The 48,047-nt window shown below is 64.5% G+C and carries 45 protein-coding genes and 4 pseudogenes; 28 read left to right on the forward strand and 21 right to left on the reverse strand.

Translation table 11 applies throughout. The features are described 5' to 3' along the window. From U742_RS0101630 to U742_RS0101640, 3 genes are all read left to right on the forward strand, one after another. On the forward strand, positions 1–588 hold a 588-nt coding region (locus U742_RS0101630), incomplete at its 5' end, for an AAA family ATPase (RefSeq protein WP_038360296.1). Then, positions 566–3,142 (forward strand): S8 family peptidase, encoded by a 2,577-nt coding sequence (locus U742_RS0101635; RefSeq protein ID WP_081852768.1) that lies wholly within the window; start codon positions 566–568, stop codon positions 3,140–3,142. The genes U742_RS0101630 and U742_RS0101635, both read left to right, overlap by 23 nt. Before the next feature lie 113 nt (positions 3,143–3,255). Then, the gene (locus U742_RS0101640; RefSeq protein ID WP_051660773.1) at positions 3,256–3,738 is read left to right on the forward strand and encodes a hypothetical protein; all 483 of its coding nucleotides are present in this window, start codon (positions 3,256–3,258) and stop codon (positions 3,736–3,738) included. 14 nt (positions 3,739–3,752) lie between these two features. Here the strand turns inward: U742_RS0101640 and U742_RS0101645 are convergent, their stop codons facing one another. From U742_RS0101645 to U742_RS0101665, 5 genes are all read right to left on the reverse strand, one after another. After that, positions 3,753–3,950, reverse strand: a complete 198-nt coding sequence (locus U742_RS0101645; protein ID WP_029349410.1) for a hypothetical protein — start codon at positions 3,948–3,950, stop codon at positions 3,753–3,755. Positions 3,951–4,120: 170 nt separating this feature from the next. Next, positions 4,121–4,363 (reverse strand): hypothetical protein, encoded by a 243-nt coding sequence (locus U742_RS0101650; RefSeq protein WP_029349411.1) that lies wholly within the window; start codon positions 4,361–4,363, stop codon positions 4,121–4,123. Further along, positions 4,360–4,926 carry a hypothetical protein gene (locus U742_RS0101655; protein ID WP_029349413.1) on the reverse strand — a complete coding sequence of 189 codons (567 nt, stop codon included), beginning with the start codon at positions 4,924–4,926 and terminating at the stop codon, positions 4,360–4,362. Before U742_RS0101655 ends, U742_RS0101650 begins: the two co-directional genes overlap by 4 nt. A gap of 84 nt (positions 4,927–5,010) precedes the next feature. Beyond that, entirely contained in the window at positions 5,011–5,706 is a 696-nt protein-coding gene (locus U742_RS0101660; protein ID WP_029349415.1) for an SMC-Scp complex subunit ScpB, read from the reverse strand. Position 5,707: 1 nt separating this feature from the next. Continuing rightward, entirely contained in the window at positions 5,708–6,661 is a 954-nt protein-coding gene (locus tag U742_RS0101665) for a DUF1403 family protein (protein ID WP_029349416.1), read from the reverse strand. A 233-nt stretch (positions 6,662–6,894) separates the two neighbouring features. On the opposite strand from U742_RS0101665, the gene U742_RS0101670 reads away from it, so the two are divergent. After that, entirely contained in the window at positions 6,895–7,149 is a 255-nt protein-coding gene (locus tag U742_RS0101670) for a type II toxin-antitoxin system Phd/YefM family antitoxin (RefSeq protein WP_029349417.1), read from the forward strand. Beyond that, on the forward strand, positions 7,149–7,556 hold the full coding sequence (locus U742_RS0101675; RefSeq protein ID WP_029349418.1) for a type II toxin-antitoxin system VapC family toxin: 408 nt from the start codon (positions 7,149–7,151) through the stop codon (positions 7,554–7,556). Before U742_RS0101670 ends, U742_RS0101675 begins: the two co-directional genes overlap by 1 nt. Positions 7,557–7,597: 41 nt before the next feature. On the opposite strand, the gene U742_RS22355 is transcribed toward U742_RS0101675, so the two are convergent. Continuing rightward, a complete protein-coding gene (locus U742_RS22355) occupies positions 7,598–8,149 on the reverse strand; it encodes a hypothetical protein (RefSeq protein WP_051660774.1) in 552 nt (183 codons plus the stop codon). Between the two features lie 77 nt (positions 8,150–8,226). Between U742_RS22355 and U742_RS0101685 the strand changes: the two genes are divergently transcribed. Continuing rightward, a complete protein-coding gene (locus tag U742_RS0101685) occupies positions 8,227–9,309 on the forward strand; it encodes a site-specific integrase (protein WP_051660775.1) in 1,083 nt (360 codons plus the stop codon). 15 nt (positions 9,310–9,324) lie between these two features. On the opposite strand, the gene U742_RS0101690 is transcribed toward U742_RS0101685, so the two are convergent. The 4 genes from U742_RS0101690 to repA form a co-directional block, all read right to left on the reverse strand. After that, a complete protein-coding gene (locus U742_RS0101690; RefSeq protein WP_156034102.1) occupies positions 9,325–9,942 on the reverse strand; it encodes a hypothetical protein in 618 nt (205 codons plus the stop codon). Positions 9,943–10,002: 60 nt separating this feature from the next. Further along, a complete protein-coding gene (repC, locus tag U742_RS0101695) occupies positions 10,003–11,352 on the reverse strand; it encodes a plasmid replication protein RepC (RefSeq protein WP_029349425.1) in 1,350 nt (449 codons plus the stop codon). Between the two features lie 275 nt (positions 11,353–11,627). Then, entirely contained in the window at positions 11,628–12,656 is a 1,029-nt protein-coding gene (gene repB / locus U742_RS0101700; RefSeq protein WP_029349429.1) for a plasmid partitioning protein RepB, read from the reverse strand. Continuing rightward, complete coding sequence (repA, locus tag U742_RS0101705) at positions 12,656–13,873, reverse strand: plasmid partitioning protein RepA (RefSeq protein ID WP_029349430.1); 1,218 nt, start codon at positions 13,871–13,873, stop codon at positions 12,656–12,658. The genes repB and repA overlap by 1 nt, the downstream gene beginning before the upstream one ends. 384 nt (positions 13,874–14,257) lie before the next feature. Here repA and traI point away from each other — a divergent pair, with 384 nt between their 5' ends. The 15 genes and pseudogenes from traI to U742_RS23485 all read left to right on the forward strand — a co-directional run. Continuing rightward, complete coding sequence (gene traI / locus U742_RS0101710; RefSeq protein WP_029349433.1) at positions 14,258–14,881, forward strand: acyl-homoserine-lactone synthase; 624 nt, start codon at positions 14,258–14,260, stop codon at positions 14,879–14,881. Positions 14,882–14,896: 15 nt separating this feature from the next. Beyond that, positions 14,897–15,865 (forward strand): P-type conjugative transfer ATPase TrbB, encoded by a 969-nt coding sequence (gene trbB / locus U742_RS0101715; protein WP_029349434.1) that lies wholly within the window; start codon positions 14,897–14,899, stop codon positions 15,863–15,865. Beyond that, complete coding sequence (locus U742_RS0101720) at positions 15,855–16,226, forward strand: TrbC/VirB2 family protein (protein ID WP_029349437.1); 372 nt, start codon at positions 15,855–15,857, stop codon at positions 16,224–16,226. Before trbB ends, U742_RS0101720 begins: the two co-directional genes overlap by 11 nt. Next, positions 16,219–16,518: a conjugal transfer protein TrbD gene (locus U742_RS0101725; protein WP_029349440.1), complete on the forward strand. Its 300-nt coding sequence runs from the start codon at positions 16,219–16,221 to the stop codon at positions 16,516–16,518. Before U742_RS0101720 ends, U742_RS0101725 begins: the two co-directional genes overlap by 8 nt. 9 nt (positions 16,519–16,527) lie before the next feature. Continuing rightward, positions 16,528–18,984 carry a conjugal transfer protein TrbE gene (locus tag U742_RS0101730; protein WP_029349441.1) on the forward strand — a complete coding sequence of 819 codons (2,457 nt, stop codon included), beginning with the start codon at positions 16,528–16,530 and terminating at the stop codon, positions 18,982–18,984. Between the two features lie 31 nt (positions 18,985–19,015). Then, entirely contained in the window at positions 19,016–19,756 is a 741-nt protein-coding gene (gene trbJ / locus U742_RS0101735) for a P-type conjugative transfer protein TrbJ (RefSeq protein WP_248310232.1), read from the forward strand. Then, positions 19,753–19,953, forward strand: coding sequence for an entry exclusion protein TrbK (gene trbK / locus U742_RS22770; RefSeq protein ID WP_248310231.1), 201 nt, complete (start codon positions 19,753–19,755; stop codon positions 19,951–19,953). The genes trbJ and trbK overlap by 4 nt, the downstream gene beginning before the upstream one ends. Beyond that, positions 19,947–21,134, forward strand: a complete 1,188-nt coding sequence (trbL, locus tag U742_RS0101745) for a P-type conjugative transfer protein TrbL (protein ID WP_029349444.1) — start codon at positions 19,947–19,949, stop codon at positions 21,132–21,134. The genes trbK and trbL overlap by 7 nt, the downstream gene beginning before the upstream one ends. 18 nt (positions 21,135–21,152) lie before the next feature. Continuing rightward, entirely contained in the window at positions 21,153–21,812 is a 660-nt protein-coding gene (locus U742_RS0101750) for a conjugal transfer protein TrbF (protein ID WP_029349447.1), read from the forward strand. Positions 21,813–21,829: 17 nt separating this feature from the next. Continuing rightward, positions 21,830–22,666: a P-type conjugative transfer protein TrbG gene (trbG, locus tag U742_RS0101755; RefSeq protein ID WP_029349449.1), complete on the forward strand. Its 837-nt coding sequence runs from the start codon at positions 21,830–21,832 to the stop codon at positions 22,664–22,666. A gap of 3 nt (positions 22,667–22,669) precedes the next feature. After that, complete coding sequence (gene trbH / locus U742_RS0101760; protein WP_029349451.1) at positions 22,670–23,122, forward strand: conjugal transfer protein TrbH; 453 nt, start codon at positions 22,670–22,672, stop codon at positions 23,120–23,122. A gap of 12 nt (positions 23,123–23,134) precedes the next feature. Then, entirely contained in the window at positions 23,135–24,424 is a 1,290-nt protein-coding gene (trbI, locus tag U742_RS0101765; RefSeq protein WP_029349453.1) for an IncP-type conjugal transfer protein TrbI, read from the forward strand. Between the two features lie 1,163 nt (positions 24,425–25,587). Further along, positions 25,588–26,580, forward strand: a complete 993-nt coding sequence (locus tag U742_RS0101770) for a Bug family tripartite tricarboxylate transporter substrate binding protein (RefSeq protein WP_197028144.1) — start codon at positions 25,588–25,590, stop codon at positions 26,578–26,580. A 26-nt stretch (positions 26,581–26,606) separates the two neighbouring features. After that, a pseudogene (locus U742_RS23480) lies at positions 26,607–27,305 on the forward strand (molybdopterin-dependent oxidoreductase); the annotation flags it as partial. A gap of 59 nt (positions 27,306–27,364) precedes the next feature. Next, positions 27,365–28,078 (forward strand): annotated as a pseudogene (locus U742_RS23485) (transposase); the annotation flags it as partial. Positions 28,079–28,306: 228 nt separating this feature from the next. Here U742_RS23485 and U742_RS0101785 read toward each other — a convergent pair. Further along, a complete protein-coding gene (locus tag U742_RS0101785; protein WP_029349460.1) occupies positions 28,307–31,282 on the reverse strand; it encodes a Tn3 family transposase in 2,976 nt (991 codons plus the stop codon). Between the two features lie 381 nt (positions 31,283–31,663). Continuing rightward, entirely contained in the window at positions 31,664–32,683 is a 1,020-nt protein-coding gene (locus U742_RS0101790) for an NADP-dependent oxidoreductase (RefSeq protein ID WP_029349463.1), read from the reverse strand. Positions 32,684–32,771: 88 nt separating this feature from the next. Between U742_RS0101790 and U742_RS21820 the strand changes: the two are divergent. Then, positions 32,772–33,200 (forward strand): annotated as a pseudogene (locus tag U742_RS21820) (LysR family transcriptional regulator); the annotation flags it as partial. Positions 33,201–33,223: 23 nt separating this feature from the next. Next, the gene (locus U742_RS23335) at positions 33,224–33,472 is read left to right on the forward strand and encodes a hypothetical protein (protein WP_197028147.1); all 249 of its coding nucleotides are present in this window, start codon (positions 33,224–33,226) and stop codon (positions 33,470–33,472) included. Positions 33,473–33,520: 48 nt separating this feature from the next. On the opposite strand, the gene htpG is transcribed toward U742_RS23335, so the two are convergent. Together htpG and U742_RS0101810 are read right to left on the reverse strand one after the other, a co-directional pair. Beyond that, on the reverse strand, positions 33,521–35,395 hold the full coding sequence (gene htpG / locus U742_RS0101805) for a molecular chaperone HtpG (RefSeq protein WP_029349465.1): 1,875 nt from the start codon (positions 35,393–35,395) through the stop codon (positions 33,521–33,523). Between the two features lie 542 nt (positions 35,396–35,937). Then, positions 35,938–36,405: an Hsp20 family protein gene (locus U742_RS0101810; RefSeq protein WP_029349468.1), complete on the reverse strand. Its 468-nt coding sequence runs from the start codon at positions 36,403–36,405 to the stop codon at positions 35,938–35,940. 336 nt (positions 36,406–36,741) lie between these two features. Here U742_RS0101810 and groES point away from each other — a divergent pair, with 336 nt between their 5' ends. From groES to U742_RS0101830, 4 genes are all read left to right on the forward strand, one after another. After that, on the forward strand, positions 36,742–37,056 hold the full coding sequence (gene groES / locus U742_RS0101815; protein WP_029349471.1) for a co-chaperone GroES: 315 nt from the start codon (positions 36,742–36,744) through the stop codon (positions 37,054–37,056). Positions 37,057–37,111: 55 nt separating this feature from the next. Next, the gene (gene groL, locus U742_RS0101820; RefSeq protein ID WP_029349472.1) at positions 37,112–38,740 is read left to right on the forward strand and encodes a chaperonin GroEL; all 1,629 of its coding nucleotides are present in this window, start codon (positions 37,112–37,114) and stop codon (positions 38,738–38,740) included. Positions 38,741–39,068: 328 nt separating this feature from the next. Next, positions 39,069–40,184, forward strand: coding sequence for a glycosyltransferase family 4 protein (locus tag U742_RS0101825; protein WP_029349474.1), 1,116 nt, complete (start codon positions 39,069–39,071; stop codon positions 40,182–40,184). A gap of 14 nt (positions 40,185–40,198) precedes the next feature. After that, positions 40,199–42,412, forward strand: coding sequence for an amylo-alpha-1,6-glucosidase (locus U742_RS0101830; RefSeq protein ID WP_029349476.1), 2,214 nt, complete (start codon positions 40,199–40,201; stop codon positions 42,410–42,412). Positions 42,413–42,734: 322 nt separating this feature from the next. On the opposite strand, the gene U742_RS0101840 is transcribed toward U742_RS0101830, so the two are convergent. The 7 genes and pseudogenes from U742_RS0101840 to U742_RS23075 all read right to left on the reverse strand — a co-directional run bounded on the left by U742_RS0101840 (position 42,735) and on the right by U742_RS23075 (position 46,911). After that, positions 42,735–43,799, reverse strand: a complete 1,065-nt coding sequence (locus U742_RS0101840; RefSeq protein WP_029349478.1) for a Do family serine endopeptidase — start codon at positions 43,797–43,799, stop codon at positions 42,735–42,737. A 112-nt stretch (positions 43,800–43,911) separates the two neighbouring features. Next, entirely contained in the window at positions 43,912–44,277 is a 366-nt protein-coding gene (locus U742_RS0101845) for an SPW repeat protein (protein WP_029349480.1), read from the reverse strand. A 185-nt stretch (positions 44,278–44,462) separates the two neighbouring features. Then, positions 44,463–44,714: pseudogene (locus U742_RS23490) on the reverse strand (NADH dehydrogenase ubiquinone Fe-S protein 4); the annotation flags it as partial. Between the two features lie 162 nt (positions 44,715–44,876). Further along, complete coding sequence (locus U742_RS0101855) at positions 44,877–45,386, reverse strand: Hsp20/alpha crystallin family protein (protein ID WP_029349483.1); 510 nt, start codon at positions 45,384–45,386, stop codon at positions 44,877–44,879. A gap of 91 nt (positions 45,387–45,477) precedes the next feature. Continuing rightward, on the reverse strand, positions 45,478–45,960 hold the full coding sequence (locus U742_RS0101860; protein ID WP_029349486.1) for an Hsp20 family protein: 483 nt from the start codon (positions 45,958–45,960) through the stop codon (positions 45,478–45,480). A gap of 170 nt (positions 45,961–46,130) precedes the next feature. After that, positions 46,131–46,319: a hypothetical protein gene (locus tag U742_RS23070; protein ID WP_156034104.1), complete on the reverse strand. Its 189-nt coding sequence runs from the start codon at positions 46,317–46,319 to the stop codon at positions 46,131–46,133. A gap of 433 nt (positions 46,320–46,752) precedes the next feature. Next, positions 46,753–46,911 (reverse strand): hypothetical protein, encoded by a 159-nt coding sequence (locus tag U742_RS23075; protein ID WP_156034105.1) that lies wholly within the window; start codon positions 46,909–46,911, stop codon positions 46,753–46,755. 603 nt (positions 46,912–47,514) lie between these two features. Here U742_RS23075 and U742_RS23495 point away from each other — a divergent pair. Then, positions 47,515–48,047: ATP-binding protein (locus U742_RS23495; protein WP_029349490.1), on the forward strand; the 533-nt coding region annotated here is incomplete at its 3' end.

Consider the following 48,047-nt stretch of genomic DNA (forward strand, 5'->3'; position numbering starts at 1 on the left):
TTTTTCGTGGTGCGCTATGAGGCGATGATCGGCAGCTTTCTCGGGGAGACCGCCGCGCGGCTTCGGCGGGTTTTTGACTATGCACGGACGACGCCCTGCGTGCTGTTTTTCGACGAGTTCGACGCCGTCGGCAAGGAGAGGGGCGACACGCATGAAACCGGCGAAATCAAGCGGGTTGTGACTTCGCTCTTGATGCAAATCGACGATCTTCCCAGCTATGTCGTGGTCCTGGCTGCGACCAACCACGCGGAGCTTCTGGACCGCGCGGTCTGGCGGCGGTTCCAGCTGCGCTTGACGCTGCCCGCGCCGACGCAAAAGCAGCTCGCATCCTTCCTGTCTGCGAAGGCGCAGCGCCTTGAGCTAAAGCTCGGCGTCAGCACCGAGCAGATCGCCAAGACGTTGGGGCGCGTCAGCTATAGCGAGGCCGAAGAATTCTTCGCGGACGTGCTCCGTCGCCGGGTCCTGTCAGGGGACGGGCAGAGCGTGGTGGAAACAGTGCGTGAACAGATGAAAATCTGGATCGAGCGCGCCGGCAGGGGCACACACCGAAGCAAGGTTGAGAGCGATGCCGGATCGTCCTCTTCTTAATCTTCCGGCGCCTGAACCTTTTACGATGCGCGGACGCGGCGGCGGCGGGGCGAGCATCAGTCGCCCCTCGCGGGACCGGCAGCGGGAGCGCATTGATCCGCGCTTTGAACGTCTCAGCCGCCTGATCGATGATCCGCAGCGCATCCTGGAGCTAACCGGCGATCCCGCTTCCATCGCGCCGGAGCGGGCGATCGTTTTCGAAGTCGAAGGAGCCCTTGAGGACTTTTACGCGCAGGCGCGCGCTCTCGGCTTCGAGTATCTGGGAGATTACGAGGACGATTTCGATCCCAGCGACGATTTCTTTGACGAAGATCATCCGGATAAGATTCTCGGCGGGCGCGTCTATCTGGCTATGCCGGACGTTCAGGCGCTCCGGGAGCTGCTGAGCCTGTGGAACCGCTTCAAGACCGGTCAGCGGATGCCGAACGGACGGGGCGCGTGGCGCGAACTGTTCTCCCGGCTCATCGATGTCCGCGCGTGGGGACCCCAAGACCGGATTCCGCTGGAGACGGTGCGGGCGTTTGAGGAGGAACTGGAGCGCGACCCGGGCGCGCCGGTTCGCTTTGAAGTGGAACTCTGGTTTCATAGCAATGAAGCCCGGCGGGCCCAGGCGCTTGACCGGCTTACGGCAGAGCTCGCCGGCGCCGGCGGGTCGCTGATCGATCACGTCGTGGTGCCGGAGATTCATTACGACGCGGCGCTTGTCGATCTCCCCGCGGCGTCGGTGAGAGACCTTCTGGACAATCCCGATGTCGGCCTCGCCCGCGCCGACGAGGTGATGTTCCTGCGTCCGCAGTCTGTAGCGCGGGCGCCCGCGAGCGAGAATGATGGCGAAGACGGGCCCGCCGCTATTGACGCGCCCGTCTTCGTGTCGAACGAGCCCGTCGCTGCGCTTCTTGACGGCCTGCCCGTCGAAAACCACGCGCGGCTTGCCGGACGCCTGCGGGTCGATGATCCGGAAGGGCTTGCCGCGATATATCCGGTGGCGCAGCGCGAGCACGGCACCGAGATGGCCTCCCTCATCCTGCACGGCGATCTCAATCACGGGGAAGCGCCGCTGCCGCGGCCGCTTTATGTCCGGCCCGTGTTCCAGCCTACCGGCAATGGCGAACGCACGCCCTACGACCGGCTTCTCGTCGATGTCATTCATCAGGCCGTGCGCCGCATCAAGGCGGGGGATGGAGACGAGCCGGCAGCGGCGCCGCAGGTCGTCCTGATCAACCTTTCGCTTGCGGACGAAAAGCGCCCCTTCGCCCGCATCATGAGCCCCCTGGGCCGCCTGCTCGATTATCTGAGCTGGCGGTACGGTGTGCTGTTTCTCGTCAGCGCCGGGAATATCACCGACCGTTTGCCGATCGACGGATATGCCACGTGGGGAGACTTCGAAGACGCCACGCCCGAGGATCGTGAAAGGGCAGTGTTCGCGTCCTTGAACGCGCAAAAGAGCCAGCGCACCTTGCTGTCTCCGGCTGAGGCGATGAACGCCCTGACCATCGGGGCGGCGCACGCGGGATCGGCGTTCAACGGCACCCTTGCGGCAGGGCGCATCGATCCGTTCACGACGGACGACGTCGCCAACATCATTTCCGCGATGGGGCTGGGCTTCAAGAAAGTCGTCAAACCCGAGCTGCTTTTCAGCGGCGGCCGGGCGCCCGTGACGATGGTCGCTTCCGGAGAACAGCTAGAGGTCAGGCCGGTCAACGCCGGCGCCCGGCAGTTCGGATTGAAGGCGGCCAAGCCGTCGCCTGCGGGAGCCACCAACTACGAAGATTTCACCTGGGGCACGAGCGCGGCAACGGCGCTTGCCACCCGTGCGGCACATCGCATCCACGATGCGCTGATGGACCGCGCGGGCGGCTCGATGCATGCTGACGCCACCATTGATCAGCTCCCTCTGCTGCTGAAGGCATTGATGGTCCACGGCGCGCGCTGGAGCAACAAAGGCGCCATGCTGGACGGGTTTTTCGGTCCCCAGGGACAGGGTTCTCATCTGGCGCGCCGGGACGACATCGCGCGGATTCTCGGCTATGGCGTCCCGGATATCCAGCGAGTTATCGACTGCACGGAAAACAGGGCAACCCTGCTCGGCGCCGGATCAATTAGCGCCGACAGTGCCGTGCTGTACCGGATACCGCTGCCTGACGGCCTCGACGGCGTCCGGGCCCTGCGCTCGCTCACCACAACGCTGGCCTGGTTTTCGCCGATGAACCCGCGCCACCAGGGTTATCGCATGGCGGCGCTCGATATCAGTGCCGCAGGGGACGACAGGTATTGGATGGCCGATTCTCGCGATTCCGCACAGCCGACCGATAAGGCCATCGTTCGGGGAACGGTCTGTCACGAACGCCGGACAGGGGAAGACGCGCGCGTGTTCGTTGACGACGGACATCTGCTGCTGAGGGTTTCTTGCCGTGCTCCTGCGGGCGTGCTCGCCGGCCCTGTTCCCTATGCCTTGGCCGTCAGCTTTGAAGTTGCTGTAGGGGCCGGAATCCAGGTCTACGAACAAGTGCGGGCCCGGCTGGCCGTGCCCGTACGGGCGGGCGCCCCTAGCTGACGGGGCTATGAGATAGCAGGAGCCGAGGCGAAGAGCGGGTATCGACAACGCAGTCCCCAGGGGCGCGACCGTCGCGATATTCCACAGAGGAACCCAGATGAGAGAGTGGGCGCATGGCGGACGAGACCAAGCTGCTGGAATTGATTGCCGTCTGCGACGACCCCCGAAAGCTGCGCGTATGGATCGAAAACGCGCGCAAGGAACGGCGCGCCGATATCGAAGCCGCCGCCTTTCGCCGGCTGGTGGCGAACCTTCCGAAGGAAAAGCCCGGGACGGTAGAGCACGATTTTTGGAGGACCATCCACGCCTTCGAGCATGTCCTGAGCGAGGAACGCGGCAAGACCACGCGGCTTGCGAGGACGCGGCAGAAAGTGGCGCGCGTCGGCGAAATCGCGACGCTGACGGACTGGGCGACCAGCACCAAGAGCACGGACGGCTTCGACATGCTGCTGGAACGCAAGATGCCGGAGCTCACAGGAGAGGCCATCGTGCTGCGGCACGCAGAGCGGTTCGACACTGCGGTCGTGGAGGCCGCGCGCCGGCGCCTTGAAGGGGCGGGCATCGATGTAGCGTCCCTGCCTGCCAGCGTTTTCTAACCAGGGCGCATCCCTTACGGGCCGGGCTCTACGATGCTGCGGCGCAGCTGTGCGGAGCCGTCCCATCTCCGGCCCATGCGGGTGACGATCCCTTGCGCGAAGAAGAAGCTCTGGAACCCATCACCAAAGCAGGAGCTTTCGTCCAGATCGCCGTCGCCCTCATCGGGTGAGGCGACGGACGGCTCCAGACGAAGCAGGCTTTGCCGGGACATGGCAAACTGCGCAAACGTTGAGCCCGAGGCTCATTTTGTACGCTGAAGGACGCGGTAGATATCCTCATACGTGAAGGCCGTGCTGCGGCCGATCAGGAAGGATGGGGCGAACCTCTCGATAAGGCCTTGGCCTGGGTCGAGAATCGCCCTGATATCTCTCCGTATCTGCTTTAGCTGCGCACTTGTCCGGTCAGCGATTCGATCCCGTTCCAGAATGGCTGTGACCATTCATCCTGACGGCGTTCGCGCGCCTTGCCCCGGCAATGCGTGCGGATGTAACGCACCGGCGCTTGCAGGAATATGTAGAGCGCCGTCGTGCACCCACCCACAAAGACGAGCCGGGCACGGAGCTCATCGCCGAGAGCGACGGCCACGGCTTTCAACATCTCCTTGAGTTGGCCTTGAACCGTCATCCCAGCCTCTGTGCGAGCAGATCGGCGGCCAGCTTGGCTTCGCGCTGATTGCCCAACCTGATGGCGTCGATGAGCGCGAGATAGGCGTAGAGACGTTCGTCCTTCTCAGCTGCTTCCGGCACGCTCTTAAACAATGGCTCGATCGATTGGCCCATTTCCTTTCCGTGGGCATACGGCCACACGCTTAAGAGGGTGCCGGCGCTATGCAGGGATTCCCTGAGGATCGGTGCGGCGAATGCCGTGGGCAAACCACGCTGCATGGCGCCGGGCACCGCAGGAAAGACGAACTTCAAGCCATGAACAATGAACTCGCGCAGGCCGCGCCGGTTTGGCTTTGGACGGCCGGTCTTTCGGTCTTTGGTCGCGATGCCGGATGCAATGCTGCGGTTGATGGAGGCGCTGACTTCGGTCTTGCTGATCCCGAGCGCCGCCTCGATGGCGCGCACGGAATAAGGATCCTCTCCCAGAGTCGATCCATGGCGAGCAACTTGTGAATCGCTATATTGCCCGTCGTCCTCCAAGCTTGCCAGCTTGAGCAGGACGACCACATCCTGGCTCTTCATCATCAGTCGGCACCCGTCCCTTGTCCTAGGACAGAGGACAGAGGATCACGGTCAGCGTTCCGGTGTCAACGGGATTGGCGGTTCTCAGCTCTCCTCGTCAGCCTCAACTTCTTCCCCAAGCTCCTCGTCGTCCGGCTCACCTGCCATTAGCCCGAGCGGGATATCCCCCGCCAGCAGCATCTCCTTGCTGAGCAGGCCGGCATCCTCGAGCGCTTCCATATCGGGAAGATCGCGCAACGTGTCGAAGCCGAAATGCGACAGGAATTCCCTGGTCGTCACATAGGTGTAGGGTGCGCCGGGATGCGGCGAGCGCGGACCGGCGGCGATGAAGCCGAGCCGGCGCAGATGACCGATGGTGTCGCGACTGATCTCCCGGCCGAAGAATTTTCCCAGCTCGCCGCGGGTGATCGGCTGGAAGTAGCCGATGCACAGCAGCACCAGCGCCTCGGACTGCGACAGCGGCTTGGCCTCGCTGGTGCCGAGGCCGGTGGCCACCTTGATCGCCTCAGCAAAGCTCTTGCGGGTGCGGTGCTGCCAGCCGCCGGCGACGGCCACCAGTTCATAGGGCCGGCCGCGCAGCTCGGCGCGAATGTCGTCGATGAGATGATCGAGGCTGCAGTCGCGGCCGACCACTTTTGCCAGCACCTCGCGGGTCACTGGCTCGGGCGAGGCGAAGATCACCGCCTCGACTCGCCCCATCCATTCGCGCCAACGCAGCTCCGGCGGCAGCTGCTTGAGCTCGGCGTCGAAGCTCACCGGGGTTGTCGCACGCCGCGCCATCTCAAAGACCGTAGAGCTTGAAGCTGGAGCGGCCGGTGAGCTCGCGCACCGCGCCCAGCGCCTCGAGGCGTTCGAACAGCCGCCGCGCGCCCCAGCGCGAGAGCTTTGCCGTCGCCAGCGTGCCTGGCACCGCATCGTCGTCGAGCAGCCGGGCGATCGCCTCCCCTGCCCCCTTGGCGCGCAGTTTTGGGGCGACCGCCTGCAGTCGGCCGGCGCGCGGCACGATCTCGGCGGCACAACGCAGGGCTCGCGCCGCGCCCTGCGCCACGGCGAGGCAGACGGCGGCGTCGAAACCGGCGTCATTCGAACGAAGGCGCCCTCCCCGGCCGGCACCGCGGAAGGCGGCGCCGTGCGCCTCGGCCATCAATAGCGGCACCGGCAGCGGCCAGCGCAACCGCAGCGCCACCACCTGGTCGGCCAGCCACCAGCCGAGCAGGCCGGCATTCGGCGCCGTGGTGTCGACGGCTCGGAGGATCGCCGCGGCGACGAGCGGCGCGGGACGACCGCCGCTGAGCTGGCGGTCGATCTCTTCCGGAAGAGAGGCCAACCCTTCACCCCGGCTGATGCCCAGCAGCGCACCGGTCGATTGAAGGACTGTTGCATCGACGCCCGGGGAGCGCTCGGCGAGGCGCCGCCAGGCGGCCAGCAGCCGGCCGGCGGGACCCGGATCGCCATCGGCGGGGCGCAGCATCCAGGCATCGCGCAGCGCCGCCTCGTCCTCGGCACGACCCGACTGGCGCACCGCCGCGGCGGCGCAGCTCAGCGCCAGCCGCGCGCGCCAGGCGCCGGCCCAGGGCGGGTTCGATCGCACCAGATTATCGAGGGACGTCAACGCTCCGCCGGCGAGAAACGCCGCCTCGACCGGGTCGGTCACCGGGCCGCGCGGGACCGCCCAGCCGGGGACAGTTGGCACGGCGAGCGGCGTCGGAGAGAGCGGAATCGGCGCAAGATCCATGACGGAAGCCTAGCCGCGTTGTGCGCTTTCGTCTAGGTTATCGAGCATCAACCGCACAACCTGTCGTCGAATAATAAGGTCCGATAATCTTGCATTATCGGACGTCTTACACCTTTATAGAGAGAGTCCGGCGAATCCGGGCAAAATCGCCCCTGGATCGCTGGAATTTGCGTCGTTGACCCGTCAGAATTCGCGCCTATATAGCTAGACAGTCTAGCCAGGAGCGCGCAAACATGGAATGGCCGCTGCAGGACGCCAAGAACCAGTTCTCCCGGGTCGTCCAGAAGGCGCGCAGCGAGGGCCCGCAGATCGTCACCCTGCGCGGCGAGCGCGCCGCCGTCGTGCTCTCGGCCGCCGACTACGACGCGCTGCGCGCCGGCCGGCCGAGCCTCGTCGATGACCTGCTCGCCGGCCCGGCCTGGGACGACGAGCTCGCCGAGGCCGTCAGCACTCGGGCGAAGGCGCCGAGCCGCGACGTCGCGCTCTGATGTACCTCGTCGACACCAACATCATCTCCGAGGCCCGCCGCGGCGCGCCGCAGGCGCTCGCCTGGCTCCGCGCGGTCGATCCCGGCAGCGTGCATCTCAGCACCCTGACGCTCGGCGAGATCATGCGCGGCATTGCGCTGAAGCAGAAATCCGATCCGAGGGCCGCCGGGCATCTCGCCGAGTGGCTGCGCAAGATCCGCCACGACCACGCCGAGCGCATCCTGCCGGTCACCGATCCGATCTCGGTCGAGTGGGGCCGCATCGCCGCGATCCGGCCGCGCGGCGATATCGACGGGCTGATCGCCGCCACGGCGATCGTCCACGACCTGATCCTCGTCACCCGCAATGTAGTGGATTTCGAGGACACCGGGGCTTCGGTCGTCAATCCCTGGGAGACCGCGAGCTGATGCAGGAGGCAGCCGGGCATCGCCACGTCCCGCGAGCGACGCTACTCCCTCGGGATGAGGCCGCTTTCGATAAAGTGCCCATACATCTGCGGGTACGGCATCGATGCCGCGATCGCCGGGTCCATCTGTTTCAGGACCACGGGTTCGCCTTGCCGGCCGGGCCAGAGCTGGATCCGATAGTGGTCATCGTCCAGCTCGCTTTCCCCTTCCTCAATTTCCCTCAAGCCGCCGTAGGAGACGCGGACCCGATAGGTGCCGGGCTCGAGGTCGAAGCGCTTCGCCTCCTTGAACGCGGAGATCCCGTCGCTTCCAAGACGCAAGCCGTCAGCGCCGACGCGGATCGCAGCCTCGACAACGTGCTCCCACCTGTCAAAATCCTCCTGTGGCGCGCGCTCGGAGATCTCGACGGCGACGGTGACGTCCCATTCCCGCGCCGTGAAGATCGTCACGGCGCCGTCGCGAGAACCGAGCATGCGCAGGCTTTCGGCATGGGTGAGCTCGGCCGGCGACGTGCCCGTGTCGGGGGCTTCCCCCACCAGGTAGATGAGACCGAACTCGGCGTCGAGCTCAAGATCATAGCGGCGCGGATTCATGCTGCGTCACTCCCGCAATCGGCTGGCATCGTCATGGACAGCCACCACTAACAGTTGCAGGGCACGGAGGTAAATTGATGACTGAAGAGCCAGGCGGCGAAGACAGCCGGGTTGCCGGGGACGCCCCCTCCCCTCTCCCGGCTGTTTCTGACCAATCGCCGGCGTCCTCGCTGCCGGCTCATCTCGGGAAGCTCGCTGACCGCGCCCGCGAGTATGTCGACGCGGCGAGCTCGTCCAACACCCGCAAGGCCTATGGCTCCGATTGGCGGCATTTCTCGGGGTGGTGCCGGCGCCAAGGGCTCGAGGTCTTCCCGCCCTCGCCTCAGGTCGTCGGCCTCTACATCACCGCCTGCGCCTCCGGCGCCGCGACGGCCGACCGCAAGCCGAATGCCGTCTCGACGATCGAGCGACGCTTGTCGGCCCTGACCTGGAACTATACGCAGTGCGGCACGCCGCTCGACCGGACCGATCGGCACATCGCGACCGTGCTTGCGGGCATCCGCAACACCCATGCCGCCCCGCCCCGCCAGAAGGAGGCGGTCCTGCCTGAGAACGTCATCGCCATGCTGGAGACGCTCGATCGCGCATCGCTACGGGGGTTACGCGACCGCGCCATGCTGCTGCTGGGCTTTGCCGGCGGCCTGCGCCGATCCGAGGTCGTCGGTCTCGACCTGCACCGTGACGACACCGAGGATGGTGGCGGATGGATCGAGATCCTCAAGAAGGGCATGATCGTCACGCTGCGCGGCAAGAACGGCTGGCGCGAGGTCGAGATCGGTCGCGGCTCGTCGGACGCGACCTGCCCGGTCGTGGCCCTCGAAACCTGGCTGAAGCTGGCGAAGATCGGCCACGGCCCCCTCTTTCGGCGCGTCACCGGGCAAGGCAAGAACGTCGGCCCGGACAGGCTGACCGACAAGCAGGTGGCTCGCCTGGTCAAGCGGACGGCGCTGGCCGCCGGGGTGAGAGGCGACCTCACGGAGGGCGAGCGCAAGCAGAAATTCGCCGGCCATTCGTTACGCGCTGGTCTCGCCTCCTCGGCCGAAGTTGACGAGCGCTACGTCCAGAAGCAGCTCGGTCACGCGAGTGCGGAAATGACCCGCCGCTACCAACGCCGGCGTGACCGCTTCCGGGTGAACCTCACCAAGGCCGCCGGCCTCTGATCCCGCCCTTCCCGCTCAGGAATTCAGCGGCGGCCGTCCGGAGAGCTCCGGCGAAGCACTCGCCTTGCTCATCACGTCACCGATCGCCAGGCGCAGCTCATCCTGGGCGTCGCTCGCGCTGACGTTCGCGGTGAAGGCCGCCAACGCTGCGAGCTTGAGCGCGGCAACCATGGTGGCTTCGCTTCCCAGATCCCGTGGCATTGTCGGGTTCCGATTGTCCTTCAGAACGGCCATCGCCGAGTGCGTGAGGGTACGGCCGAGTTGATCGATCAGGCTGCCGAATTTATCGATCTCGACATCACTTTGTGACCGGCTTGGGCGGTCGGCCTGAGGGGCGTTCTTCACCGCGAGCGTCACCTCTCCGACTGCGGCGTCGACCAAGCCGACGAGCTCGCCTGCGCGGGCATCCAGCTCGTCCCATGGAATGCACCTCGTTCCGAGGCCGTGCTGCGCACGGAGCTCCGCAGGGCTGTTGGACCGTATGCTGGCGTGAATGGTCAAACCCGAGCGATCATCCCCAAAGATCGTCATGATCCGAACACGAGCCGGGCGATTGCCGAGGCTGCGCAATTGCTCGGCGCGATCAAGGGCTGCGGCGATCGCGGCGCCAACCGATGTTGAACTTCCGGTCAAATCGCCCTCTCCTTTCGCATTCCCCGGAAAAGCCTAGCTGAGTCGTATCCGCTGACAGAGTCATTCCCACCCACGGCCTGGATCTTTCGGCCGCTTTTCCAGAAGCTTCCGGAGCTCGGAGCTCGCCAGGACGCCGCCAGATCCACCCTGTTGCCGCGGCCCGCTGGGCCCGTCGGCGGCTTCCGGGCGTGCCGCAGGCGGTTTCGAGGCATCGAGCTTGGCGCGCAGCAAAGCCATCACCATCGGCCAGGTCGAGAATTTGCCGGCTCGGGCCCGCTCCGTCAGGCTGCGCAGGTAGCCGCCGGCGCTGTTGATTTGGTCGGCGCGCTGATACATCGCCGCCAGCGTGATCCCGGCCTGTTGCTCGCCGAGGACCTCGCGGGCCTCCCTCCAGGCGCTCGGACTGATCCCCAGCATCGGCCGGGCAAGCTCCGCGGCGGCTAGAAAATCGCGCCAGTGGCGGATTTGACCGCCCTGGGCCAGCTCACGCAGGTTCGAGCAGGCGTCCAGCACGATCCCCAATGGCAGGTCACGCTTCGGCAGGCTCCGGAGCTTGTCGTTTTCCTCAGCGTTGCCGCCTGCTTCTTTCTTATCTCGATAGCCATCTTCAGATTCAGAAAGGGAGTCTGGATTTGAATTCTGTATGTGGCGACCAGAATGGGACTCATTGGCGTCCATATTCTGGGAATCTGCGAATGATTCCAGTACGTCACGGATATCCCGCCAGAGCGCCTCGAGCTCCTCGCAGATGCTCTCCACGATCTGCCGTGGGGCCGAACGTGGTAAACGGTTCATTACCGCCTGAAAGCTCTGCTGCACCCTGCCCCAATTGCCCGGCACGCTTTCCTCGATGCCGGTGTCGATCATCTTGACGATATCCCGGCGCAGGAGCGTCAGCCGCTCCTTGGCCACACGGAAGGCCCGCTTCTCGGCCTGCACGGCTTCCGCCAGGTCCTTGAACTCGGCTGCGCGCGCGACGATCGGCGAGAGATCGAAGCCGAACGCCTGCTCGATCTGACCTCCCCGCCCCTTCCGGGCGTAGCGCTTCCCGTTCGGGCTATCCCTTCGAATGATCAGCCCACACTCGACGAGAACGCCGAGATGCCGGCGAAGGGTCGTCGGTGGCATGCCGTTGGCGCGCGCCATCAGTTGCTCGTTCGACGGCCATACGACGATATCGCTATCGCCGGTGAGTGCCGTCTCCTGATGGAACGACAACAGGGCATTCAGGATCGCAAGCGCGCGATCTGTTGCTCCGACGAGATCACGCGCCTCCCGGATGTGTTGGAAGGTCTGCCACTTATGGACGACGGCGTCCTTCGGCGCCGTGCGTGCCTTCACCTGGCTAGCAATTTGGCCAAGTGTCATCGTTCGCCGCCCGAAGGGCGTCGTCGCAATGTATTCCGTCATGGTTTTGCCCTTCAGCTTTTAGGCAAAGCGAAAGCGCTCACCAAAACGGCGCCCAATCTCCTCTCGGAGACTCTTGACTGTGATTCGCGGAAGTGAGATTCTCGTTGTCGCCAAACGAACGAGAGAGGCTTCCGGGACGCTGTTTCGGGGGCCTTTCTTTTTACCGCATGCTACCTCTTCGTTTGTTGCACCTGTCCGATGCGGCCGAGGCCGTCACCCTCCCAGCGCGTCGCCCAAACCTTGTCAGCTGACAAGGTTTTCACACCGCGCTGAAATCATCCTTCACCCTCGCGGGCGAAAAAGCGTTCCAAGAGAGCCGGCAGCTCCTCCTCGACGAAATCGCTGAATGCCGGCGCATACTCCGTCGCGACTGCAAGCTTGATATCGCCCACGGAGAAGGTCGCCCTTCCGACGATCTGTCCCGACGGGGCCTTCATCTCGACCTGCGTCCGCGTTCGGCTCGCAGGCTTTTTCAGCGCAGCGAGGGCGCGTTTGAACCTCTCATCCGACGGCTGCCCCGAAACCTTGTCAGCTGACAAGGTTTCGCGAACCCGAGCCAGTGCCGATGGGTCTTCACCAAGGGCCGACGCCAACGAGATCCACCGTGGCCGGCCCACTTTTGGCGCGCGGCCAATCGCCTCAATCACGTCCACCGGAATAGCGCGGCAAACTGATCTCATGCGCGCCAATTCAGGATCATCGATCGACAACGCCGCCCGAATATCCCGCGCCTTTATGCCGGCCGCATCCATTCGCCACGCGAACAACGCGCGCTCGATCCAGCTGAGGTCCTGCCGCGCAGCATTCTCGATGCCTTGCGCCACGACAAGCTCGCTGTCGGACAACGACAGAATCGTCGCTTTGACTCTGATGCCAAGCTCCGATGCCGCGCGCCAGCGACGGTGCCCATAGACAACCTGGTAGCGGCCTTCCGAGGCAGGATGCCGTCGAACCTGAATCGGGACCTTCTGACCCTCGTCCTGGATCAGCTTCTTCAACGCCTCGAACGGGGTCTCGTTGTCGTCGGGTAGCCTGTCCGGAAACGGCGATGGATCGATCAAATTTGGATCGAGTTCCGATCCACCACCCGCCTCGACAAGTGCGCGCAGATTGTCGCGCTCCTCTCGCAGCTCCGTGAGCGATCGCTGTGTTGCGCCAATTACCCCCGCGCCTACACGCGCGACCGGTTGCACCGGCGGCGCCGATGCGTCCTTCTGTCCAGACGGATTTGGAGCTTCCGCCTCCGGCTGGGAGAAGGCTCCGAAGCTTGCGAGAATCGACTTGCCTGCCGAACGCTTCGCCATCAACTCCGCCCCCAGCTCTGCTTGATCAGACCGAGGATTTGGTCATTGACGGCGTCGATCGACTCTCGAGCACGCTTCGCAGTCGTTGCCGAGATATTCCCGGATTCAAGCTCATAGAGCGTGCGCTTTGCCAAGCCGGCCGTTTCGATCGCAGCGCTTTCAATCGCCGTCGACGTCAACACATCCTCGTTGAAGAGATGGCGCAGCATCGAGACGACATGGACCTGAGAATGATCCATGGGATCATGTCTCGTGACGACATAGCGCAGGAAATCCTGCTTCATGGTCGCGCCGGCATCCCGAATAACCGAAATCAGATCGCCCATCATTAGAAGGAATTGGCTCATCGACATGACGTCGAGCATCGCAGGATGAACCGTGACGAGAAGGCCCGTCGCGGCGTAAATCGCGCCTAGCGTCAGAAAGCCAAGGGAAGGGGGGGTGTCCAGAATGACGACGTCGTACCGATCCTCAACGTCCGCCAAGGCGAGACGCAACCGCTCGAAAAAGATGCTGTCATCGCCGGCCCGCCGCTGCTGCGACAGGAACCGGGGCGTCTCATGCTCATACTCCATGACCTCGATATTCCCCGGGATCAGATCGATACCGGTGAAGTACGTCTGCCTGATTATCTCAGAGATTGGACGACGCTCCTCGTCGTATCTCAGAGCCGCATAGATCGTCTCATTTTGCCGAACGTCCATTTCCGGCTGCGCGCCGAACATTGCGGACAGCGATGCTTGGGGGTCGAGATCAATGGCCAGGACGCGATAGCCGTAGAGCGCGAGGTAGTGCGCGAGATGCGCACTCGTCGTCGTTTTTGCGCTCCCGCCTTTGAAATTGGCGACAGCCAAAATTTGCAGATGCTCCCCCTCGCGGCGATGCGGCAGAAATCTCAACGCCTCGGCCGCTCGTTGAGCAGCGAACAGCTCGCGAAGTTCGTTGATCTGCGCCAACGTGTAGACACGATGGTTGTTGTCGAGCCGGGCAGGGACGGGGCCTTTCCCCTCGTTCGACATCAGCTTCAAGGTCGACTCGGGAATGGACGTCAGCCGAGACACCTCATGGATCATGAAGGTTCTGAGGCTCTTCTGTGCGTCCGGCGGGTACATCTGCTGGCGTCGCGCCTGCAGGTGTTCCGAAAGCAGGCCAGCGTGCCGAACGATCTTGTCGGCTGGGTCTTCGCTCTGCATGCTGATTGCGGCTTGCACAGCCATTGTCGATTCCAGTCCTAATTGTCGGCCTAAGTGCGACTTATCGGCCTTTGCCCGACAACAGATAGGCCACGATTCTGCGGATGCGTCCAGCGCTTTAAGGTTAACGGCTCGTTAACGCGAGACCTCACCGGCCCTCCTTTCCCGCCACTTTATCGCGTTGAATCAGTTATTTAGCCGGCCGCGCAGCTCCGGCATCAAGTGTAGCGACTAGTAAATCTATTAGTGTTGGAAGTCCGATTTCGGACGTTTCTCGCCCTCGATTTCCGCGTTCTCAGGGCGACTCAGCGCAGCTTCCGTCGAGTCGCACTCATAATTTCGCTAGTCGCGGCCATCTGCGCAAACGTGCCTCCTGTCTCCGAACACACTCGAATCGGAGCAATACTGATGCGGGCACTGGCTATTCCTGCCGATACGCATGATGACTTTGTTGATCTTGTCGATTCCATGCATCGACTTCGCGCCCGCGTCTTCAAGGAGCGATTGGGTTGGGCGGTCGACGTGCGGGACGGTCGCGAGAGCGACCAGTTCGACGGCTTCTCGCCGACCTACATCGTCGCGCTATCCTCCAGTTCGCAGGTCGTCGGCTGCGCCAGGCTGCTCCCGGCGACCGGGCCGACCATGATGGACGTGCTCTTCCCGGACCTGGCGGCCTCCGGCCTCTACAAGCCAAACGCCTTCATGATCGAGAGCTCGCGCTTTTGCGTCGACACGGCGCTCGACGAGGGAAGGGCAGGGGGATCGCTCCACGACGCCACGCTGACCATGTTCGCCGCGATCATCGAATGGGCGATGGTGAGCGGTTATCGCGAAATCGTCACCGGTACCGACCTTCGCGTCGAACGCATCCTCAACCGCGCCGGTTGGCCAATGAAGCGGCTAGGGGAGCCGCGAAGGATCGGGGAGACGACCGCCGTCGCCGGCATCCTGCCTGCCGACCGACGCAGCTTCGAACGCGTCCGACCCGCCTCGTATTTCTCGACCTTCTGCCCGCAGCTGCGCGCGGCCTGAGCGAGGAGGACGGCCATGGCCCAGCTTCGTTCCCATCCGCGCCTGGTCCGCAAACTGCAGGAGGCGCTCGGCGATCAGCTCTGCATCGCCCTCGATGACGCCACCGTCGTCGAGATCATGCTCAACCCCGACGGGCGCCTCTTCATCGAGCGCCTCGGCCATGGCGTCGCGCCTGCCGGGCAGATGAACGCCGCCACCGCCGAGATCGTCATCGGCAGCGTCGCCCATGCGCTGCATTCCGAGGCCGACGAGGATCGCCCGATCGTATCGGGCGAGCTGCCGATCGGCGGCCACCGCTTCGAGGGTCTCCTGCCGCCGGTGGTCGCGGCGCCGGCCTTCACCATTCGGCGTCGCGCCTCGCGGCTCATTCCGCTCGACGACTATGTCGCGGCGAAGATCATGACGGAGCATCAGGCCTGCGTGATCCGCAATGCGATCACCTCGCGAATGAACATCGTCATCTCCGGCGGCACCGGCTCGGGCAAGACAACGCTCGCCAATGCGGTCATTGCCGAGGTCGTCGAATCGGCGCCGGACGATCGCATCCTGATCCTGGAGGACACGGCGGAGATCCAGTGCGCGGCGGAGAATGTGGTCGCCCTGCACACAAGCGACGCGATCGACATGGGCCGGCTGCTGAAAAGCACCATGCGCTTGCGTCCCGATCGAATCGTCGTGGGGGAGGTCCGCGACGGCGCCGCGCTCACATTGCTGAAGGCCTGGAACACGGGCCATCCGGGCGGCGTGACGACGATCCATTCCAACACCGCGGAATCCGCGCTGCGGCGCCTCGAGCAGCTCACAGCCGAGGCGAGCCAGCAGCCGATGCACGAAGTCATCGGCGAGGCCGTCGACCTCATCGTCTCGATCGAACGCACGCCGAAGGGCCGCGTCGTCCGCGATGTCCTGCACGTCGAGAGCTTCGTCAATGGCCACTACCGCACCGAATCCTATTCGCCCAAGGAGGAACGCCATGTCGCGTGAACGTCTGTGCAAGCTTGCGCTCGCGGCACTGGCGCTCGCGCTGGTGCTTTCCGAGCCTGCCTTCGCCTCGGGCGGCGGCAGCCTGCCATGGGAAGGCCCGCTGCAGCAGATCCAGCAGTCGATCACCGGGCCGGTCGCCGGCTTCATCGCCTTGGCCGCGGTCGCCGTAGCCGGTGGCATGCTCATCTTCGGCGGCGAGCTCAACGATTTCGCGCGGCGCCTCATGTATGTCGTGCTGGTCGCAGGCATCCTTCTCGGAGCCACCCAGATCGTTGCGCTGTTCGGCGCGAGCGGCGCCTCGATCGGCGACGTCGCGTCCTCGCGCTTGATCGAGCGGGCAGGGGAGGGCGGTCGTGGCTGAACCGGGATCGACCCTCGACCGTTCGCGCATCCATCGGGCGCTGTCGCGCCCGAACCTTCTCCTCGGCGCCGACCGCGAGCTCGTGCTGCTGACGGGCCTCGCCGCGGCGATCCTGATCTTCGTCGTGCTGACGCCCTATTCAGCGCTGTTCGGCATCGCGGTCTGGATCGTGGTGGTGGCGGCGCTGCGGATGATGGCGAAAGCGGACCCGATGATGCGGCGCGTCTATGCCCGCCATGTCGGCTACCGACCGTACTATCGCCCGACGTCGACGCCGTGGCGGCGTTTCTGAGGACCGGCCATGGTGGCAATACGCTCCTTCCGCCATTCCGGCCCGTCCTTCTCGGATCTTGTGCCCTACGCCGCGATCGTGGCGAACGGCGTCATCCTTCTCAAGGACGGTTCGCTCATGGCGGGCTGGTACTTTGCTGGGCCTGACTCTGAGAGCTCCACGGATGCGGAGCGCAACGAGGTGTCCCGGCAGATCAACGCGATCCTGTCCCGGCTCGGCACCGGCTGGATGATCCAGGTCGAGGCGGTGAGGGTTGCCACATCCGACTATCCCGCCCGCGAGGAGTGCCACTTTCCCGATGCGGTCACGCGCGCGATCGACGACGAGCGGCGCGCGCATTTTCAGGAGGGCGGGGGACATTTCGAGAGCCGCCATGCGCTGATCCTCACCTGGCGGCCGCCGGAGCGGCGGCGGTCCGGACTTGCCCGGTACGTTTATTCCGACAGCGAGAGCCGCGCCGCGCGTTATGCGGACACCGTCCTCGACAGCTTCCTGACCTCGATCCGCGAGGTCGAGCAATATCTCGGCAATGTCCTGTCGATCCGTCGCATGGTGACGCGCACGGTCGAGGAGCGAGGCGGCTTCCAGACCGCGCGCTATGACGAGCTGTTCCAGTTCATTCGCTTCTGCATCACCGGCGAGAACCACCCCGTCCGCCTTCCCGAGATCCCGATGTACCTGGACTGGCTCGCGACGGCCGAGTTCAGCCACGGCCTCACGCCGATGGTCGACAGTCATTACCTCGCGATTGTCGGCATTGACGGACTGCCGGCGGAGAGCTGGCCCGGCATTCTCAATTCGCTCGACCTGATGCCGCTCACCTATCGCTGGTCGTCGCGCTTCATCTTCCTCGATGACCAGGAGGCCCGCGCGCGGCTCGAGCGCACGCGCAAGAAGTGGCAACAGAAGGTCAGGCCGTTCTTCGACCAGCTCTTCCAGACGCAGTCGCGCTCCGTCGACCAGGACGCCATGGCGATGGTGGCGGAGACCGAGGACGCCATCGCCCAAGCTTCGTCGCAGCTGGTCGCCTATGGCTACTACACGCCGGTGATCGTGCTGTTCGACGACAACGAAACCCGGCTACGCGAGAAGGCGGAAGCCGTCCGCCGGCTCGTCCAGGCCGAGGGCTTCGGCGCGCGGATCGAGACCATCAACGCGACGGAAGCCTTCCTCGGCAGCCTGCCCGGCAACTGGTACGCGAACATCCGCGAGCCGCTGATCAACACCCGCAACCTCGCCGACCTGGTCCCGCTGAATTCCGTGTGGTCGGGCGCGCCGACGGCGCCTTGCCCCTACTATTCGCCTGGCTCGCCGCCGCTCATGCTGGTGGCGAGCGGCTCGACGCCGTTTCGCCTGAATCTCCACGTCGACGACGTCGGCCATACGCTGATCTTCGGACCAACCGGCTCCGGCAAGTCGACGCTGCTGGCTCTGATCGCCGCGCAATTCCGGCGCTACGCACAGGCGCAGATCTTCGCGTTCGACAAGGGCCGCTCGATGTTGCCGCTCACCTTGGCCGCCGGTGGCGACCACTACGAGATCGGCGAGAACGATGGCGATGGCGCTCCGACGCTCGCCTTCTGCCCGCTTTCCGAGCTCGCCACGGACGGCGACCGCGCCTGGGCGTCGGAATGGATCGAAACGCTGGTGGCGCTGCAGGGCGTGACGATCACGCCCGACCATCGCAATGCCATTTCGCGCCAGGTCGGCCTGATGGCGTCGGCGAACGGACGCTCGCTCTCCGATTTCGTGTCGGGCGTGCAGATGAGGGAGATCAAGGAAGCGTTGCACCACTACACCGTCGACGGGCCGATGGGTCAGCTGCTCGATGCGGAAAGCGACGGGCTGTCACTACGCTCCTTCCAGACCTTCGAGATCGAGCAGCTGATGAACATGGGCGAGCGCAGCCTCGTGCCCGTCCTGCTCTATCTGTTCCGCCGGATCGAGAAGCGGCTGACTGGCGCGCCGAGCCTCATCGTGCTCGACGAGGCGTGGCTGATGCTCGGTCACCAGACCTTCAGAGATAAAATCCGCGAATGGCTGAAAGTGCTGCGCAAGGCCAACTGTGCGGTCATCCTGGCGACGCAGTCGATCTCGGATGCCGAGCGCTCCGGTATCATCGACGTGCTGAAGGAATCCTGCCCGACCAAGATATGCCTGCCGAACGGCGCGGCGCGCGAGCCGGGTACACGCGAATTCTACGAGCGCATCGGCTTCAACGAGCGCCAGATCGAGATCGTCGCGACCGCGCTCCCGAAACGGGAATATTACGTCGCTTCGCCCGAAGGCCGGCGCCTGTTCGACATGGCGCTCGGTCCGGTCGCGCTCTCCTTCGCCGGCGCCTCCGGCAAGGAAGACCTCAAACAGATTGCCGCGCTGAAGTCCGAACATGGCGACCGCTGGCCGGAACGCTGGCTCCAACAGAGAGGAATTGGCAATGCCGAAGCACTCCTTCTCAACCGTTAGGCTCGCCGCCGGCGCGGCGTTCATCGCGGTGATGGCTCATGTCTCGCCGGCTGTCTCCGGAGCTGCAACGGGTGGGGCGACGGAATGGACGCAGCTCCTGAACAACGGCGAGCTCGTGACGCTCGTGACCAAGTCGGCCGAGCAGATCAACAACCAGGTCACTCAGATCACGCAGCTCGCCCAGCAGATCCAGAACCAGCTGCGCATCTACGAGAACATGCTGCAGAACACGGCGCAGTTGCCGAACCAGGTCTGGGGGCAGGTGGAGAATGATTTGAACCGGCTGCGCAGCCTCGCGGCGCAAGGGCAGGGTATCGCCTTCTCGATGAGCAATGCCGACGACGTGCTGAAGCAGCGCTTCCAGAGCTATGCCGACTTCAAGACCAATCTGCCGAGCGGGACGAGCTTCGCCTCGACCTATCAAAACTGGTCGACGACCAATCGCGACACGATCGCCGGCACGCTGAAGGCAGCCGGCCTCACCGCCGAGCAGTTCTCGTCGGAAGAGTCGACGATGAGCTCTCTCCGCACGATGTCCCAATCGGCCGACGGGCAGATGAAGGCGCTCCAGGTCGGTCATCAGATCGCCGCGCAGCAGGTCGCGCAGTTCCAGAAGCTTCGCGGCCTCGTCTCCCAGCAGACGACGATGATGGGAACGTGGCTCCAGTCCAAGCAGTCTGACAAGGATCTCGCACAGGCCCGGCGCGAGCAGTTCTTCAATGCGCCGGTGAACAATGTGCGCGGCGGTGAAACCATGGAGCCCCGCTGGTGAGCCGGCCGGTCGTCATGGCGGCGCTTGCCGCAGTCCTCGCTCTCGCCGGTCTCACGGCGATCTGGTTCGTCGTCACCCCTCGGCCGGACGCGGCGGAGCCGGTCGCGCAGGAGCAACGCCAGCGCGCAGAAGATTTTCTCGGCGGCGCCCCCAATCGACCGGTGCGCGGCGGACAGGAGATGAAGCCAAGATGGTAGCCACCCGTCCGTCCCGCGCGCTCGAGATCAGCTTCATCGTCATCGCCCTCATCCTGCTCGCCAGCGCGCCGGCGCTGGCCCAGCAGGGCAGTGTCCTGACGACGCTCGAGAACCAGGTCTCGACGGCCGCCAAGGGCTGGGAGACGACGGTGATGAATGCCGCGCGCTCCCTGTTCTGGATCCTCGCCGGCACCGAGGTCGGCATCGCCGCGGTGTGGCTCGCCCTACAGGCGGCCTCGCTCGACGCCTGGTTCGCCGAACTCGTGCGCCGGATCATGTTCATCGGCCTGTTCGCCTTCATCCTCGACAGGGGACCGAGCTTCGCCAAAGCGATTGTCGACAGCCTGTTCCAGATCGGCGCCAATGGCGGCTCGGCCTCGCCGGCGAACATCTTCGACGCCGGCATTCGTGTGGCCTCGAAGATGTCGGAGCAGGCGAAGTTCGGCCTCTTTGAAGACAATGCACTCGCCATTGCCGCTGTCTTCGCCATGGTCATCGTCGTCATCGCCTTCAGCCTTGTCGCGGCGATCTTCATTGCGGTGATGGTCGAGATGTATGTCGGCTTGCTCGCCGGCATGATCATGCTCGGCCTCGGAGGTTCGTCCTTCACCAAGGACTTCGCCGTCCGATACCTCGTCTATGCCTTCTCGGTCGGCATGAAGCTGATGGCGCTGGTCATGATCGCGCGCATCGGCTCGGAAGTGCTGCTCGGGCTCGCCGAAGCGCCGACGGCCACATCCGATCAGTTCATCACGACGCTCGCCATCGCCGGCATCTCCGTCGTCGTGTTCATCATCGCCATGTATGTGCCGCCGATCGTCCAGGGCGTCGTGCAAGGCGCCTCGATCTCCGGCGGCATGGAAGCGATCCGGCACGGCGGCCAGGCGGCGACCTTCGCTGCCGGCGGCGCCTTCCTTGGGGCGAGCGCGGTGATGTCTGGCGCGTCGGCGGCGAGGAGCGCCCGAGCTAGGGGCTCCTCGATGGCGGGAGCGGCGCTGCGCGGCATGGCGGCCGGTATCGGCAATGCCGGATGGGCAGCCGGCTCGGCGGCCAAGGAAAAGGCGATCGCGGCGCCGGGCGCCTATGCCGGATCCTTGCTCGGCTTGGCCAACGCCAAGCTCGATCAGTCGCGGCAGAAATCGCCGGCGCCACCGCCGCCACCGCCGATCGAAGACAAGTGAGGGGAGACGCGCTTCAGCATGGCCGCCAGTCAGCCCGACAATCCCTATATTGCCGCTCGCCAGGAATGGAACGAGCGCTACGGCTCCTATGTGAAGGCGGCTGCCGCGTGGCGGCTCGTCGGCATCACCGGCATGCTGATGGCCGTGGTCGGCTTCAGCTACGCGCTCTATCAGAGCACGCAGGTCAAGCTCGTTCCCTACATCGTCGAGGTCGATCGCCTCGGCACGGCGGTGACGGCCGGCTTCCCCCAGCAGATCGAATATGCCGATCCTCGCGTCGTGCGCGCGACGCTCGGCACCTTCGTCTCGAACTTCCGCAGCGTGACGCCCGACGCCGTGGTGCAGAAGCAATACATCGACCGCACCTACGCGCTGCTGCGCACCTCCGATCCGGCGACCGAGAAGATCAACGCCTGGTTTCGCGGCAATTCCCCGTTCGAGAAGGCGAAGAACGCGACCGTCGCGATCGAGGTCAACAACGTCGTGCCGCTCTCCAACCAGAGCTACCAGATCGACTGGACCGAATATGAGCGCGACCGGAAGGGCAAGGAGACCGCGGTGCGCCGGTTCCGGGGCATCGCCACCGTGACACTGACCCCGCCGCAGGACGAGGGCGTCATCCGCCTCAATCCGATCGGTCTCTATCTGCGGGACTTCGAATGGACCGCCCAGCTGTGAAAGGCCCGCGCACGCCAATGACAAGAGAAGGAACGATCATTGCCGCCACGCTGCTCGCGCTGTCGGCTGTCGTGGCGATGAGTTTCGTCGCAGCGCCGGCCGCCGCCCAGGGGATGAGCGCGAACGAGGCCCGCGGCACCAACATCTCCGGACAGTGGCGCGGTTCGCGCGGGCTCGTCACCAGAGGGGCGGACGGAAAGGTGATCTTCCTCTACGGCGAGATCCAACCCTCAGTCGTCTGCTCGCCCCTGCAGGTCTGCGATATCGAGCTGCAGGCCGGCGAGGTGGTGCGTGATGTGCTCGTCGGCGACACGGTGCGCTGGAAGGTCGAGCCGGCGACGTCCGGAGCCGTGGGCGGGCAGGCGATCCATCTGATCGTCAAGCCGGCCGAGCCGGGGCTTGTCACCTCGATGGTGGTGACGACGTCGCGGCGCACCTACCACATCCAGCTCAAATCGCATCAGAGCCAGTACATGGCGCGCATCGGCTTCGAATATCCCGAGGACGTCTCGACCCGCCTTTCCGACATCAATGCGAGGCTCGAGGCCAGCACCATCCCGGGCGCCGGCGTGCCGGCCGAGCAGCTGAACTTCCAGTACAGCGTCAGCGGCAATGCTGGCTGGCGGCCGACGCGTGTCTATTCGGACGGCCAGAAGACCTACATCCAGTTTCCGCGCTCGATGTCCGGACAGGACGCCCCGGTGCTCTTCGTCGTCTCCGGTGGCCAGAACCGCATCGTCAACTACCGCATGAAGGGCAACATGATGGTGGTCGACTATCATGTCGATCGCGCCATTCTCGTCTCCGGCGTCGGCTGGCACCAGGACAAGATCACCATCAGCAGGGGAGGGTAGGTGATGACCCCGCGACACCTCGTCCCCCGCCTCCTTGTCGTCGCCCTGGCCGCCGCGCTGCTCGCCGGCTGCCAGACCTTCGGAACTGACGGCCTCGTGGCCAGCTCCGCGCCGCAGGAGATCTCCGGCCCCGCCGCAAGCGCCATCGCCGGCGACATGGTCAGCCGCCTGGCCGAACATGTCGGACCGGGTACCGGCACCATCGTGCTGAAGCCCGATGGCTCGCCGTTTGGCGGCGCGCTCGAGGCCTCGCTGAAGACCTGGGGCTATGCCGTGGTCAGCGATCAGAAGGCCGAAGGCGAGAAGCTCATTCCGCTCGCCTATGTGATCGGCAGCTATGATGGCCAGGTGCTCGCGCGCCTCTCGACCGGCTCGCTCGATCTTGGCCGCGCCTACACCGCGACCGCGGCCGGCGCGACGCCGACAAGTCCGTTGTCAGTCATGCAGCGCGGGTGAGGGGAGGGGAACATGGTTCAATCCCTCAAGCTCGGCGGCGAAGCGGCCGAACCGAAGATCCGGCGGATCAATCGCCTGCCGATCGTGATCGCAATCGTTCTCATCGTCGCCTTCCTCGCCGTGATCATTTACGGGCTAAGCTCGCGCGGACTGTATTTTTCGCGCAACCCGTCGATCGAGCAGGCCGGTGGTGCCCCGGCGTCCACCTATGCCGACCAATTGAAGCGTGGCGTCTCGGATGGGATCATCGGCGATCCCGCGGAGGCGCCGGTGTTTCAGCCGACGCCTCCGGAACGAACCGAGCCGGCGGCCGCGCCAAAGCCCGCCGTCGTCCAGCCTGAGCGCGCAACGGCCGAAGGCGAGCCGGACGCTGTTTGGCGCGCTCGGCTCAAGCGAGAGGCCGATGAGCAATATTATCGCGAGTTGCAACGCCAACGCATGGCGCGGATGCAGGCCAACGACACGGCCTATGACTCACCGATCGCTGTCAACGTCGACAAGTTGCGCAGCAACGCGCGGAGCGATACCGCGGCCTCGCAGCCCGCTGGCGCCAGTGCCACGGGCGCCGGCGCGGCCGCCGATCTCTACGGCGCCGCGCTCCGCGCCGGCCTCACCGGCCAGAACCTGGACCCGAACGCCCAACGGACGAAGGAGGACTTCTTCAATGCCGACATCAAGGAGCTCGGCTATCTCCCCAACCAGGTCGTGCCGCAGCGCTCGCTCTATGAGCTCAAGCGCGGCTCGGTGATCCCCGCGACGCTCATCACCGGCATCAACTCCGACCTTCCCGGCCGCATCACCGCGCAGGTCAGCCAGAACGTCTACGACAGCGCCACCGGGCACCGCCTGCTCATCCCGCAGGGAACGAAGCTGTTCGGTCGCTATGACAGCAAGGTCTCGTTCGGCCAGTCCCGCGTGCTCGTCGTTTGGACTGACATCATCTTCCCGAACGGATCGACGCTGCAGATCGGCGGCATGGCCGGGACCGATGCCGAGGGCTATGGCGGCTTCAATGACAAGGTGAACAACCACTATCTGAAGACATTTGGGTCCGCGATCCTGCTCGCCGTCATCGGCGCTGGCATGGACATGGCGATCCCGCAAAACAACAATCCGTTCGACAATGGAAACAGCGCCGAGGATGCCGCGCGGCGGAATTTCGCGGAGACCTTCGGTCGGGTTGCCGAGCGAACCATCAACAAGAACCTCGACGTCCAACCGACGCTTGAAATCCGGCCCGGCTACAAGTTCAACGTCCTCGTCGATCAGGACATCATCTTTCCCGGGGTCTATCATGGCTGAGAGGAGGGATTGGCAGATTGGCGGTTTGGTTCGATTGGATGAACGTGATTCTCTCCGTGGCGAATGTGGCTTGCGCCCTATTGTTCAAGCCGGAATGGCAGTCACCCTCTTGTTGGGCACGACGGTCGCGATGGTCTTCTAATATTCGTGGTGGTTCCGGTCGACCGCAGCACGACGGCCGTGATGGCCCGACACCGCGCTTCATCGCGGCTTGGCTGCTGACAGCAATGCAGGCCTGGGACGCGACATGCCGCCCAATATCGCCGGCGTCGGCGAACACCTCCTCGACGAAGGGAACGGTGGGCGTTGTGTTGCCAGCAATTGACCTGCAGCGACACGATCTTTCACTCTGGCGGGATGAGTGAACAAAGCGAAACCGCACATCAGTTTCGACGTGGCGCTTACCACCTATGAATTTGCCGGCGTAGTTGCCGCACGATCCGCCGGCTTGGCTCGTCTTCACCCTCTGTCTGTCGATGATGCAGGCGATCAGCGAAGCCGCGCCTGCCGCGTTTCCGGCCAATCATCAACAGGGGATGGATCAGAGCTTCGAAGACGCCTATGTTCCTAACTCATAGGACTTACGAGGTTCCGCCAGGGCGCAAACCAGCGATAGGCCTTGCTTTCTCGCCGCCACAATCGTCTGCTTTCGAACTATCAGCGGGCCTTGTTAGGTGTTTTTAGTTGATTACCCTCAAGTCGGGATCCGATACGATCGATGCCGCACTGTCTACTTCCCCACCATCGCTCTCGCTGCCGCCGTCATCTTATGACTGTGAGCCATGATTAATGAGTTCAGATATATTTTGAAAAGCGAATAATATATCATTATTATCTATTTGTCATACGCCTATGCGAAAGTAACATACAATTCGTTGTATGGCAATTTTTGGTAAATAGCTCGCCAGACTCGTGAGCGACTGCCACAGATATACTATTTGACATGCGACGCGATTCAACCGCATCGTCTACAGATCTTTACATATTATTTTGAGAAAAAGTATATATTTATGTAATGTAAAGTTGTATTTTATTCTCTTTCAAATAATTGATAACTAGTTCGGAATTGAAAACGGGAGAGGAAGTTGAGAATTGTGCCGTCTTTCCATGCAATGATATTTGCCGGGCTCGGCCGGGCGTTCCGCGTTCTCCGGCTGCCGCTGATGACGCTTCCCGCCCTTGCCACGCTGGCGTGCAGCGCCCAGGCCGCCGATAGCTGCGCGTTCTACAAGGGCAAAACCGTCGAGCTGGTGGTGCCGTTCTCGGCGGGCGGCGGCTACGATATCTATGGCCGCATGGTTGCCAAATATATGGGCGACGAACTCGGCGCAGCGCACATGATCGTGCGCAACCAGCCCGGCGCCGGCGGCCTGCTCGCGACCAACCAGACCTGGAGCGCGCCTCCCACGGGCCTGCGCATCGAGCTCATGCCGACCAGCGGCATGATCACCGCCGAGCTTGGCGGGGCCGATGGCGTGCAATTCAAGAGCGGCGGCTTTTCCTGGATCGGCCGCCTGACCGGCGAGCCTGACATCGTGGGTACCTATCCCGGCAGCCCATTGAAGACTGTCGACGATCTCAAGCGCCTGTCGGCCGAGCGCACCGTGAAGATCGGCTCGGTCGGCCTCGGCGACATGGACTATGTCGAGGGCGAGCTGATGGGCCTCGTGCTTGGGTTGAACTACAATGTCGTCACCGGCTTTGCGAGCGTGCCGGAGGTCTATTCCGCACTGAGCCGCGGCGAGCTCGACATGTCGACGGCCTCCATCAGCGCCTTCCAATTGGCTCAGAAGGCCGACGCGGCCCGCCCCCTCTGGATCATCGGCAACGAGGCCGTCGCAGCTTTGCCCGAGGCCAAGCCGCTGGGCGAAGTGGTCGATCCCAAGTATCGACCGCTGGTCAAGGTGTTCGCCGACGTGATCGCGGCGGGCAGGGGGCTGGCCGGGCCGCCCGGCCTGCCGGCAGACCGGCTGCAATGCCTGCGGGACGCCTTCGACCGCACGGTGCGAAGCGAGGGGTTCCTGACGGATGCGCAGAAGCTGAACCGCCCGGTGACGCCGCTCGGCGGGGTGGCGACCGCCCAGCTCGTCGACGGCGTGACGAATGATGCGCCGAAGGAGTATGTCGATCTGCTCCGGAAATCCTACGCGAAGTAGATGGCATGCGCGAAGCAGGTGGCACCATGTCCTGGCATTTGTCGTTGGCGCATTGGGGCGCGTTCGAGGCGCGGGTGGCGGATGGGCGGGTGGAGGAGGTCCGCCCGTTTCGGCTGGATCCGCATCCCTCGCCGCTCATCCAGTCGATTCCTTCGGCGGTGCATTCGCCGGCCCGCATCACCCAGCCGATGGTCCGCGAGGGCTTCCTGCGGCGGCGTGGCGGCGATGCCGCCCGGCGGCGCGGCGGCGAGCCTTTCGTCCCGGTGTCGTGGGACGAAGCGCTGGCGCTGGTGGCGGACGAGATCGAACGCGTGCGCACCGCGTATGGCAATCAGGCCATCCTCGGCGGATCCTATGGCTGGTCGAGCGCGGGGCGCATCAACCATGCGCGCACGCTCGCACGCCGCTTCCTGTTCTCGGCCAGCGGCTGCGTCGACCAGGCGACGAATTACAGCTTCGGCGCCGCCTCTGTCCTGCTGCCGCATGTGGTCGGCGGCACGGAGGCGGTGTCAGGGCCAGTCAGCACCTGGCCGACCATCATCGGCAATACCGGGATCATGCTGCTGTTCGGCGGCATGAACGTGAAGAACTCCTTCGTGACCACCGGTGGCGCCGGCGCGCATGAATTTTCCGACTGGCTGCGGCGCGCCCGCGCGGCGGGAGTGGAGTTCATCAATATCAGCCCGATCGCCAGCGACGTGCCGGATTTCCTCGAGGCTCGCTGGCTGCCGATCCGCCCCGGCAGCGACACCGCGCTGATCCTGGCGCTGGCCCATACGCTCCTCTCACCTACCATCCCCACCTGCATTGCATCGTGCCGGGCGGTGGCGTCTCGCCCGACGGCACCCGCTGGATCTCGTGCAGGCCGGGCTTCTTTTTGCCCGTGCGCGTGCTGTCGCGCCTGTTTCGCCGCCGCTTTCTGGAGGAACTGCGAGTGGCCCATGATGCGGGTCGGCTGGGCTTCTTCGGCGATCTCGCCCACCTGGCAAAGCCTGATGCCTTCGTCCGCATGCTCGCCGAGGCTCGTCGCCGTCAATGGGTCGTCTACGCCAAGCCACCCTTCGGCGGGCCGGAGCAGGTGCTTGCCTATCTCGGCCGCTACACCCATCGCGTCGCCATCGCCAACTCCCGGCTGATCAGCATGGACGACGATCGCGTCGCGTTCCGCTGGCGAGATTATCGCCACAGCGGCAAGACGAAGGTCATGACGCTCGACGCCCACGAGTTCATCCGTCGCTTCCTGCTGCATACGTTGCCGGACGGCTTCCATCGCATCCGCCACTACGGCTTCCTCGCCAATGGTCATCGCACAACCAGGCTCGAACTGTGCCGCAGGCTGCTGGCCAGACCGCGGCAGAACGCTCTCGAACCGGATGCCGAAAGCGTCGCTGTCGCCGCCGCGCATCGCTGCCCCTGTTGCGGAGGACCGATGATCACGCTCGCCATCTGGCGGTGCGGACAAGCGCCGCCGAGCCCTTTCTGGAGCGACACCTCATGATCGCGCCCGGCGCGTCCTCATCGCCATGCTCCGCATCCGTCGCCATGGGCGTCGGAACGCCAACTCCTGGCCCATCGCACAAGGGCGGAAGCAGCCAGGTTGGTGATGAGAGGCACAGCAATCTGACCGACGGCACCGGCCATCAAAATTCCGCCCTCTATCGTGGCGTCCTGGGGTCGGAACAAGAGCAGTGCGAAATCGTACGCTAAGGTCGAACAAAATGAGAACTCATGCGGCTCGCCGTAGTCCAGCCGAGAGCCTCAGCGACCGGAAACCCTCCAGTAGATGCTGCTCGCTATCCCAGGTGTAGATGCCTGTCAGATTGATATGCTCCCAGCTCAGCGGGGAGATGTGCTTGAGCAGATGATCCGGAATCTCGCGACGCACGCTGCGCAAGTGGGAGACGGCTCGTTCGATATAGACCGTATTCCAGTGTACGATCGCGCTGACGACGAGGTTGAGGCCGGACGCGCGGAAGGCTTGGCTTTCGAACGATCGGTCCCGGATCTCTCCGCGATCGTGGAAGAAGACGGCGCGCTTCAGCTTATGCGCTGCCTCGCCCTTGTTGAGGCCGGCCTGGCAGCGCCGGCGCAGCGCTGGACTCAAATACCATTCGATCATGAACAGCGATCGCTCGATCCGGCCAAGTTCCCGCAGCGCCTTTGCGAGCTGGCTTCCCTTCGAGGATACTGACAGCTTCTTCAGGATCGTGGACGGCACCACGGCGCGCGTCGTGATCGACGCTGCCAGATGAAGCAGATCGTCCCAATGGTCGAGAATCAGAGTGGTGTCGATAGGTGCCCCGATGTGGTTCGACAGCGCCGAATATGCATCGCCTTTCTCGAATGTGTGGAATTTCCGGTCCTTGAGGTTGCGCAGCCGAGGCGCAAAGCGTTTGCCGATTAGGGCGAACAGTCCGAAGACATGGTCGCTTGCACCGCCCGTATCGGTGAAGTGTTCCTGGATATCGAGGATCGTGTCCTGATCGAACAGCCCATCGAGCACATAGGCGGCCTCGTTTTCGGTTGGGCTGATGGGCAGGATGCTGAAGTAGCCATACTGATCTGACAGATGGCTGTAGAATTTGGAACCCGGCTCGCTGCCGTAATGCAAATTGATGTCGCCGCGCTTTGCGGCTCGGTCGCTCGCGCGGAAGAATTGGCCATCAGACGATGAGGTTGTTCCATTGCCCCAAAGTCGAGAATGCGGATGCCGGGTGTGTGCATCGGTGACACATGCTTGCGCTGCGCGATATGTCTCCGACCGGGCGTGGAATGTGCGCATCCAGCCGATCTGATGGGCGCTGATTCCTTTGGATGCGTTGGCCATTCGCTTCGGGCCAAGATTGGTTGCATCCGCTAGCACGCCAGCCAGCATGGCCGACACGTCCCTCGGAGCGTCACCCGTACGGACATGCGTGAAGTGATCGGCGAAGCCAGTCCAATCATGCACTTCCTTTAACAGGTCGGGCACGTCGACCATCGGATACATGTCGCTGATCTCCGCATTGAGTTCTTCGGCAGCGGCAGGGACCTCGCCGGCGGTTGGCGTGACGATCAAGGTCCCGGCTTCAAGACGAACACCCTCGAGCCTTCCCGACCGTGCCCTGTGCGCCAGGTGCTTCAGGTTGAAGTCGAGCATCTGACGCGCTTCGGTGAGCCAAGCCACGCCATCACCCTGAACGCCCAGTCCAAGGCGACCCTCATCCTTCATGGTGGTGAATGTTGACCGCGGCATGAGATGCTCATCGATCGGACGGAAGGATCGGCTGCCATCGACCCAAATGTCTGCAGATCGCAGCCGGTCTCGCAAGGCCGCGAGCGTCGCAATCTCGTAGAGACGGCGATCAGGCCTTCCTCGTTCGAAGATGAGCCGACGATCAGCTTGGCTGAGGTGGGTGACCGGGACGCGATCCGGGAGTGTCCGACGGCTCTCGGCATGCAGGCGTTTCAGCAGCGAAATTGCTGCGAGAAGCGGATCGTGTCGCCGCGCGGATTGGAACGAGAAGGCCTGTAGGAACGCACCGGCATATTTGTTGACGGCCCCATATTGCTCGGCCGCCAGGGCCAAAGGCGACGCCTCGTTGTCCTCGACCATCGACTCAAGTTCAGGCTTCATCCGCAGCAACCGGTGCCATCCGACTTCCTGATCGAGAACCTCCAATGCGTTCCGGCCATAGTCGTTCGCAGACTGCAGAGCGGTAATAGTGTCGAGGAACATGCGCAGCGCCTTGGCGGTGTCCGGCCTGCAGTCCATGTGTCGCTGTTTCTTGCGGTTATTGGCTTGCGAGAACTGTCGACCCATCAGTTTGATGAACATCGCGACAGCATCGTCGGTTAGCTTCTGGCCGAGCTTGATGACCTGCGCCACGATCAGAGCGTGACGGCGACTGGCATTGAAATCGTTGGCCAGCCATGCCGGCGTAGCGTTCCCCTCTCGGATCATCTGGTTCCACCGTCCGGACGATATGCGCATCTGCAGTTTCGGATCGATTTCCAGCGCCCGCAGGAAGGCAATTCGTTCGGTCAGACCAACCAGGTTCGACGCACCCGGCGCTTCTGGCGCCGAGCGCAGCCAATGAAAGCGCGTCTGACCGATCGACAAATCAACCTCCAACAGCCTGTCCAATGATTGGAGTGTATCGAGCGGTACGTCTTCGATCAGCGTTCTTTCCGCCCGACGGCGGGCTATAGCACGGCCGGCAAGGCCGATGCGTTCGATTGTATTGATCGCTGGCAGAAGAGATCCACGTTCACGCAATGTGGTAACAATAGAACCGGCTATCTCAGCACCGTCGTCGGACATTGCCGCCGCCTGAATTGCAGCCAATAGCGCGGCTCGACGATCTTGTGCCGTCGCGCTTCTCGTATCCAAATACGCCATGAGGCGCGCCGTGTGATCACGACGGGTTTCTTCACGGCGTGCATAGAGCGCAAATGCTTCTGGATCAGCGCCGATTTGGTCAGCAACATATCGAAGCATGGCACGGGGCGGAACCTCTTCCGCCCCCAGCACCCGGCCAGGGTATCGCATCAGACATAGCTGAACGGCGAAACCAAGCCGATTATGCTCACGCCTCCGCAATTCAATCTCCAGACGATCTGCCGATGACAACGAATAGTGCCGGATCAGGCTATCCTCGTCGGCTGGTATATTGAAAAGCGTCCGTCGATCATGAACTTTGAGAAGCTTCCGTTTTGCCATTGCCCTACTCCCAAGGACTAATCTGGCGGGAGCGTTGTCGAGTCGGACGTACGAAGGAACCAAAACCGGTGCCAGACGGTGCCAATCCACAGAGATCGGAGCCCCCGAGATCCGACATGGTTCATGTTCCGTTCGCCCTTAGCGTACGATTTCGCACTGCTCTTGTTCTGACCCCAGCATGTCAGGTGTTGTGGGTGTGGAGTCTGGATTGTCGAGTCGGACGGCCGAGAAATCGTGCGAACCGGACATCGCGCGCCGGGCGGCCGCGGTGCCACGATATTCGCCCGAAGGCGGGTGGTCGCGGAGCCCTTGCCGGAGACGGTTGCGGTCGGCGCGATCGACGCCGGCCTGAAGGGGCAAGGCGCGGCTTTGGGATTGACGTCATTTTACCGCCAGGACGATCTTGCCTTGAATGTGCCCCTTGGCAGCTCGCTCGTGCGCAAGCCGCGCGTCGGCAAGGGCATAGGTGCTATCGAGGACGACCCGGATCGTGCCTGCAGCAAGCAAGCTTCCAATCTCCGCCAGCTGCGCGCCACTCGACCGGACCTGAGTCGCCGAGACCCTGACGCCCAGCTTTTTCGCATCCTCCGCGCCGGTGAAGCCAAGAGGAAAGACAGGAAACAGTGCGCCGCCCGGCTTCAGCGTGCGCAAAAACCGTCCGGTGCCGGGTCCGCCCACGGCGTCGACCACAAGATCGACGTCATGCGCCACGTCCTCGGGAGGCGTCTTGGTGTAGTCGATGAACGCGTCGGCGCCGAGATCGCGCAGAAGCGCCTCGTGCTTGCCCGACGCCACGGCGATAACATGGGCGCCTTTCAGCTTGGCGATCTGCACCGCGAAATGTCCGACGCCGCCAGCCGCTCCATTGACGAGAACGGTCTTGCCTTCCAACGGTACCGGCACATGCGGATACGGTTGTAGCGGGTTGGGCGCGTCGTGCCCCAGATCGACCAGAAACTGCCACGCGGTGAGCAGCGACATTCGCGCCCCCGCGGCGTGCGCATGGTCGATCCCGGCCGGCTTGATCGCGACTTCGGAAGCCGGCACGCTGACATACTCGGCGTAAGCCCTGCTGTCGCCAGCGAGGCCAGAGGGAAATCGGACCATCGAATAGACCTCGTCACCCACGGAGAAACCTTCGACATCGCCGGCCACGGCCTCGACGACGCCGGAGATGTCGGTCCCGAGGATGAGCGGGAACGACACCCGCGGCTGCCATTCGGGCGGAAGCATCTTGTAGCCCTCACGCAGATACCAGTCGGGTGGATTGAGGCCGACGGCGTGAACCCGGACCAGCACTTCGCCTGGCTTCAACTCAGGCTTCGGGGCATCCTCATAGACCAGCACCTCGGGACCGCCGAACGCGTGCTGCCGGATCGCCTTTATTGTATCGCTCATCATGATCTCCTTTCGCCGTTCGGTGCTCAGACATCGATATAATTCCAGTCCCGGCATTGAAAATCTGCTCCAATGGCGCTTCAATAGTGCCATGAAGGAACAAATGCTTTTGGAGCGGTTGACCGGCCTCATCGCATTCGCGCGCACCGGCTCGACGGGCAGCTTCACCGCCGCTGCGCGCTCCCTGTCGATCTCCCCCTCGGCCGTCAGCAAGAGCATCTAACGTCTTGAGCGGCATCTGGGGGTTGCGCTCTTCACCCGCACGACCCGGTCGCTGGCGCTCACGGCGGAGGGTCGCGATCTGCATGAGCGAGCGCTGCGGCTGCTGGGCGAGGCGGAAGCGATCGAGCAGGCGGCGATGAGCGCGCGTTCGGAACCGTCTGGCACCTTGCGGGTGGCGGCGTCACTGCCGATCGGACTGCATGTGATCGCGCCCGCTCTGCCTGCGTTCCGAAAGCGTCATCCCAACGTGACGGTCGATCTCAGACTGACTGACAGGATTGTGGACATCATTGAGGACCGGCTGGCGGCGGCGCCACTATCGTGTTTGTGGGGTTAAAGGCAAACGATCTTCAGACGCTCAACCTGTCGTGCATCTCTGACGATGCGCAGGGTGAGCGGCTGGAAATCCTCTGGGATGCCGAATCGGTGCCGTCGTGCTCGATGAGGATGGATGGCGGAATCCCCACGCAATACGGCGCCGGTGTCGGCTTCGCCGTGCCCGACCGGCGCGCCGAGATGTCGCACCGGATCGGCCTGTCCGACCTGCTGAAACCGGCGGCGCGAAGCTGACATCTCCGTCACGGTGGACGCACGCGTTCCTCCCGCCTATGTCGCCCGTCAGCCGAGGCTGCGGGCAATCAGCCGGCTCAGCCTTTCCGAGAACGCCTTCGCATCACTCGGGCGATCGCCGTCGAGCACGCGCGCGGTGTCGAGCAGCAGGTGCGCAACATCCGCGCGCACCGCGTCGTCGCCGTTGCCGGCAAGGCCCACGATCATCGCATGCTTCGGATTCAGCTCCAGGATCGGCTTCGCCGCGCTGCCCAGTCGCCCGGAAGCGGCGAGGAGGCGCTCGAACTGCCGGTCCGGGCCGCTCTCGGCGGCGACAAGGCAGACGGCGCTGTCGGTGAGGCGGTCGGAGGCACGCACATCCGCGATCTCCTCGCCGAGCACATCCTTCATCACGGCGATGAGCGCCTGCACCTCCACGCTCGCGTCCGCTGGAGGCTGCGCGCCGGCGTCGAGCAGCGGGATCAGCCCGAGATCGGCCGCCCCCTGCGTGATGGACTTGAACGGCTTGCCTTCGTAATCGAGTCCGCTCGAGGTCCAGAAGCTGTCGACCGGATCGGCGAGCAGCAGCACCTCGATGCCGCGGGCTCGGAAGCCTTCCAGATGCGGAGAGTTGGCGATGCGGGCGGCATCATCGCCGACGATGTAGTAGATCGCCGTCTGGTTCTCCCTCAACGCCGCGGCATAGTCCTTCAGGCTGCGCCAGCCCTCGCCTGAGGCCGTCGACTTGAAGCGGGCGAGGCCGAGCAGTTGCTCGCGGCGCTCGAAGTCCTCATAAAGGCCTTCCTTGATGACGGCGCCGAAATTCTCCCAGATCTTGCCGAAACCCTCGGCGTCCTGCTCGGCCAGCCTCACCAGCTCGGAAAGGACGCGGTTGCTGACGCCCTTGCGGATCGCGCCGAGCAGCGGACTGTCCTGGATCATCTCGCGCGAGACGTTGAGCGGCAGGTCGGCACTGTCGACGATGCCGCGCATGAATCGCAGATAGCGCGGCAGGATCTCCGCGTCGTCGGTGATGAAGACGCGTTTCACATAGAGCTTGATGCGGCCCTTGCGGTCGGCGTCGAACAGGTCGAACGGCCGCGCGCCCGGCACGAACAGCAGGCCGGTATATTCGTGGCGGCCCTCGGCGCGGAAATGGATGGTGGCGGCCGGCTCGTCATACTGGCCGGCGACGCTGCGGTAGAAGTCGGTGTAGTCCTGCGCCGCGATGTCGCTCTTCGATTTGGTCCACAGCGCGGCGCCGTCCGAGAGCGGCTTCGCCTCCTCGCCCGGCTTCTCGATGAAGGTGATCGGTACCGGCACATGGCCGGACTGCTCCTTGACGATGCGCTCCAGCGTCCAGCGCTCGGCATAGGATTTGGCGTCCTCCATCAGGTGAAGGGTGACGCGGGTGCCGCGCGCCGGCGCCGCGTCGAGCGCGGCGGGGGCGACGGAGAACGTGCCCTTGCCGTCGGACGCCCAGAGCCACGCCTCCTCACTGCCGGCGCGACGGCTGATTACCTCGACCTTCGACGCCACCATGAAGGCGGAATAGAAGCCGACCCCGAACTGGCCGATCAGCTGCGCGCCTTCTTTCCCTTCCGCGCCGGCGATGCGGTCCATGAAGCTGCGCGTGCCGGAGCGGGCGATGGTGCCGAGCGCTTCGATCAGCTCATCATGGCTCATGCCGATGCCGTTATCGGCGATGGCGAGCGTGCCCGCCTCCGGATCGGCGGAAATGGTGATGGCGAGCTTGGGGTCGTCGCCGAGCAACTGAGGCGCCGCGATCGCCTCGTAGCGCAGCTTCTCGCAGGCGTCCGCCGCGTTGGAGATCAACTCCCGCAGGAATACGTCCCGGTCGGAATAGACCGAGTGCACCATCATGTGCAGCAGGCGGGAAACATCGGCTTCGAAGGGGCGGCTCTCGGAGGTCTCGATCGTCATTGGGATAGGTCATGCAGTTGAAAGCTGGACGCGTGACATGACAAGAACGGCGGGCGGTTGCAAGACGCGCGCAACGCCGGCAATGAACAGCCCGCGGCCGGGCACGGGCTCCATCCATAGCGAGCTGCGGTCCGGCATGCTCTGATCTCACATGCCAGCAGCACAGCTCGCGTCAGAGGTTTGGCGGGAGCTTCGGCCCTGCGATATCTGCGGAAGATCGGTCAACTCGTCCAAAGCTTGCAGCGCCTCAAATATGTCGGAGAGGACCAGGATCTCGCCTACCTCTGGGCGGCGAAGGTCCGGCCGGTTCGGTACGGCATGCCGGTCCGAGGCCCATGAAGCAAGGAGTGCACGCTTTGACTCGGCGCTCATCGTCGGATCGGCCAGAACCTCTCCCGGCGACCGCGGTTCGCCCCATGGGACACCAGGCGGAAGAACCCCGGCGCCTGCATTCACTTCGTGCAACATCTCCAATCCTCCACAGCCCCCGTCTCCCGCCGAAGTGTCGGGAGACGGGACACAGCCTTTTCTTGCGGGAAAGATCAGGCCGCCTTGGCCTGCTCGATCTGCTTGACGTTGCTCTCGGCCGGCTGGCCTGCGGAAACGATCTCGATGCGGCGCGGCTTCAGCCGTTCCGGCACCTCGCGCGCGAGTTCGACCGACAGCAGGCCGTCCTGAAGCGTCGCTCCGGACACCTTCACATAGTCGGCGAGATTGAAGGTCTGCGTGAAATCGCGGAAGGCGATGCCCTTGTGCAGCATCTGGCGGTCGTTTGCGTCCGCGGTCTTCCTGCCCGTGACGACCAGCTTATTGGCCTGCTGCGTGAGCTCGACCTCGTCGGGACGGAAGCCGGCAACGGCCATGGTGATCCGGTAGGCGTTCTCGCCGGTCTTCTCGATATTGTAGGGCGGCCAGTCCGGACGCGGCGCCGCAGCAGCATCGATGAGATCGAACAGCCGGTCGAAGCCGACGGTGGAACGATAAAGGGGAGCAAAGTCGAAGGTTCTCATAGCCACATCCTCCACTGAGCAACATGGGCACAAGCCGCTCACGCCTGCCGGCGCGAGCTCTTCTGACCGGTCCTTTCAGGCCCCGGCGACAAGCGATCTGGGGAGCGAAAAAATCTCGTTCAAGAGGGACCCTGAAAATTTCTCGGCCATCTCTCGCCAGTCACCCCGATTCGATATTCGCTATTGTTTTCAGCTCATTGGCACTCACGATCGCCGACTGACAAAAATTTTCGCGTACCCTCTTGAACGAGAAACGCAGCCTTCCTAGCTCGATGTCCGCTCGTGCGCCCAGGCGCCGAGTTCATGACATCGCTGCCCTGCACCAGGAGGATCTGCATGCATTTCCGCCCGCTGCACGACCGTGTCGTCGTGCGCCGCATCGAGGCCCTCGAGAAGACGGCCGGCGGCATCATCATTCCCGACACCGCCAAGGAAAAGCCCCAGGAGGGCGAGGTCGTCGCCGCCGGGCCCGGTGCGCGCGACGAGGCTGGCAAGCTGGTGCCGCTCGACCTGAAGGCCGGCGACCGCGTGCTGTTCGGCAAGTGGTCCGGCACCGAGGTGAAGATCGACGGCGAGGACCTGCTCATCATGAAGGAGAGCGACATTCTCGGCGTGATCGAACGGAGCGAGACGGCCAGGAAGGCCGCCTGACCAAGCATCCCTTTTAAATCGTGAGCCATCGCAATCCAGGAAGGAGGACAGGATCATGGCTGCCAAGGAAGTGAAGTTCTCGTCCGAGGCGCGCGAGAAGATGCTGCGCGGCGTGGACACGCTTGCCAATGCGGTGAAGGTGACGCTCGGCCCGAAGGGCAGGAACGTCGTCATCGAGAAGAGCTTTGGCGCTCCCCGCATCACCAAGGACGGCGTCACCGTCGCCAAGGAGATCGAGCTCGAGGACAAGTTCGAGAACATGGGCGCGCAGATGGTGCGCGAGGTGGCCTCGAAGACCAACGATCTCGCGGGCGATGGCACCACCACCGCCACCGTTCTCGCCCAGGCCATCGTCAAGGAAGGCTCCAAGGCGGTTGCCGCCGGCATGAACCCGATGGACCTCAAGCGCGGCATCGACCTCGCGGTAGACGCGGTCGTGGCGGATCTCAAGACCCGTGCCCGCAAGGTGACGCGCAATGACGAGATCGCCCAGGTCGGCACCATCTCCGCCAATGGCGACACCGAGATCGGCCGTTTCCTCGCCGAGGCGATGCAGAAGGTCGGCAATGAAGGCGTGATCACCGTCGAGGAAGCCAAGACCGCCGCCACCGAGCTCGAGGTGGTCGAAGGCATGCAGTTCGACCGCGGCTATGTCTCGCCTTATTTCGTGACGAACACCGAGAAGATGCGGGTCGAGCTCGAGGATCCGTACATCCTGATCCATGAGAAGAAGCTGTCCGGTTTGCAGGCCATGCTGCCGCTCCTGGAATCGGTGGTGCAGACCTCCAGGCCGCTGCTGATCATCGCCGAGGACGTGGAGGGCGAGGCCCTGGCCACCCTCGTGGTGAACAAGCTGCGCGGCGGCCTCAAGGTCGCGGCGGTGAAGGCGCCCGGCTTCGGCGATCGCCGCAAGGCCATGCTCGAGGACATCGCCATCCTCACCGCAGGCCAGGTGATCTCCGAGGACCTCGGCATCAAGTTGGAGAACGTCACTCTCGCCCAGCTCGGCCGCGCCAAGAAGGTGGTGATCGAGAAGGAGAACACTACCATCGTCGACGGTGCCGGCTCCAAGAAGGACATCACCGACCGCGTCGCGCAGATCAAGGCGCAGATCGAGGAGACCACCTCGGACTACGACCGTGAGAAGCTGCAGGAGCGCCTGGCCAAGCTCGCCGGCGGCGTCGCGGTGATCCGCGTCGGCGGCGCGACCGAGGTCGAGGTGAAGGAGAAGAAGGATCGCGTCGACGACGCGCTGCACGCCACCCGCGCGGCCGTCGAGGAAGGCATCCTGCCGGGCGGCGGCGTCGCGCTGCTGCGGGCGCTGAAGGCGATCGATTCCGTACAGCCGGCCAATGAAGACCAGAAGGCCGGCGTCGCCATCGTCCGGCGCGCCATTCAGACGCCGGCGCGGCAGATCGCCACCAATGCCGGCGAGGATGGCTCGGTGATCGTCGGCAAGCTGCTGGAGAAGGACGACTACAACTGGGGCTACAACGCCGCGACCGGCACCTACCAGGACCTCGTCGCCAATGGCGTGATCGACCCGGCGAAGGTCGTGCGCACCGCGCTCCAGGATGCCGCCTCGGTCGCCTCCCTGCTGATCACCACCGAGGCTCTGGTCGCCGAGAAGCCGAAGAAGGAAGCGGCCCCCGCCGTTCCCGCCGGCGCGGGCATGGACTTCTGACAAGTCGGGGCCCGGAACCGCCCCGGGCCCCTGTCTCGCGCCGGCACGCGCTCGCCTCGAACAAGGAGGGTGCGCTTCCATCAACCGAGATGCGCCGGGCGCCGGGCCGCGCCGAGCATCTCGACGATATCGCCAATCGGGGAGGTCTGCTCGGCACGGCCGCTATCGCTCGGGTTCGTTGCGGCGGGCGCCGGATGGACCGGATCACGTCGATCACGGCAGCGGCCTCCATGACGAGGAAGGCGGCCACGCCCCACTTGGGTGGCCACCGGACTTCTCCGACGCGCGCTCATTGTCAACGCTTTGCTCAAACGAGGAGGTTTTGCCGATGAAGATCGCCCAGATCGCCCCGCTCGCGGAATGCTGCCCGCCACGGCTCTATGGCGGCACCGAGCGCATCGTGTCCTATCTCACCGAGGAACTGGTCCGGCAGGGCCATGAGGTGACGCTGTTTGCCAGCGGCGATTCCAAGACTGCGGCCGAATTGGTGCCCTGCTGCGACATGGCGCTCAGGCTCAATCCGCAGGTCAGGGACCCGCTGCCCTATCACATGATGATGCTGGAGCAGGTGCGCCGCCGCGCCGACGAGTTCGACGTGCTGCACTTCCATGTCGACTTCCTGCACTATCCGCTCGCCAGCGCCTTTGCCGACCGCATGGTGACGACGCTGCACGGCCGTCTCGACCTGCCCGACCTCAGGCCCTTCTACTCCGCCTTCCCGCACTATCCGCTCGTCTCCATCTCGGACGATCAGCGCCGCCCCATGCCGCCGGTGCATTGGGCCGGGACCGTGCACCATGGCCTGCCCAAGGATGTCCTGCCCTTCACCGCGAACCCGCAAGGCAACTATCTCGCCTTCCTCGGCCGCATCTCGCCCGAGAAGCGCCCCGACCGCGCCATCGAGATCGCCGCCCGCGCCGGCATGACGCTCAAGATCGCCGCCAAGGTGGACAAGGCCGACCAGGCCTATTGGGACGAGGCGATCGCGCCCATGGTGGCGCGGCATTCCAATGTCGAGTTCATCGGCGAGATCAACGAGCAGCAGAAGGCAGACTTCCTCGGTAATGCCCGCGCGCTGCTCTTTCCGATCGATTGGCCGGAGCCGTTCGGGCTCGTCATGATCGAGGCCATGGCCTGCGGCACGCCGGTGATCGCCTTCCGCAACGGCTCGGTGCCGGAGGTGATCGACGATGGCGTCTCCGGCTTCATCGTGAGCGACCTCGGCGAGGCGGTGGCGGCGGTGCGCTCGGTGGACCTGCTCGACCGTGCCGAGGTGCGCGCCACCTTCGAGGAGCGCTTCACCGCCGAGCGGATGGCGCTCGACTATCTCGCCATTTATCGTGATCTTCCCGGCTTGCGCCGTGCCGCGATGCGCATTCCCGCCGTGGCAAATGGCACCGGCAACGGACTGGTCGATGGAATCGAACTACGGGCCGTCGCCTGAGTGGGAGGAGCTGCATGCACGGCACGACCAGTGCGGAAGCGGTCGCTCATGCGCCAGCGCCGACCCGGCCGGGCACGCCGCTGGCGCAGTTCTTCATCCCGGCCGCCGCCTCGCTGCAGGAGCGGCGGCCGCGCACGCTCAAGCACGGCGATACCTTCGCCGTGTTCGATCATAATGGCGATGCGCTGTCCGGACCGGGCAGCCCGGAGGGCCTCTATCATCGCGACACGCGCTATCTCTCACATCTCTACCTGACCATCGCCGGGCAGCGGCCGATGCTGCTGTCCTCGACGCTGCGCGACGACAACGCGACGCTGACCTGCGATCTCACCAACCCCGACCTGTTCGATGCCGAGGGCCGGCTGGTGCTGGAGCACGACCTCCTTCATCTGCGCCGTTCGCGTTTCCTGTGGAACGGCACCTGCCATGAGCGGATCGCCATCCGCAACTTCGACGACCGGTCCCGGCAGGTGAGGATCGACATCGCCTTCGCCGCCGATTTCGCCGACTTGTTCGAGGTGCGCGGCACGCAGCGGGCCCGGCGCGGTACGTTGCAAAGGCCGGAGATGACGGCCCACCAAGTGAAGCTCGCCTATCTCGGCCTTGATGGACGGCGACGGCAGACCACGCTGCGCTTCGACCCGGCACCGCAGGAACTGACGGCGGACCATGCCGGCTTCGTCTTCGACCTCGCCCCGCGCGAGGTACGGACCATGGTCCTGGAGATCGCCTGCGATGGCGCCAGCGAGAGGCCGGTGCGTCCTGCCTTCCTTCGTGCGCTGCGGGATGCGCGCCGTGCGTTGCGCTCCTCCGCCTCGCGGGCGACGGCGATCATCACCTCGAACGACATCTTCAACGAGGCGGTGCGCCGCTCGGTCTCCGACCTCTACATGCTGGTAACCGACACGGCGGAGGGACCCTATCCTTATGCCGGCATCCCGTGGTTCAGCACAGTGTTCGGGCGCGACGCGCTGATCACCGCGCTGGAGACGCTGTGGCTCGACCCGTCCATAGCGCGCGGCGTGCTCCAGCATCTCGCCGCCAACCAGGCGACGGGGTTCGACCCGGAGGCGGACGCCGAGCCCGGCAAGATCCTGCACGAGGTACGCCATGGCGAGATGGCTGAGCTGAGGGAGGTGCCGTTCCGCCGCTATTACGGCAGCGTCGATTCCACTCCGCTCTTCGTCATGCTGGCCGGTGCCTATCTGGAGCGCACCGGCGATCTCGTCACGCTGCGCCGGCTCTGGCCGAACATCGAGGCGGCGCTGGGCTGGATCGAGAACCATGGCGATCGCGACGGCGACGGCTTCGTCGAATATGGCCGGCAGACCCAAGAGGGGCTGATCAATCAGGGCTGGAAGGACAGCCATGATTCCGTCTTCCATGCCGACGGCACATTGGCGCGGGGCCCCATCGCCCTCGCCGAGGTGCAGGCCTATGCCTATGGCGCCTGGCGGGCCGCCGCGTACGTCGCCCGCGCCTTGGGGCACCCTGAACGCGCCGCCAGGTTTGACCGATGTGCCGAGGCGCTCCGCGCCGACTTCGATGCGGCCTTCTTCGATGCAGCGCTCGGCACCTATGTGCTGGCGCTCGACGGCGAGAAGCGGCCGTGCCGTGTCAGGAGCTCCAATGCCGGCCACGCATTGCTCACCGGCATCGCCCTGCCGGATCGGGCAGCTTGCGTGGCCAGCACGCTGATGGGACCGACGCTGTTCTGCGGCTGGGGGGTGCGCACCATCGCCAGCAGTGAAGCGCGCTACAATCCGATGAGCTACCATAACGGCTCGGTCTGGCCGCATGATAATGCGCTGATCGCCGCCGGCCTCGCCCGCTACGGCTTCAAGCGCGAGGCGGCGCGGATCTTCGAGGGCCTCTTCGCCGCCTCGACCTATATCGACCTGCGCCGCCTGCCAGAGCTGTTTTGCGGCTTTGCCCGCCAGCAGACCCGCGGGCCGACATTCTATCCGGTCGCCTGCATGCCGCAGGCCTGGGCGGCGGCGGCACCGTGCTACATGCTGCAGGCCTGCCTCGGGCTCGGCTTCGACCCGGAGCGGCTGCACGTCACCTTCGACGAGCCCACGCTGCCGGATTTCTTGAGCGAGGTCACATTGCGCAATCTCAGGCTCGATGGCGGGGCGGCCGACGTCGCGCTGCGCCGCTCCGGCGCCAAGGTGGTGGTCGACGTGCTCGACCGGCGTGGACCCTTGCGGGTGATCACGACGAGCTGAGCCGGGCCAGGCGGGCCCCCCACTCACTCCTCGCCATCTTCGTCCAGCTCCTCGAGAAGCGCGACGAGCTCGGCGACGCGCGACGACGGGTGTTGCCGGCCTTCATCGATCGGCGCCTCGTCGGCCTGGCGCTAGGCCCGGGCCTGCGCCAGTTCCTCGCGCGTGGCTCCGGTCATGAGGATGTCGGCAATGATGCTCTCATCGACCGGGCCGCGCATGGCGACGATGTCACTGGCGTTCATGACGTCCTCCCTGTTGAAACATCTTCGATGAGATAGGCCGGCGAAGGCAGAGTTCTATGCCGGCATGAGCGGGACGCTCCTCAGGAGCTGATCCTCACGCTGACATTGCGAGGACCGTCGCTGCGCCGCACGCTCAATGTTACGCTCGTGCCGGCGGGCGTCAGGCCGATGCGGTTGCGCAGGCTGGCGGCGCTGTGAACCGGGCGGCCGTCGACAGCTGTCACGACATCGCCCGCCGCGAGGCCGGCTCTTTGAGCGGGCGAGCCCGGCTCGACACCGGCGATCACCGCGCCACGGACCTCACCCAGCCCAAGCGCCTCGGCGACGTCCGACGTGACATCCTGAACGGCGATACCGACCCGACCGCGATGGACCCTGCCGTCGTGCGCCAGCTGGTTCATCACCGCCAGGGCCATGTTGCTCGGCACGGCGAAGCCGATGCCGACATTGCCTCCCGCCGGGCTCAGTATGGCGGTGTTGATGCCGATCAGCCGCCCGTCCAGTGTCACCAGAGCGCCGCCGGAATTGCCGGGATTGATCGAGGCATCGGTCTGTATGAAGTCCTCATAGCCGTCATTGCTGATGCCGGTGCGACCGAGCGCGCTGACGATGCCGGAGGTCACCGTCTGGCCGAGGCCGAAGGGATTGCCGATGGCGACGACATAGTCACCGACCTTCAGCCGGTCGGAATCGCCGATGGGCAGTGCGACGAGGTTGGTCGCCTGAACCTTGAGGAGCGCGATGTCGGTCGCCTTGTCGGAGCCGATGAGACGGGCACTCAGTCGGCGCCCGTCCTTCAGCGTGACGACGATCTCGCTTGCGCCTGCGACAACGTGATGGTTCGTCAGCACATGGCCGCGCGCGGCATCGATGATGACCCCCGAGCCGGCGCTCAGCCGCGGCTCCTCCTGCGGCATGTCCGGCAGATCGAAGAAGCGGCGGAAATAGGGATCGTTATAGAGCGGGTTCGATGACCCGGGGGCGCGCGAGATCACCGAGATGTTCACCACCGCCGGCGTCACCCGATCGAGCACTGGCGCCAGCGTTGGAACACCGCCGGCGATGCCCGCGATCGCCGGTTGGCCGAGGGCAGGTGACGCGATCCCGGCCACCAGCGCCAGCGCCACCAGAAGGGTGGTGATCATCCTTTTCTTCCGTGTAGGAACCGTGAGCATGCCTGGCCCCCGTATTAGGTTGCTTTCCTTCTGTCGGAGCGAATGAAAGTCCGGCCCGGCAGGGCGCCGGGCCGGCTCACGATCAGGCGGTCGAGTATGGCCGCCCGGTGGTGAACCACAGGCGGGCGGCCGCCACGGCCGCGACGACAAGGCCGGCGATCACATGGGCGGTGACGGCGACGGACAGCGCCGAGAAGCCGAGAGCCCAAGGCGCGACGATGGCCCACAGGCCGAGCGCCGCGTTCGCCCATTCTTCAGCCTGGTGGAAGGCGAACAGGGCGGCCACGGCGATCAGCGTCACGGCGGCGCCGACGATCCAGGCATTCCACGCTGCGGCGGTCTCGGTGGTGAAACCGAGATACCAGGGCGCCAGGGCAAGGCCGAGGCCGGCGATGATGGTGACGACGTCGAAGGCCTTCGGCGTGTCTACGGACAGTGACTTCAGCATGATTGATCCTCCTCATCTGTTCGGTTGCGGCTGATGGTGTGGCGTCTGCCGGCTGGGATGACGCGATCGCGCGCGCCGTACCGCCGCTCCGGCCGGCTGAAATGCCCAAGGTCGAGAAGAGGAGCCCGGCTGGCAGGTCGGACTCCGTGCGAGGGAGGGATGCGCTCCTGGCATCGCGCCGCCGACTGGACGACACAGTCGAGACCCTGCCGCTCCGCGTAGCGGATCGCGGCGTCGAGCGTGGGAAAGTCGAGCTCGATCTGGGCGAGCGTGTCGCTGCCTGCCGTCCAGCCCATTAGCGGCTCGATGACGGGCGCGCCGCGCCGCTCGAAGACGAGGCGCCAACTCTTGCAGCGCGCGCGGCCCGCCGTCATCACGCAGCGCGACGGCCTGAAGATGCGGGCGACCGCATCCTCCGGGAAGACGGAGCGCCCCATCGCCAGCGGACCGCGTGCGTCATTGGCGGGCCAGTTCTCTGGTCGATGGATTATAGGGTTGGACGGTGTTTCTCTGACGGTCTCCAGCATCTCATCCCTCCCTCATCGGCGAAGGAGGCGACCGGCAGCGCGCTATAGGGTCGCTGCCGGTCAGCGATGGTCTCAGTGCTTGATGGCGATGCGCTTCACCTGCGACTGCGCCTTCGCGCTCTTGGGCAGCACGATGCTCAGCACGCCGTTCCTGAAGCGGGCATCGATCTTGTCCTCCTCGACCTCGACGCCGAGCGGGATGCGCCGCTCGAAGCGGCCATAGAAGCGTTCGGAGAACTGCTTCTCCTTGTCCTGCGTCTCCGAGCGCTTCTCGCCCCTCAACGTCAGCACGCCGTTATCGAGCAGCACCTCGACGTCCTTCTCCTCGAGACCAGGGACCTCGGCCGTCACCTTGATCTCCTTCTCGGTCTCGGCGATCTCGACGCTCGGCCAGCCGACATTGAAGGTCGGCAGCGCGCCGAAGGCCGGCAGGCCGCGGTCGAAGGAGCGGAAGACGTCGTCGAACAGCCGGTTCACCTCGCGGTGCAACGAGAGAAACGGGCTACGCTCATCGTCGCGGAAGACAGTGGGGACCGAACTGCCATTGTCGCGGCCCCACGGGATCAGGTCACGTACACTCATGATTTTTTTCCTTTCCGTTCGCGTGCAAAAGCTTCCTGTGGCGCCGGGCGGGTGCGCCCGGCGTCTGACGTGATGCGTCGTGGGAAGCGCTTCAAGCCGCCCGCTTCTCGGCCTCGATCTGCCTCACCTCACCCTGGGGACGCGCGGCGTCGGTCGCGATGGCGATGCGACGCGGCTTCATTTCCTCGGGGATTTCGCGCTTCAGCTCGATGGTGAGCAGGCCGTTGACGAGGCTTGCGCCGGTGACCTTCACATGGTCCGCGAGTTCGAAGCGGCGCTCGAAGGCCCGGCCGGCGATGCCGCGATGGAGATACTGGCCATCATCGCCCTCAACGCCGGACTTCTGACCCATCACCACCAGCAGGTTCTGCTCCTGGGTGAGGGTGAAGTCGCCTTCCGTGAAGCCCGCCACCGCCATGGTGATGCGGTAGTCGTCTTCGCCGGATTTGACGATGTCATAGGGCGGCCAGTTGTCGATCGTCGCGACACGGCTCGCGGTCTCGAGCGCGTTCAGCATGCGGTCGAAGCCGATGCTCGACCGGAACAGGGGAGCAAAGTCGAGAGTGGTTCTCATAGCCACATCCTCCTCTTGAGCAACATGGGTACAAGATGGTCCGATCGCCGGACGCCGAGTGGCGCCCGCGCGACCCGCCGGCCCCAAGGGGCGCCGGCAGCAAGCGATTTAGGAAGAGGTTAAGCCAGTGCAAGAGGGGTGAAGCTGTAACAAGCGGCACTTTCCGGACGTCAGTTCACTTCCTTCACCTTGCCCGACCGGCTGAAGCGGAGCGGCCCCGGGATGTCGATGGACGGCCCAGCGCGCTGCCCGACAACATCTTCATCGAACACGCGCGGCGATCCCTGAAGCATGAGTGTGTCTATTTGCATGCCTGAGACGCCGGCTCGCAGGCCAAGGGGCATCTGACGATAGATCATCTTCCACAGTCAACGGCGGTCCACGCTCGCCCATGTCGGACAGCCGCCCGCCATGGTTTACTCCAACGCCATCGAAACCGTTCAGCCAGCACAGAGAGTAGCTTAATTCCGCTGGATATCTGTCCAAAGATTGGGGAGTCGCTCAACCCCATAGCCTCCAGATCAGCCTTCGGTGCAGACGATATCCGATTGGTGCAAATCCCGGTCGCGCGTAATGCTTCTGGAAGCGACCACATCGCCACAGGCGGCGCAGCGCATCTCGACATGGAGCTTGGCTCCGCAAGAATGGGGCCGTTAGCCGACGGTCTGCTTTTCGGGCGCAGAATCAGACAGCAGAATTACGTTTGCGTTCGAGACAGAAAGTAGGCTCGAATCTCGGCCGGTGCGCCACTTCCGTAAAAACTGGTCACCGCGGCCACAGCCGCGCCGCTCATCACCAGACGCTCCAAAACATCGCGCCGGGCGTGCCGTTCGGTTCGTGCAGCCGGCGCTTCCATTCCATATCGGCAAGATAGCGTTCGCGGTTGATAAACGGCACTGTCGTGAGGCGCGTCAGCGGCGCGCAGATCATCGCGGCGCTGTGTGAAGCCAAAGGCGTTCCTGCCGCCCCTGCGTGGAACCGGATGAAGAAGGCCGAGCTGGCGGCGCTGGCTGCCCGCGAGGGGCAAGGTACGCGGCTGGCTGCCGGACGTGCTGCGTGTGCGGTGAGCGACCTTGAAAACGCGACTTGAGCTGCAACGGGCCGCGGCATCCCGGCGCGGTCCGTTCCCTGATCGGAGTCCGGCAAGGCGGCAGGAAAGCTGTACGGGTTCTCGCGGGACGCTTCGATCGTCCGGCGAAGCCGCTAACAATCCACAGCTTGTCCCGGTCGGCGAAAGGTTGGCGCATCCGAAACTCATGAAATCATGATATTACGACTACATGAGTACGCAAGACAGGATCGCTTCTGCTGTTATGGCAAAGGACCAAACCCGGGGGCAAGGACGGGCGAAGGCGGCTCCCATGGAATCGCCGCAGAAGGACGTGCCGCTCCAGGTCATGGTCCCTACGCCGGTCCGCCGCCAGCTCGCTCTTCTCTGCGCCGAGCGGGGCGAATCGATGAGGACGATCGTCCTGCGGGGCTTGCGGACCCTTGGCGTTGAAATCGACGAGGCAGAACTCGTCGATCGACGCGGAAGGCGCCGGGGATAGCGTTATGGCCCGCAGCGATCTTCTCATAAGCCTCGTGAAGGCCGGTGTCACGGGCGATAACCGGACCCTGCGGCGGACCGTCGAAGCGATTGTCGCCGAAGAGCGGGCCAAGCAACACAATGTGTTGGCGGACCGCCTGGAAAAAGTTGTGGAGATGCCACCTGTGAACGGTATGGCCAACGTCCCGCGCCTCCCCGTCGAGCCCAATGGCCGCGGCGCGCGGGAATTCATCATGGAAATTTCGCCGCGGCGCCGTCTGGACGAGCTTGTGCTGCCCGATCTTACGAAGCTGGCGGCATCACAACTGATCGAAGAGCAGCAGCGCGCCTCACTGCTGCGCTCCCACTCGCTTGAGCCGCGCCATCGCGTGCTTTTGGTGGGCCCACCGGGGAACGGTAAGACCACGCTGGCGGAAGCCATCGCTGAAAGCCTCGCCGTGCCGTTTTTCGTGGTGCGCTATGAGGCGATGATCGGCAGCTTTCTCGGGGAGACCGCCGCGCGGCTTCGGCGGGTTTTTGACTATGCACGGACGACGCC

The sequence above is a fragment of the Allobosea sp. 117 genome (genome assembly GCF_000702305.1).
GTDB lineage: Bacteria > Pseudomonadota > Alphaproteobacteria > Rhizobiales > Xanthobacteraceae > Ancylobacter.

Excerpts from the sequence above, each read along its gene's own strand:
- U742_RS0101750 (WP_029349447.1), top strand. The coding sequence starts at position 21,153 with ATGGCCGCCAGTCAGCCCGACAATCCCTATATTGCCGCTCGCCAGGAA.
- traI (WP_029349433.1), top strand. The coding sequence starts at position 14,258 with ATGCGGGCACTGGCTATTCCTGCCGATACGCATGATGACTTTGTTGAT.
- repA (WP_029349430.1), bottom strand. The coding sequence starts at position 13,873 with ATGGCTGTGCAAGCCGCAATCAGCATGCAGAGCGAAGACCCAGCCGAC.
- U742_RS23070 (WP_156034104.1), bottom strand. The coding sequence starts at position 46,319 with ATGATCTATCGTCAGATGCCCCTTGGCCTGCGAGCCGGCGTCTCAGGC.
- repB (WP_029349429.1), bottom strand. The coding sequence starts at position 12,656 with ATGGCGAAGCGTTCGGCAGGCAAGTCGATTCTCGCAAGCTTCGGAGCC.
- trbG (WP_029349449.1), top strand. The coding sequence starts at position 21,830 with ATGACAAGAGAAGGAACGATCATTGCCGCCACGCTGCTCGCGCTGTCG.
- U742_RS22355 (WP_051660774.1), bottom strand. The coding sequence starts at position 8,149 with ATGAATCCGCGCCGCTATGATCTTGAGCTCGACGCCGAGTTCGGTCTC.
- U742_RS0101655 (WP_029349413.1), bottom strand. The coding sequence starts at position 4,926 with ATGAAGAGCCAGGATGTGGTCGTCCTGCTCAAGCTGGCAAGCTTGGAG.
- U742_RS0101635 (WP_081852768.1), top strand. The coding sequence starts at position 566 with ATGCCGGATCGTCCTCTTCTTAATCTTCCGGCGCCTGAACCTTTTACG.
- repC (WP_029349425.1), bottom strand. The coding sequence starts at position 11,352 with ATGACGGAATACATTGCGACGACGCCCTTCGGGCGGCGAACGATGACA.
- U742_RS0101825 (WP_029349474.1), top strand. The coding sequence starts at position 39,069 with ATGAAGATCGCCCAGATCGCCCCGCTCGCGGAATGCTGCCCGCCACGG.
- trbJ (WP_248310232.1), top strand. The coding sequence starts at position 19,016 with ATGGCTCATGTCTCGCCGGCTGTCTCCGGAGCTGCAACGGGTGGGGCG.
- groES (WP_029349471.1), top strand. The coding sequence starts at position 36,742 with ATGCATTTCCGCCCGCTGCACGACCGTGTCGTCGTGCGCCGCATCGAG.
- U742_RS0101670 (WP_029349417.1), top strand. The coding sequence starts at position 6,895 with ATGGAATGGCCGCTGCAGGACGCCAAGAACCAGTTCTCCCGGGTCGTC.
- trbH (WP_029349451.1), top strand. The coding sequence starts at position 22,670 with ATGACCCCGCGACACCTCGTCCCCCGCCTCCTTGTCGTCGCCCTGGCC.
- U742_RS0101810 (WP_029349468.1), bottom strand. The coding sequence starts at position 36,405 with ATGAGAACCTTCGACTTTGCTCCCCTTTATCGTTCCACCGTCGGCTTC.
- U742_RS0101770 (WP_197028144.1), top strand. The coding sequence starts at position 25,588 with ATGACGCTTCCCGCCCTTGCCACGCTGGCGTGCAGCGCCCAGGCCGCC.
- U742_RS0101660 (WP_029349415.1), bottom strand. The coding sequence starts at position 5,706 with ATGGCGCGGCGTGCGACAACCCCGGTGAGCTTCGACGCCGAGCTCAAG.
- U742_RS0101645 (WP_029349410.1), bottom strand. The coding sequence starts at position 3,950 with ATGTCCCGGCAAAGCCTGCTTCGTCTGGAGCCGTCCGTCGCCTCACCC.
- groL (WP_029349472.1), top strand. The coding sequence starts at position 37,112 with ATGGCTGCCAAGGAAGTGAAGTTCTCGTCCGAGGCGCGCGAGAAGATG.
- U742_RS0101830 (WP_029349476.1), top strand. The coding sequence starts at position 40,199 with ATGCACGGCACGACCAGTGCGGAAGCGGTCGCTCATGCGCCAGCGCCG.
- htpG (WP_029349465.1), bottom strand. The coding sequence starts at position 35,395 with ATGACGATCGAGACCTCCGAGAGCCGCCCCTTCGAAGCCGATGTTTCC.
- U742_RS0101855 (WP_029349483.1), bottom strand. The coding sequence starts at position 45,386 with ATGAGTGTACGTGACCTGATCCCGTGGGGCCGCGACAATGGCAGTTCG.
- trbB (WP_029349434.1), top strand. The coding sequence starts at position 14,897 with ATGGCCCAGCTTCGTTCCCATCCGCGCCTGGTCCGCAAACTGCAGGAG.
- U742_RS0101730 (WP_029349441.1), top strand. The coding sequence starts at position 16,528 with ATGGTGGCAATACGCTCCTTCCGCCATTCCGGCCCGTCCTTCTCGGAT.
- U742_RS0101785 (WP_029349460.1), bottom strand. The coding sequence starts at position 31,282 with ATGGCAAAACGGAAGCTTCTCAAAGTTCATGATCGACGGACGCTTTTC.
- U742_RS0101720 (WP_029349437.1), top strand. The coding sequence starts at position 15,855 with ATGTCGCGTGAACGTCTGTGCAAGCTTGCGCTCGCGGCACTGGCGCTC.
- trbL (WP_029349444.1), top strand. The coding sequence starts at position 19,947 with ATGGTAGCCACCCGTCCGTCCCGCGCGCTCGAGATCAGCTTCATCGTC.
- U742_RS0101840 (WP_029349478.1), bottom strand. The coding sequence starts at position 43,799 with ATGATCACCACCCTTCTGGTGGCGCTGGCGCTGGTGGCCGGGATCGCG.
- U742_RS0101640 (WP_051660773.1), top strand. The coding sequence starts at position 3,256 with ATGGCGGACGAGACCAAGCTGCTGGAATTGATTGCCGTCTGCGACGAC.
- U742_RS0101845 (WP_029349480.1), bottom strand. The coding sequence starts at position 44,277 with ATGCTGAAGTCACTGTCCGTAGACACGCCGAAGGCCTTCGACGTCGTC.
- U742_RS0101790 (WP_029349463.1), bottom strand. The coding sequence starts at position 32,683 with ATGATGAGCGATACAATAAAGGCGATCCGGCAGCACGCGTTCGGCGGT.
- U742_RS0101665 (WP_029349416.1), bottom strand. The coding sequence starts at position 6,661 with ATGGATCTTGCGCCGATTCCGCTCTCTCCGACGCCGCTCGCCGTGCCA.
- U742_RS0101650 (WP_029349411.1), bottom strand. The coding sequence starts at position 4,363 with ATGACGGTTCAAGGCCAACTCAAGGAGATGTTGAAAGCCGTGGCCGTC.
- U742_RS0101675 (WP_029349418.1), top strand. The coding sequence starts at position 7,149 with ATGTACCTCGTCGACACCAACATCATCTCCGAGGCCCGCCGCGGCGCG.
- U742_RS0101860 (WP_029349486.1), bottom strand. The coding sequence starts at position 45,960 with ATGAGAACCACTCTCGACTTTGCTCCCCTGTTCCGGTCGAGCATCGGC.
- trbI (WP_029349453.1), top strand. The coding sequence starts at position 23,135 with ATGGTTCAATCCCTCAAGCTCGGCGGCGAAGCGGCCGAACCGAAGATC.
- U742_RS0101685 (WP_051660775.1), top strand. The coding sequence starts at position 8,227 with ATGACTGAAGAGCCAGGCGGCGAAGACAGCCGGGTTGCCGGGGACGCC.